Source organism: Alcanivorax sp. S6407 (assembly GCF_023016115.1).
In the GTDB taxonomy this organism is placed as follows: domain Bacteria; phylum Pseudomonadota; class Gammaproteobacteria; order Pseudomonadales; family Alcanivoracaceae; genus Alcanivorax.
This window is the reverse complement of record NZ_JALKBH010000005.1, coordinates 170115-227785: the sequence shown is the minus strand read 5'-3', so window position 1 is coordinate 227785 and position 57671 is coordinate 170115. Positions and strand designations below refer to the sequence as shown.

The window sequence follows — 57671 nt, the reverse complement described above, 5'->3', positions numbered from 1 at the left end:
ATCCTTCATCGCGGCGGTGAGCTTGCTCAGGTCTTCGGGTTCGATCACGAAGGGCGGCATGATGTAGACCAGCTTGCCGAACGGGCGGATCCACACGCCCTGCTCTACAAACCCTTTCTGCACCGCTTCCATGGCCACCGGCTGCTTCATTTCCATCACCCCGATGGCGCCCAGCACGCGGGTGTCGGCCACACTGTCGAACTGCTTCAGTGGCAGCAACTCTTCCTGTAACTGTTTCTCAATGGCGGCCACCCGGCCCTCCCAGCCGGAGTCCAGCAGCAACTGAATGCAGGCATTGGCCACCGCACAGGCCAGCGGGTTGCCCATAAAGGTAGGGCCGTGCATCAGCACCCCGGCTTCGCCGTCGCAGATACCCGCCGCCACGCGATCGGTACAGAGCGCCGCGGCCAGGGTCATATAGCCGCCGGTGATAGCCTTGCCCAGACAAAGGATATCGGGGCAGACATCGGCATGCTCCAGGGCAAACAGCTTGCCAGTGCGGCCGAAACCGGTGGCAATTTCATCGAAGATCAACAGCACGTTGTACTCATCGCACAGTTCACGTACCGCTTTCAGATACGCGGGGCTGTAGATGCGCATGCCACCGGCGCCCTGCACCACTGGCTCCAGAATCACCGCGGCGATTTCATCACCATGCTGCTCCAGCTTTTCACGTACCGCCTGCACATCCGCCGGATCCAGGGGACCGTCGAACGGACTTTGCGGGGCCGCTGCGAAATGATGCTGCGCCAGCACGCCACTGAACAGCGAGTGCATGCCATTGACCGGATCACAGGCCGCCATGGCCCCGAAGGTATCGCCGTGGTAACCGTTGCGAAGGGCCAGCAGCTTGTCCTTGCCCTGGTAGCCCTGGCTCAGCCAGAACTGCAGCGCCATCTTGATGGCCACTTCCACGGACACCGAACCGCTGTCGGCCAGGAACACCTTCTGTAATGGTTCAGGCGTGAGCGCCACCAGCTTCTTGCCCAACTCCACCGCCGGCTCATGGGTCAGGCCGCCAAACATGACGTGGGCCATGCGATCGATCTGATCCTTGGCCGCCTGATTCAGCACCGGATGGTTATAGCCGTGCACCGCCGCCCACCAGGACGACATGCCATCCACCAGCTCACGACCATCTTCCAGCGTCAGCCGCACGCCCTTGGCACTGGCCACCGGAAAGGTCGGTAACGGTGCAGAGGTGGAGGTATAGGGATGCCAGAGGTGGTCACGGTCGAAATCGAGATCGGTGGTCATGGGGCTGTCCGGGCGAAACGTGGAAAGGAAGAATGGCAGGGGGGCGTTCAAAATTCAAAAACGGCATGAGGGAGATACTGTAGGAGTACCTCTTGAGGTGCGAACCGAGGGCTAGCGAGTAACGAGTTTCGAGTTGCGAAAGGCAAACCTCAAAACCCTGCAACACCAGAGGTTTTGGGTTTTCGAAACTCGTTACTCGCAACTCGAAACGGATTTGTTCGCACCTCAAGAGGCACTCCTACAGTGCCACTAACTCGCCAAGAGCCTTTTGCAGCCCTTCACACTGGGCCAGCTCCGGCACCACCACCAGCATCCACGCCATGGGGTCGACCCGCACGCCCGCCGGCAGCAGGTTGTCGCACAGGGTCGGCAAGGTGGTCAGCAGCCAGCGCTCCCCTTCCAGTTCAACCTGCTGCAACTGGCGCTTGAATTCCGGCAGGCGGGTATCCTCACCAGCCTTGCGCCGCACCGCTCGTAATGGCCTCAGGTAGTCAGTCTCAAACTGCTCCGCCACCTCCGCCATGCGCCGCCCCACCAGCGTATCCGGCTGCTTGCCACACTCTGCCAGCCACAGGCCGCAGAGCAGCAGCGAGACCGGCACCTGAAAGTCGTCCTGCAATCTCAGACAGGCCTGCTCAAAGGGCTTTTCCTGCCATCGCAATAGCGCATAGCGCCACAGATCCTGCTTCACGGTATCGTCCACGGTTCCCCCAATACGGCGGCTGGCTTACACTGCGCCGGTTTCCTGTGACTCCAACTGGCTCCGAATCATGCTCTCTCTGGAACATATCAATCTGCGCCGCGGCCCTGACCTGCTACTGGAAGACGCCAGCTTTGTCCTGCACAAGGGCTGGCGCGTTGGCCTGGTAGGCCGCAACGGCACCGGCAAGAGCTCGCTGTTCAAGCTTATCATGGGGGAACTGGAGAGCGATGGCGGCAATCTGAACCGCCCCGCGGACTGGCGACTGGCGATGATGGCCCAGGAAGTGCCGGCGCTGGAGCAGGCGGCGGTGGAGTATGTACTGGATGGCCACAAGGCCCTGCGTGCCGCCCAGCACAAGCTGAGCAGTGCCGAGCAAGCCGGTGACAATCACGCCATCGCCGTGGCCCACGGCGAACTGGAAGCCCTGCACGCCTGGCAACAGCCAGCCCGTGCCGCCACCCTGCTGGCTGGCCTGGGCTTCAGTGAAACCCAGCAACAACAACCGGTGTCCAGCTTTTCCGGTGGCTGGCGCATGCGTCTCAACCTGGCCCAGGTGCTGATGAGCGACGCGGACCTGCTGCTGCTTGATGAACCCACCAACCATCTGGATCTGGATGCCATCCTCTGGTTGCAGGGTTACCTGGTGCAGCAACCCGGCGCCCTGCTGGTGATTTCCCACGACCGCGCCTTCCTGGATGCCACCATCAACCAGATTCTGCATATTGAACGCCAGCAGCTGCACCACTATAGCGGCGGTTATTCCGACTTCGAACGGCAACGTGCCGAGCAGCTGGCCCTGCAGCAGAAGATGCATGACAAGCAGCAGGCCCAGGTGGCGCATCTGCAAAAGTTCATCGCTCGCTTCAAGGCCAAGGCCAGCAAGGCCAAGCAGGCCCAGAGTCGAGTGAAGGCGCTGGAAAAGCTCGAGTTGATTGCTCCGGCCCACGTGGATTCCGGCTTCAGCTTCGATTTTCACACCCCGGAAAAACTACCCAACCCCATGGAGAACCTGGACGGGGTGCAGTGCGGTTACCAGAATGACAACGGCGACGTTGCCATCCTCAGCAATGTGAGCCTTAGCCTGCGACCGGAATCCCGCCTGGGGCTGCTGGGCCCCAACGGTGCGGGTAAATCCACCCTGGTGCGCACCCTGGTAGGCGAGCTGCCGCCCCTGGCTGGCCGCTTTGAAAAAGACAACGATCTGGTGGTGGGCTATTTCCACCAACAACAGGTGGATCGTCTCGATCATAACGACACTGCCTACCAGATGCTGTCCCGCTTCTATCCGAAGTGGAGCGAATCACAACTGCGCAGCGAACTCGGCCGCTTCGGTTTTCATGGCGATGATGTGTTCGCTCCCATTGGCCGCTTCTCCGGTGGCGAAAAGGCGCGCCTGGCCCTGGCCATGATCGTGCAACAGAAGCCCGCCCTGCTGGTACTCGATGAGCCCGCCAACCACCTGGACCTGGACATGCGTGAAGCGCTGACCATGGCGTTGCAGGCCTTTGAAGGTGCCGTGGTCATGGTCTCCCACGACCGGCATCTGCTGGAAACCACCGTGGATGAGTTCTGGCTGGTGGCCAATGGGGCGGTATCGCGCTTCGATGGTGATCTGGATGATTACGCGCGCTGGCTGCAACAGAACCGAAAGGACGGCAAACCGGCACGGGAAGAAAAAGCGGATGACGGTCTCGACGCCAAGGCCCGTCGCCAACTGGCTGCGCAAAAACGCGAGCAGCTTCGTCCGCTGAAAAAGCAGGTGGAAAAACTGGAAAAGCAGCTTGCCGACTGCGAAGCTCAGCTGGAAAAAACCGAGACAGCGTTGGGCGATGAATCCCTCTACACCGACGCCAGCCGCAAGAACGAAATGAATGGCCTGCTCGGCGACCAGGCCCGGCTGAAGAAGCAGCATGATGAACTGGAAGGTGAACTTCTGGAAGCCATGGAAGCGCTGGAAACGGCAGAGGCGGAGTTGGACTAGCAGGACTAGTCTTTTCGAGTTTCGAGTTTCGAGTTTCGAGTTTCGAGTTTCGAGTTTCGAGTTTCGAGTTTCGAGTTTCGAGTTTCGAGTTTCGAGTTTCGAGTTTCGAAAAGCAAAACCGGATTCGGCTGAAAGCTAAAGAGTTTTTTAGCTTTTGATTTTCGCAACTCGAAACTCAAAACTCGTCACAAAAGCCAAGATTCCAACGTAAAATCACATATCGACCAGTTGCGTCTGGTACACCACCGGCCCGGTGGGTTGCCCGGTGGGCGAGCCACCTTTCGGTTCAAGACTGATTGCCAATGAACGGCTCTTCAGCAATTCACGCACCTGCTCATTGCTGAGCGTAATCCGCAATTCAGCGCCCTCAGTGGGCAGAACAGTCAACGACACCGGCACACCGGATTCCGGCAATAACCAGAGCTCATAATCCTGCCCGGCTTCAGCGCTGACCGGCGGCAGGGCTTTCAGCGTCAGATGCTGATCACCAGCCGATGCGTTCATGACCCACAAGGGCTGGGCCTGCTCTGACTGCACCACCGCAACCAGACCCTGCCGGCCCTGCTCGGGGAGCGGCGTCCACACCAGCATGATCAACAGGCTGGCCATGGCCAGTAACGCACTCCAGCGCCAGAATCCCACGCCACGCTTGTCAGCAAGCGGCGCAGGTTCAGAAAACAGGCGCTGCTCTATCTGGTCCCATAGCTGCGCAGGGGGCTCGGTTTTGGGAAGACTATTGTTGAACGGTTCAAGACGGCGCTCCCAATACCACACCTGGCGACGCAGTCGCGGCGACTCCATCATCCAGTGCTCAAAACGCTTGCGCGCGGCACCCTGCAGTGTCCCCACCACATATTCGGAAGCCAGCGCCTGATTGCGCTCGAAGTGATCCGGTTTCATGAACCGAGACACCGTCTCAGCACCGACAGACCGCGACGCACCGCACTTTTGGTGGTACCCAATGGCTGCCCCATGGCTAACGCCAGCTCCTGATGCGTAAAGCCACGGTAGTAGGCCATCTCGATCGTGGAGCGATAACGCTCATCCAGATCCTTAAGGCAATCACTCAGCCGCTGCCGCTCGGAGTGGGCATCCGCCATCTCCATGGGCCCCGGCGCGTCACTCTGCTGGGTGGTTTCTACCTTTTCGAAATCCACGTGGTGACGACGCTTGCGCAACGCATCAAGACAACGATAACGCCCAATGGACATCATCCACGTGATTGGCGTGCCGCGATCCGCATGGTATTCACCCGCGTGATGCCACACCTGAATATAGGTTTCCTGCAACACGTCCTGTGCCTCGTCAGTGTTGCGCAGCAGATGCACGCACATGCCATATACCGCTGCACTGGTTTGCTGATACAGACAGGCGAACGATTGACGATCCCCCTGAGCGGATTTCGCCAGCAACGTTACCAGTCGTTCATTATCGCAATCCATAACCTGAACCTGAACGTGAGTAGAGCCTCAGTCATGACATTGCGCATGTTAGTGGTACGTGAATAACCCTGATCTGGATGCATAAAAAAACAAATTATTTTTTGCATCCGTTCTCGAGACCGGCGCGTAACTCCCTGAAGGAGCCTCCGAATAACTCCTTGCATGCTCAGTCTTTCAGGCTGGTTCGCAATCTAGGCGCGATTTTGAAGGTGTATGTCGATCCATCAAAAAAGCACAACAACGAGTGCGAACCAGCCTGGAAGACCCGGAGGGCGCGGCCTGAAGCGCCCATCTGCCGGGTCTTGTCTCTCGGAAAGGGAACCACCCTGACCATCGAGACAAGACCCAACAGCTGCACGCTTCAGGTCACGCTGAGTACGCAAGGAGTTATTCAGAGGCTCCTTAACGACAATCAAATAAGGGAGATTTGTCATGCAACGCCGCTCATTACTTCTACCTGCCACCTGCACCCTGGCAGCCATGCTGGCCAGCGCCGGCACCCTGGCGTCAAGCCACCGTGAAGCCCCCTTCATTACCGGCATGCCCAAAGTCGACGGCACCGACTTCTACATGTTTAACAGCTATGAAGCTGACCGCACCGGTTATGTGACGCTCATCGCCAACTACCTGCCGCTGCAGGATGCCTACGGTGGCCCGAATTACTTCTCTCTGGATGACGATGCCATCTACGAGATTCACATCGACAACACCGGGAACGCCCAGGAAGACATTACTTTCCAGTTCCAGTTCAACACCGAACGCAAAAACCTGACCGTTCCCGTTGGCGGCGTGGACGTGCCGGTTCCATTGATCAACATCGGCGCCATATCGGCAGCCAATAACGCCGCACAGAACGTGCTTGAAAGTTACACCGTAAAAATGATTACAGGCGATCGTAGAACAGGCACGGTACAGAACCTGACAGACGCCAACAGCGGCAGCACCTCGTTCGACAAACCCCTGGATAACATCGGCACCAAATCCATCGGCGACTACGAAACCTATGCCGAAACCTTTATTCATGATGTCACCATTCCTGACTGCCCCATGCCGGGCAAAGTCTTCGTTGGCCAACGTCAGGAAGGTTTTGTGGTGAACCTGGGTGAGGTTTTTGACCTGGTTTCCCTGAACCCGCTGGGAGCCCGTGATTCCCGCAGCAACACCATTGGCGACAAGAACATCACCAGTCTCGCCCTGGAAGTCCCAGCCTCATGTCTGACTGGCGACAACAGCGTGATCGGTGGCTGGACCACCGCCAGCATTCGCCAGGCGACGGTAATCAACCCTTCCCCCAAAGGTACGGCTACCACCTCCAGCGACAATGCTAAAGGCCCTGCGGTGAAAGGCGGCGCCTTTACCCAGGTATCCCGCCTCGGCAACCCGCTGGTAAACGAAGTCGTGATCGGGCTGCAGGACAAGGACCGTTTTAATGCCAGTGAGCCGAAGGACGACGGTCAGTTCGCCACCTATGTCACCAACCCGACGCTGCCGGCTCTGGTAGAAATTCTCTTCGGCGTGCCTGCACCGGAAACCCCGCGTAATGACCTCGTCACCGTGTTCCTTACCGGTGTACCCGGCGTGACCCAATTGCCCACGGTGACCGCCAGTGAAATTCTGCGCCTGAACACCGCTATTGCAGCCACCGCGGCAGGTTCTCAAGTCGATCTTGGCGTGGCCGGGGGCGACTTTGCCGGCTTCCCGAATGGGCGTCGCCCCATCGATGATGTGGTGGATATTGCGTTGACAGCGGCAGAAGGCTTCCTCTGCGGCGGTGACGTAAATGGCATGGCGGAAGGTGGGGAGATCGGTAACTGCGGTAACCAGAATAGCCAGGTGAATGGCGGGGCCATCGTCAATGACGGCGCTCTTCCTGATCCAGATGCTTACCTGACCGTCTTCCCCTACCTGAACACGCCGCTGCCCGGCGCCGATAACGTCGCCGCCATGCCCATGTAAGGAGGACACCATGCGATTCATCACGCTTTCCGCAATATCGATATCCGTGCTGGCCTTGTCCGCGTGCGGCGGTGACAACGACCGCCGCCCGGTGCAGATCCAGCCAGCTATCGATTACACCGCCTTTGTGAAGGTACAGCTGGCCAATACGCGAGACGATCGCGAACCGGTCAACATCAACCGGCTGCGCCTGATCGACCGAGACAGCAATAACCCGGAGGCCTATGACAGTGTCCTGGATACACCGAACCAGGCCAACTGATCGGGGGACGTGTCACCATCGCAACAGGATGGTGACACGTTTTTTTGTTGCCCTGTTCAGTCTGCTTGCCGGACTGGCCGGGGCGGCGCCCTACACGCCGGCCAGCGACGATCAAGTCCTTGCCGAACTGACTCCCGCCGAGCAGGCATTGGGACAGCCCGATCGTGCCGACAATGAAGCCGATGCAATACGCAAGGCACGCACCTATGTTGATTATGCCCGCCAGCAAGAAGACGCCCGATTTCTTGGCTATGCGCTGGCTACTCTTTCCCCCTGGTCTGACTCCTCCTCCCCTCCAACAGTCCTGTTGATGGCGGAAATAGAACTGCGCCAACATCAATTCGACAATGCCAGAGCCAGACTGCAATCACTACTGTCAAAACGCCCCGAACAGGGTCAGGGCTGGCTGATGCTGGCCAATCTGGAACGGGTTCAGGGACGTTTTGATGACGCGACCCATGCCTGCCGCCGCGGTGCAGGCAGCCTTTCTCCCGTTACCGTGGTGATATGCCAGGGCAGCATCCAGGCCGTCACCGGCAAACTGCCACAGGCATGGCAGACCCTGAACAGGCTGGCAGAGCAAGGCCTCGCCGCCCCCGGCAATGAACAGCGCTGGCTATATACCCTGCTGGCGGAAATGGCGATCCAGAAAGGTCTCCCGAACCAGGCCCAACGCCATATAGACATGGCCAGGCTGGTCGCACCTGACGATCCCTATCTGACCTACCTGCAAAGTGATGTGTGGCTGAAACAGGGTCACAACGACAAAGTGATTACCCGGCTACAGCACTGGCAGGAAAGAGAAAATGCCCTGCTGCGTCTCAGTATCGCCGGCCAGCGCAGTGGACATCCCGACGCCAGTCAGTGGCAACAGGCATATCAGAAGCGAATTGCAGCGGCACGACAATCCGGACGCGACATCCATCTGCGGGAACAGGCTCGCTTCCAGCTGGAAGTCACCGGGCAATATCTGGCAGCCCTGGCTAACGCCCGGGCCAACTGGGATCAACAGCGCGAGCTGCCGGATCTGCGTTTGCTGCTTGCCAGTGCCCGCACCAACAGCGACCCGGAAAGTCTGCAACTGGCCACGGATTTCATCCAACGCCACGAGATTCACGATGCCACCCTGCAACAGCTACAGGAAAACCAGCCATGAAACGACTGATTGTCTGCCTGTTGCTGGTGGTATCAGAACTGGCTCTGGCGCACAAACCCAGCGACAGCTACCTGCAACTGGAAAGCCGCGACGACAGCACCGTCATCACCGGGCAATGGGACATCGCCCTGCGCGACCTGAACCTGATATTGCCACTGGATACCAATCGGGATGGTCTGATCATGTGGGGCGAGCTGTTGGGCCAGCAACCCGCCATTGCCAGTCAGATACTGTCCACACTCACGGTTAATGCCATGACAGACAGGCAAACTGCCGATTGCCCACTAAGCCTCACTGGACTCCAGGTCAGTGACCATGTGGATGGCCGTTATGCCGCCCTGCATCTTCGCGGCAACTGCCCGATAGCACCACAGTTTCTTGAGGTGGATTACCAGTTTCTGTTTGCTCAGGATCCGGAGCACCACGGCCTGCTCAAACTACGTCATAACGATGATGTTCTGACCGCCACCTTCAGCGATGGACAACGACAACAGCAACTCAGTCAGGACAGTGTCTGGCAATCGTTCCAGGGATTTATTGGACAAGGCATCCACCATATCCTGATCGGTTATGACCACATCCTGTTCCTGCTCACCCTGCTGTTCCCCGCCGTGCTGGTCTGGCGTACCGGTGGCTGGCAACCCGCCCCAAGCATGACCATGGCACTGGGCCAGACCCTGTCCATCGTCACCGCGTTCACCCTGACCCATTCCCTGACACTGGCCCTGGCCACACTGGGCATCATCTCGCTGCCATCCTGGCTGGTGGAATCCGCCATTGCGGCTACCGTGGCCATCGGTGCGGTGGCCAATCTGCTGCCCCGCTTCTTCCCGAGACGCTGGGTAATGGCCTTCGTGTTCGGTCTGATCCACGGGCTGGGTTTCGCCTCAGTACTGGCCGATCTTGGCCTGACCAGCAGCGGTATATTCCTACCCTTGCTGGGCTTCAACATCGGCGTGGAACTGGGGCAGGTGGCCATCGTCATGGTCTTTGTTCCGATTGCCTATCTGATGCGGCAGACCCATTTCTATCAACGGATCTTCGTGCCGGCCGGATCACTGTCGATCATGGTGCTGGCAGGGGTATGGCTGGTGGAGCGACTGGCGTAACGAGTTTCGAGTTTCGAGTTTCGAGTTTCGAGTTTCGAGTTTCGAGTTTCGAAGAGAAAAACCCACGCAAACCGAAAGCCAAAGGTTTTTGTTTAACGCTTTTGATTTTCGAAACTCGCAACTCGCCCCACCATGGAAGACCCGATTTCTGCGTGCCGCGTGTTGCATGTTGCGTGATGCAGCCGCAGAGCGGCCACAAAAAAGCCGCCCCGGTTTCCCGGGGCGGCTTTTTATCAAGCTGAAGTCGCGGCGCGGAAGCCGCGTTTAAACTTTCAACTGGTCTTACAGCACTTCAACGATAGTAGCGTTGGCAGTACCGAGACCTTCACAGATCGCCAGCAGGCCGTACTTGCCACCACGACGCTTCAGTTCGTAGATCAGAGTACCCATCAGCTTGGTACCAGTGCCACCCAGCGGGTGACCCAGCGCTTGGGCGCCACCATTCACGTTCAGCTTCTCGTAGTCAGCACCGATAGCCTTCATCCACGCCAGCGGTACGGAGCCGAACGCTTCGTTCACTTCATACAGGTCGATGTCGCCGATGGTCATGCCGGCCTGGGCCAGCACTTTCTCGGTGGCCGGAATCGGGCCTTCCAGTACCATGGTCGGATCGGAACCCACTACTGCCATGGAGTGGATACGGGCCAGCGGAGTCAGGCCGTATTCTTTAAGGGCCTTCTCGCTGACGATCATCAGGGCAGAAGCACCGTCAGTGATCTGGCTGGCGTTAGCCGCACTGATGTAACCGCCTTCTACCAGCGGGTTCAGGGACTTGATGGCGTCCAGGTCAGCTTCCCAACGGATACCTTCGTCCACCACGTGCTCTTCCTGGGAACCATCTTCCAGGGTCACGGTGATCGGAACGATTTCTTCCTTGAAGCGACCGGCTTCAGTGGCAGCAGCACCACGCTTGTGGGAATCGTAGGCGAACTGGTCCAGCTCGGGCTTGGTCACGCCGTACTTTTCGCACATGCGCTCAGCGCCATTGAACTGGCTGAAGTTCTCGCCGGGGTAACGCTCGCTGATCACCTGACCATCGAACGGGGTGCCCATTTCCTTCACGGCCACGGCCGGGGAACCGATCGGCACCTGGCTCATGGATTCCACACCACCGGCGATGATCACGTCCTGGGTACCGCTCATTACCGCCTGGGCAGCAAAGTGGATGGCTTGCTGGGAAGAACCACACTGACGATCAATGGTCACGCCCGGTACGGATTCCGGCAGGCAGGAGCTGAGGATGGAGGTACGCGCCACGTTGAAGGTCTGCGGACCGATCTGGCTCACACAGCCGTAGATCACGTCATCCACTTTCTCGGCCGGTACACCGGTGCGCTCGATCAGGGCGTCAATAACCTTGCCGCCCATGTCTGCCGGGTGAGTCTTGCTCAAACGACCGTTCTTCTTGCCACCTGCGGTACGTACCGCGGATACGATATATGCTTCTGCCACCTGGGCCTCCTCAATCTTTCTGACTGATTACCACGGGAAATATGGCTTGCAGGCTACGACCTGACCGCGATCTTCTCAATGACGCTTTTGCACGCCACACCGCCATTCCGGTCAGGTCATCAGTGGCTATGAGCCCTGCAGGGCCTCCTCGACAAAATCCAGCCGATCCTGACCGAAGAACATTTCATTGCCCACAAACAGGGTCGGCGCACCGAACACGCCACGCCTCACCGCGTGCTCGGTATTTTCCTTAAGGCGGGCCTTCACATCCTCATCGGCCGCCTGAGCCAGCCAGAAATCAGCCTCCAGCCCGGCACTGGACAGCACTTCGGCGACCACCTCGGATTCGGACAACTTACAGGGCGAGCGCCACATGGCATCGAACAGGGCCTGCACCAGAGTCTTCTCCTGATCATGTCCTTGAGCCGCGGCGAGAATGCGCATGGGCAGCAGGGTGTTGACCGGGAAATGGGGATTGAAGTTCAGTGGTACCTGATAGCGCTGAGCGAACCGGCCAAGATCGCGAAGCATGTACTGCCCTTTGGCGGGCACCGCCGCAGGCGGATTGTTACCGGCAGCCTTGAATACCCCGCCCAGCAACATCGGAGTAAGGAGCAAATCAGCGTCGTTTCTCTGACACAATGCCGGCAACTGGCTCCAGGCTAGATAAGCCGCCGGGCTTCCCACATCAAACAAAAACTCTACTTGCTGACCCATACCTCTCTCCTCGCAGCGCACAGCGCAAATAAAACAGTGAACAGTGAACAGTGAACAGTGAACAGTGAACAGTGAACAGTGAACAGTGAACAGTGAACAGTGAACAGTGAACAGTGAACAGTGAACAGTGAACAGTGAACAGTGAAGGCTGCCCGACCGGCATAACCTGTCAAGTATTTGTTTTGCTTTTTCCTTGTCTTTTAAACGCAAAAAGGCCGCGCCAAAAACACGGTCGCGGCCTCCTTCCTGGAAGTAACAACAACGCGCTATCGCGCCGCTGTTCACTATTCACTGTTAACTATTAACTGCTGTTTTTTCAGCAACCCCAACACCTTCTCCCGCAGCCACCCATGAGCCGGGTCGCCGCTCTGGTCTCGATGCCAGTACAGGTGCATTTCCAGATCGCTAAGCTCGGCAGGCAACGAACGGACCGTCATGCCTTCACGGGACAAGCGTCCCGCCAGCGTGGCCGGCAGGGACAGCAGCAGGTCGGTTTGCTGGACGGTACTGATGGCCGCCTGGTAATGCTGACAACGCATACGGATATGACGCCGGTAGCCCAGCCGTGCCAGGCCGAAATCTTCCAGACCCGGCCCCTCACGGCGGGAAGACACCAGCACATGCTGTGCAGCAAGGTAGGCTGGCAGGTCCATGCCCTGCGCCAGCGGATGCCCCTCGCGCATCATCACCACCATGGGGCCGGACAGCACCGGCACATGCTCGATGGTTTCCGGCATGGCCAGCATCACATCGCAGGCCAGATCCAGCCTGCCGCTGGCCAGCTCCGTGGCCATCTGCCGCCGGCGGATAGTCAGGGATTGCAACTTGATACCCGGCGCCTCGCTCATCACCTGCGCCATCAAGGGCGGAAGCAGGCAACCCTCCAGACCGTCACGCAGGCCCAGCACGAAGGTCCGTTCGGCTTCCGTTGCATCAAAGCCCCCCTCATCACTCAGGCAACGCTGGAACCCACCCAGTGAATGACGCACAGGGCTGATCATGGCCCGTGCCCGTGCCGTAGGCACCATCCGGCTGCCCTGACGCACGAACAGGGGGTCATCGAGACGGTCACGCAGGCGCCCCAGGGCATGACTGACCGCAGGCTGGGTCAGGTTCAGCACCTTGGCCGCCCGGGTCAGGGACCCCTCGGTATAGATGGCATCAAAGACCACGAAGAGGTTCAGATCAAAACGCGAAACATGCATGAAATTTATCAATTTCCATGTCGTTAATTCATTGGATTTATTGAAACCTGCTTACTAGCATCGGTCAATGGATAGCTGCATGACGCCGGATGCCTGACGCTGGACGCCCGGCCTGCGGCCGAAACCCCGCAAACACAGGACAAATCATGGGCCAGAACTCGCAACGTATCTTGATCACCGGTGGTGCCTCCGGGCTGGGGCGCGCCATGGCTGAGGCCTGGGCCAGAGACGGCGCCCGGGTGTTTATTGGTGACGTGAATGAAGAACGCGGCCGGGAAACGGTGCAGGCCCTGTCAGCTCTGCCCGGCACGGTGGAATTCCAGTATCTGGATGTGCGCGACCCGGCCAGTTTCAACCAGGCCCGGGAATGGCTGGAGCAAAACTGGGGCGGCCTGGATGTGCTGGTCAACAATGCCGGCGTGGCGGCGGCGGCCCGCATCGACCGGGGCGACATGGCCGACTGGGACTGGATTTTCGACATCAACGTGAAAGGTCCGGTGCGCGGCTGCAAGGTGTTCGTGCCAATGATGAAGCGGCAGGGCCATGGCCATATCGTCAACATTGCCTCCCTCGCCGGTCTGGTCAACGCACCCGCCATGGCCAGCTATAACGTGACCAAGGCCGGAGTGATCTCCCTGTCGGAAACCCTGCGCAACGAGCTATCCATCCACAATATCCACTGCACCGTGGTATGCCCCGGCTTTTTCCGCACCAACCTGCACGAATCGGTGCGCTCTCCCGAACCGGGCATGATCGAAATGGTGGACAAGCTGTTGTCCAGCGATGAGCTGACCGCCGGGCAGATTGCCGACATGATCAAACAGGCGGTTGCACGCAACCAGTTCCTGCTGATTCCCCACAAGAGCGCGCGACGAGCCTGGTTCATCAAACGTTTTGTCCCTGCACTTTTCCGCCGCGTAATGCGTGACAGCGCCAACCGCATGGAACGCCAACTGAAGAAAGCGGAATCGCGCTGATGCCGGTGATTTACCTGATCCGCCATGGCCAAGCCAGTTTTGGCAAACCGGACTATGACAAGCTTTCCGACAATGGCTGGGAGCAAAGCCGGCTGCTGGGCCGGGCCATGCAGAACCAGGATCTCGGTGTCCCTTTGGCCCTGTGCGGCACCATGCGCCGGCACACCGAAACCGCCGAGGCCACCCTCACCGAACTGGGTCTGCCGGCACAATGGCGCACCGATACCGGCTTCAACGAATACAACCACAAGGAAATCCTGGCGCTGGACTGGCCTCTCGCCGCAGACCATACCGCGGTGACCAAATGGCTGATGCAACAGGAGCAGCCGCGCAAGGTATTCCAGAACCGCTTTGAGCAAGCGGTACGCCGCTGGCAAAAGGGCGAGGACGACTACTCGGAAAGCTGGCCCCAGTTCCGCGAACGGGTACTGGCCAGCACCTACAGTCTGGGCAATAGTCTCAGCAAAGGAGACAGCGCCCTGGTGTTCACCTCTGGCGGCGCCATCAGTGTGATCATCCAGCACCTGATGAACCTGGAAGACGACGCCCTGCTGACCTGGAATCGCACCCTGATCAACGCCAGCGTGACGCGGCTGGTTGTGAACGCCGGGGCATTGCGGTTAGTGTCAGTCAACGAACATTTGCATCTGCCGACGGAGCAGGTGACGTATAGATAAGCGGCAAGCTACAAGCTTCAAGCTGCAACGCGCTAAAGGACGGAATAATTTGAAATCCTTCAGCCCGCGCCGCAAGCCAAAATCGCGGGTACAGAATGGCAGCTTCACCCTTCATTCGTCGCGTTGCAGCTTGTAGCTTGTAGCTCTGCCTTTGGTTCGCATTTCAATGCGACACCCCGCACCCATCTGAACTTCTGGAGAAATAACCATGCCCGTCCGCAAGAACATCCTGATCACTGGTGCCAGCTCCGGGCTTGGCGAAGGCATGGCGCGGATATTTGCGGCCAGGGGGCGCAACCTGGCCTTGTGCGCACGGCGCATGGACCGGCTGGAGAAACTGAAAGCGGAGCTGGAAGAAAAACATACCGACATTACCGTCCTGATCAAGCCGCTGGACGTGGCGGATTATGATCAGGTGTTTGCGGTATTCGATGCGTTCCGCACCGAGCTGGGCAGCATCGACCGGGTGCTGGTGAATGCCGGCATGGGCAAGGGCCAACCCATCGGTACAGGCTACTTCTATGCCAACCGCCAGACAGCGGAAGTGAACTTCGTGGCGGCACTGGCACAGATGGAAGCGGCCATGGAAATTTTCCGGGCGCAGAACAGCGGGCACCTGGTGGTAATTTCATCCATGAGCGCCATGCGCGGCATGAAGAAGAACCTGACCACCTATGCCGCCACCAAGGCCGGCATCGCCATGCTGGCCGAAGGCCTGCAAATGGAACTGGCCGGCACCCCCATCAAGGTCACCACCCTGTTCCCCGGCTTCATCCGTTCCGAGATCAATGAAAAGCTCAAGAACACCCCCTTCATTGTGGATACCGAAACCGGCTGCAAGGAACTGGTAAAAAACATCGAAAAGGAAGTGATGCACGCCGCGGTACCGGCCTGGCCCTGGCGCCCCATGGGCTTTGCCATGCGCAACTTCCCGCTGAAGATTGTGGACAAATTGATGGGATGATTGAGAGCAGTTAATAGTTAACAGTGAATAGTTAATAGCGGCGCGATAGCGCGTTATTGGTGTTTCAACGTAAGAGGCCGCGCCCAAGCTTTGGGCGCGGCCTCCTACGTTAAAGACACAAGAAAATGGTTCGCGAGCTGTTCACTATTCACTGTTAACTGTTAACTGCCTTAATCAATCGGGCCGGGGGTCTTGCGCTTCTTGACGGTGGCGAAGCCGCCCTGGGTGTCCGGGGCGGCGGGGCGGCTGCTACGGGGGCCGCCGGCTTTCTTGGGCGATACCTTTTTCTTCAGCGGCTTCTTGCCGCCTTTCTTGGCATCGGTTTTTTTCTTCAGCTTTTTCTTCTTGCTGCCCGCGGCCTTGCCGTTGGCTTTCAGTTTCTTCGGGCCGAGAAACTTGCCTTTCAGCTCTTCGACAATGCGGAACTCGAAATTCTGCCGAAGGTAACGCTGGATACTCGCCATCAGATTCCATTCGTGGGCAGGAATCAACGAGATCGCAGTGCCTTCGCCCCCGACCCGGCCAGTACGACCGATACGGTGAACGTACTCATCGCCGCTGCGCGGCATGTCGAAGTTGATCACCAGATCGAGGCCATCCACATGAATACCGCGCGCCGCCACATCAGTGGCCACCAGCACGCGCACACCGCCATCCTTGAGGCGATCCATGGCCAGCTTGCGATCCTTCTGGTCTTTCTCGCCGTGGAGCACGAACACCTTCAAGCTTGGCGTACGCAATACGCCACCGAGACGATCCGCCTGCTCACGGGTGTTGGTAAAGATCACTGCCTTGTCATAGGTCTCGTGGGCCAGCAACCACTGCACCAGCCGTTCCTTGTGGGCCACATCATCCACGGTGATGATCTGCTGACGAATGGATTCGTTGAGATCACGCACGGTATCGAGCAACAGAAACTTTGGCTCACGCAGCACGTTCTGTGCGACACGGTCCATGGCATTGCCGCCACGGGTGGCCGAAAACAACAGGGTCTGCCGCTCCTCCGGACACAGCGCCGCCAATCGCAGTACGTCGTCACTGAAGCCCATGTCCAGCATGCGATCGGACTCATCCAGAACCAGTACTTCCAGATCGCCCAGCAGCAGGTTGCCCGCTTCCAGATGCTCAAGAAGACGCCCCGGCGTGCCGATCAGGATTTCGGGATTGCGGCGCATGTTGGCGGCCTGCACCTTGAAGTCTTCGCCACCGGTGACCAGTTCAGCCTTGATGAAGGTATAACGGGCCAGCGCTTCTACCTGCTTGAGTGTCTGCTGGGCCAGTTCCCGGGTGGGCAGCAGAATCAGGGCGCGGGTGTCGGTACGCGGGCGGGAGTGCTGCAGCAGGCCATTCAGCAACGGCAGCAGGAAGGCCGCGGTCTTGCCGCTACCGGTACGGGCGATCACCCGCAGATCATGTCCCGCCAGTGCCTCGGGAATGGCAGATGCCTGAACCGGGGTGGGTTCAGTGATATCCATTTCGGACAAGGCGCGCACCAGGCGCTCGTGGAGATTGAGGTCGGCAAAGGTGGACATGGGATTCGGCTCCGGTGTTGAGGGGGCATTGTAGCGGGTATCGCCGGTGAAGGCTTGCTAAACGCACCTCACCATCCACATGAGCCCAGCTGAAGGAGGGAAGTATCGAGTTGCGAGAAGCGAGTTTCGAAAACCCTGCTCCACTGTCATCTACTAGCGGTTTTCGCTTTTCGAAACTCGCTTCTCGTCACTCGCAACTCATCTCACACCATTGCCCCAGCAACGGGCGCAGCGGAGGAACATCAGACATCGCGGCCGCAAGGAGGTGAGCGGGACGGATGACTGGCGTTCCTGCTTCAGGCTATTCGTCTGCCACCCAGGCAAAACGAGGAATGACTTCCCCCTCCTTTTCCACCGTCTCGACGAACATGCTCAACGGCCTGACCCAGAGCGCCCGGTCGCCGTAGAGCGGGTAGTAGACCACCAGGGTTTCTTCGGTTTCTGAATGAGTGGCCAGGCCGATGACCTGATAATCGTTGCCTTTGTAATGGCGGTAGCGGCCCGGTTTGACGTCGCTCACTTCATGCTCCTCTTGCCAGACGCTCGGCGATGGCCGCCAGCACCTGGGGGTTCCAGGGCAGCCCCACATGGGTGCCTTTGACTTCCACATTTTCGGTGGTCGGGCCGTCATTCTCCAGACAGCAGCGCCAGCTCACAATGCCATCTTCGCGGGTATAGATGGCCGTACAGGGCACCGGCGGTGCCACGATACGCTCACGAAAAGCCTCATGATCCGGGTTGTGCTGCGGGTTGAGCCAGCGAAACAGCGCACTGACGTTGTTGGCATCCGGATCGTGATTGATCGGGCTGCCCAGGGTAAACACCTGACTCACCTGCTCCGGGAAGGCCCTTGCCAACTCACGGGCAAACACTCCACCGAGACTCCAGCCCACCAGCGCCACCGGCCTTTCATGGCGGGCCTTGATGGCTTGAAGATGGGTGACCAGCAACTCCCGGCGCTGACGATTCATGCCGGTATTGGTGCCCTGGGCCCAGCCATAGCTGCTGTAGCCCAGCCGGGCCAGACTGCGCCGTAACGGCCGGGTGCTCACATCACTGGCACCGAAGCCCGGCAACACCAGTACCGGCTCGCCATTTCCGACAGGTAGCTGCCGGTGCCCCAAGCCCTTTACCAGATAGCGCCCATAGGCCAGCATGGCCCGGCTTTCGCCCAGCAACAGCCGCAAGGCCGGGGGTGACAGCTTCTCGGTCATGGTCCTGCTCCGCATTCGTTCATCACAGCAGGGATGGTACCCTGTGCAAAAAACCGTTAAATAGCGCTACTGACGATTGGCCCAACCGAACACTCCCGCCGGCAGGCGGTCACAAGGACCAGCATCAACACCATCAAGAGGACCTTATGCAGAAAACCCTGGTTATCCTGATTTCCCTGTTCCTGCTGTGCAGCACCAGCCAGGCCATGGCGCGCAAGAGCGAAGAGAGCAAGAACGTGTTCGGCTGGGTGGAGAGGACCACCCTGATGCCCTGGGGCGTGAAGCTGAAAGCCAAACTGGACAGTGGCGCCCTGACCTCTTCCCTGCATGCCACCGATGTGGAGATTTTTGAAAAGGATGGCGACAAGTGGGTGCGCTTCACCGTGAATGTGAAAGATCAGGCCACCGGCAAGAAAGTCTCGAAGACGTTTGAAAAGCCCCGCTATCGCCGGGTACTGATTCGCGGCGCGGGAGGTGAAGACCGCCGCCCGGTCGTGCTGATGCAGCTGTGCATGGGCGACACCATCTATGAAGAGCAATTCACTCTCAACGACCGCTCGGACATGATCTATCCGGTCCTGCTCGGCCGCCGCACCCTTGCCCATCTGGGGTACCTGGACGTGACCGAAACCTTCCTCCACGAACCGGAATGCACCGACAAGTCACCGATCAAGCGGCACAAGGAAGAGGATTGAATAACGCAACACGCATCACGCTGCACGCAACAACGCGGTTAAGGGTCGTCCCGGAAAATGAGCCATGCCCGCGCCCTGAGTCGGGGCGCGGGTAGATAGCCAGAATAAACAAGAAAAGTGATTCGCGTTGTTGCGTGATGCGTGATGCATGTCGCGGCCTGTTAAGCCGGATTTACCTCGAAATACCCCAGCAACACATCCAGTGCCTCACGTAGCACACTTCCCTGCAGGCTGATGCGGGCTTCCAGTTCGGCCACTGCGTCATCCGCATCCAGGCTGTCGATGTTTTCCTGCAGCAGATCCAGCGCCTTGATGCGCTTGATCTCCAGCTTGTCGTTCACGTCCAGCTCCAGGTTGTCCTGCCAGGCCAGGTTGATGCGGGTCACCACCATGCCGGTTTCCAGGTGGGCGAGGATTTCTTCTTGGCCCAGATCCACAGCGGTAAATTTCACCGCCGCCCCTTCATCCTTCACGCCTTTCAGTTCACAGCGGTCGCCCAGGGTAAACCCTTCCGGCAGCAGCTTGGTGTCGCGCAGCCAGTTACTGAAGCTGGTGTAGGGCGCCGAGTTGGGGGCCGGGTAAGCCACTGGCAGGGTGCCAATGGCCTTGCGCAGGCAGGCCACCACTTCTTCGGCTCGGGTGGCGGAAGAGGCATCCACCAACACCCGCTTGCGCTGGGTATCGATCAGCAGGTTGGTACGACGGGAGCGGGTAAACGCCCGCGGCATCAGCTCGAAGGTGATCTGCTCTTTCAGCTCGGCCTTCTCCTTGCGGCCCACCTTGCGGCCTTCCTCTTCCTGGATGTACTCCACCTTCTCGTCCAGCAATTCCTTGATCACCGGCCCCGGCAGCAGGCGCGAGGTTTCCTGATAGGTGCAGTAGATGAAGCCGTCCACCGCGTAGGCCATCGGGTCCTGCCCCTTCAAAGGCGGCACAAAGCCCTCTGAGCGAAGCGTCTGGCTACCACAGGGCTGGCAGCGATTATTGGAGAGAATCTCGTCCAATTCGGCCACAGAGAAGGAAAAGGGCTCGTCGCCCAGATACACAATCAGGTTCTTGATCCACATAGTCTTGTATCCAATAGCCGGGGCGAGAAAAGGCGCCACCAAAACACGGAGGGTCGGCCACAGTAGCGAAATGCCCAGCGCGCCTCAAGCAATATGGCGACAACTGATCAGCAAACCGGCAGACGTCTGGCCTGTCATGACAGCCGCATCTGTGGCATCAATAGGCAGTCATCAGAATCAGGAGGCCCCATGGATTATCTGCGCACCCCGGACAGCCGCTTTGAACGCCTGCTGGATTACCCCTTCGCCCCTCATTACCACGATGTGGGCGGCCTGCGGATGCACTATCTGGATGAGGGGCCCATGGACGCCAAACCGGTGCTGATGCTGCACGGCGAGCCGTCCTGGTCTTACCTGTATCGCCACATGATCCCGATCTGTACTGCCGCCGGACACCGGGTCATCGCACCGGACCTGATCGGCTTCGGCAAGTCCGACAAGCCCACCGATATGGATGCCTACAGCTACCAGAGCCACCTGGACTGGCTGCTTGCCTTGTTGACGCATTTGCAGCTGCAGGACATCACCCTGGTGTGCCAGGACTGGGGATCTCTGCTGGGGTTGCGACTGGCCGCGGAGCATCCGGATCGCTTTCGGGCCATTGTGGTGGGCAATGGCATGCTGCCCACCGGTGACCAGAAAGTGCCCACTGCCTTTCATCTGTGGAAGAATTTCGCCATCTACAGCCCACTGTTTCCCATTGCCCGGATCATCGACAGCGGCACCTTCCGCAAGCTGGGGCCGGATGAGCGCCGCGCCTACGATGCCCCCTTCCCCAACCGGAAATACAAGGCGGGCGCCCGGGCCTTTCCGAAACTGGTGCCGGTGACGCCGGACGACCCCGCCAGCGACGCCAACCGCGCCGCCTGGCAAGTGCTGGAGCAGTGGGACAAACCGTTTCTGACCACATTCAGTAATGGTGATCCGATTACCCGTGGAGGCGACCGCTACATGCAGGAGCGTATTCCGGGCGCTCAGGGACAAGCGCACCAGACGCTGGTGGGTGGGCATTTTCTTCAGGAGGATTCGCCGGTGGTGTTCGCCCGGGCGATCAACGAACTGCTTGCCGGACTGGACTAGCCGGCAAGCCAGACGACTCAGCCAACGATGGCCGCGACACTGCCGAAACAATACTCCACCCGGTTTCGGCCCCCGGCCTTGGCGCGGTAAAGCATTTCATCGGCGCGGGTGATCAACTGGTGGCCATCCGCTTCTTCATCCGGATCCCAGGTCACCACCCCGAAACTGGCCGATACCGGCAGCGGTGAACCATCAGCCAGAATGACCGGCGAGGCTTCGATACTGGTCCGGCAACGCTCCACCACCCGGCGGGCGCCGAGCTGCTCGGTTTCCGGCAACACCAGCACAAACTCTTCCCCGCCAATCCGGCCGACGGCATCTGTCTCGCGCAGGTTACCCTTTAGCACCGAGGCCACTTTCACCAATACCTCATCACCCACCCCATGACCGTAGGTGTCGTTGATGCGCTTGAAGAAATCCAGATCCAGCAGACAGACACTCAGGGGCCGGCCACTGCGACGGGCCCGCGCCACTTCATGATTCAAGCGGCAGAACAGTTCACGGCGATTGGAAAGACGGGTGAGCGGATCGCGCAGGGCCTGATCGCGCACCTGCGCCTCGCGGTAGGCCCAGCGTCCCAGCAACAGCGCCACCAGGGTGATCACCGCAGCAATGAAGGGCACCATGAACGCCACGGTGCTGCCCACCCAGTAATAGGAGAGTAATTCCTGGGAAATCGGGTACTTGCTGAAGTAGATCGCATGGGCGCTGTAGCCCTGCACCGACAGCCAGGCCAGCGCCAGCACCACCAGCACCGCAAAGGCGAAATTCCAGGCCACCCGGCGAAAGCCGAACAGGATAAAGCCCACCAGCGGCGAGCCCATCAGCACCATGCCGGTCATGGGACTGTAGAGTCCGAACGTCCAGCCCAGCAACAGGTAGCCCACCGCAAAGAAGGACATGAAAACAGCAGGATAAAACGAGGAGTGACGATCAGATCGACGCAGCAAGACACCCCAGATAACCAGTCCAATCCAGCCAGCCTGATTGAACAGCATCACCTGATTCATCACGTCGATGCCTTCCGCAGACAGGAACTCATCCGCAAAGGCCGTGAAATTCACGGTGAACAGGTGCCAGGCAAAAATGAAGCTCATGTAGCCCCACAGCAGCAACGACAGCAACAAACACTTGTCCCTGTCGCTCCAGTCGAGCAAACGTACAATCGCCATGAGTCTTGCTGATTTTCTTTTCATTATCCGGCGAGACCTGGTTCACACTAACAACTCCATTATGGCAGTTTCAGCGCGGGTCTCGACCTGCCCGGACAGCGTCCGTACCGGACAGGCGACCGGTAGTCGGATATTTCAGTGTCTCACCGACTCATTCGTAGCTCAGATGGGTGGCCTTGCCGCGGAACACCCGGTAGATGAACACCGTATAGGCCAGAATCATGGGCAACGCGATCACTGCTCCCCAGAAGGTAAACAGCAGAGATTCCGTGGCCGAGGCGGCATCCCAGATCGACAGTCGACCCAGCACCACATCCGGGAACAGGCTGTAAGCCAGACCAATACTCGCCAGCACACAGATCACGATCAGCGCCAGAAACGCCAGCCAGCCATAACCATTGTCGAGAATCTGGCGGCTGTTGAAGATCCAGATCAACCCGGCATATGCCAGACCGGTGGCAATGGGTATCGGCATCAGGCCGATGGCATTGGGCAGGGTGAACCACTTGTCCGCGATGGTTTCACTCACCAGCGGGGTGGCAATGGACACCAGCAACAGGAAAGCCCCCATGGGCCAGACCGCCAACCGCCCCCAACGGGCCGCCTTGTGGAACAGCTCCCCTTCCGTCTTGATCAGTAACCAGGCTGCGCCCAGCATGATGTAGAGCGCCGGCAGGGCGAGACCGATCAGTACCGCGAACAGGGTGCTGGTGGTGTCCCCGGTGAGGCCGGTGACGTAGGCACCCAGCATCCAGCCCTGGCACACCGACGCCACCAGTGAACCAATGGCAAACAGGCGGTTCCACATGGCCTTGTGCTGGTCGCCGGCCTTGACCCGGAAATCAAACGACACCCCGCGCAGGATCAGCCCCATCAGCATGATGGTCACCGGCAGGTAGAGCGACGTCAGAACAATGCCGTGGGCCTGGGGAAAGGCAATCAGCAGGATCCCCACGCCCAGTACGATCCAGGTTTCGTTGGCATCCCAGAACGGCCCGATGGCCGCCACCATGACATCCTTTTCCTGATCGGAGGCGAACGGCAGCAGCATGCCGATGCCCAGATCGTAGCCATCCAGTACCACATAGATGAGTAGTGCCAGCCCCATGGCGCCGGCAAAGAACAACGGAAGCCAGTATCCAAGATCCATCATGCGTCTCCTTCCAGGCGTTCTGCGTTCATCAGTTGCTGTTGAGGCAGCAGGGACAACGAGCGGGCCGGCTTGGTGGCCAGGTAGCGAAGCGCAGCGATGTAGGACACCAGCAGGAACGCATACAGCAGCACGTAACCAAACAGGGTTCCGGCCACCGTCGCACTACTGTGGTCGGCCACCACCTCCGCGGTTTTCAGCAAGCCATCCACGATCCACGGCTGACGGCCGATCTCGGTCACGTACCAGCCCGCCAGCACCGCCACCCAGCCGGAAAAGGTCATCACCGACAGGGCACGCAACAGCCAGGGGTGGTTGGCACTGCTGTCTTCCCGGGAACGGAACAGCCGCCACAGGGCCCACCATCCCACCAGCACCATCAGCATGCCGACGCCCACCATGATGCGAAACGACCAGAACACCGGCGCCACCGGCGGGTGCGCCCCTTCAAATTCATTCAGCCCCTTCAGTTCGCCATCCCACTCATGGGTGAGGATCAGGCTGGCCATGCCCGGTACCTTGATGGCCATGTGCGTGGTGCGAGCCTCTTCATCCGGAAAACCGAACAGGGTCAGCGGCGCATTGCGCTCGGTCTCCCAGATCCCTTCCATGGCAGCAATTTTGGCCGGCTGGTGCTCAAGGGTATTGAGGCCGTGCATATCCCCAATCCATACCTGCAGCGGCGCCAGCACCGCGGCCATGACCGCTCCGGTGCGCATCACTTTCCAGGTTGCCGGGCCATCCACCTGCTTCAGGGCCCGCCACGCACTGACCCCCATGATCAGGAAGGCCGCGGTGAGCAGCGAGGCATTGAGCATGTGCGCAAAGCGGTAGGGGAAGGAGGGATTGAAGATCACCGCCCACCAGCTCTCCACGAAGAACACCCCCTCCTCGATGCGGTAGCCCGCCGGGGTCTGCATCCAGGAGTTGAGGCTGAGAATCCAGAACGCGGAGAACGAGGTACCCACTGCGACCAGCGCCGTGGCAATCATGTGCATGCGATTGGACACCCGATCCTTGCCGAACAGCATGATGCCAAGGAAAGACGCCTCCAGGAAAAAGGCGGTGAGCACCTCATAGCCAAGCAGGGGCCCGGCGATATTCCCGGCCCGCTCCATGAAGCCCGGCCAGTTGGTACCGAACTGGAAACTCATGGTGATCCCGGACACCACTCCCAGCGCAAAGCTGAGAGCAAAAATCTTCACCCAGAAAAAATAGGCATATTCCCAGGCCTTGTCGCCGGACAGGGTGTAGCGCAGGCGAAAATAGAACAATACCCAGCACAGACCAATGGTGATGGTGGGAAACAGAATGTGAAAGCTGATGTTGGCGGCAAACTGCAGGCGCGCCAGCAGGAAGGGGTCAAACTCCATTCCATATCTCCTGTAGGAATATCCTTATAACCACACTATCAGACTTCTCCGATCTGCCCAGATGACAAATTGTCTCGCCTCCCGCACCCGTGAAGGAGACGTCAGCAATAACACTAAAAATACACAGGAAACAATTCGCTAGACAAACCACAACAAGGACACCACAGCACCCTTTCTGTTTACCCAACAAAATGCATTTCATCATTTTTTGCAGCTCTGGCTGCGACTTCGATATCTGTACCGTAATTAACGGGAGAGTCTCATGAGCAAAACAAAAAAAGTGTTTCAGGCATTGAGTGCCGCCGCTGCGCTGACGCTCAGCAGTACCGCTTTCGCGGCGGTGGAGCGTACCTTCTGCGTATTCGACATCATCGGCGCCAGTGGCGACACCTACAACATGATGAAAGACTACAAGACCGCCGCCCTGGCCTGGGGGGTGGATGTGGAACTCAAGCCCTACACTGACGAAAAGATCGCCTCTGAAGATCTCAAGGCCAACCAGTGTGATGCCGCTGTTCTCACCGGCATCCGCGGTCGCCAGTTCAACAGCTACACCGGCAGCATGGATTCCATCGGCGCCATCCCCAACTACGACGCCATGCAAACCGTGATCGCGGTACTGGCCAGTGGCAAAGTGGACCAGCATCTGGTGTCTGGCCCCTATGAAGTGGGCGGCGTGTTCCCCCTTGGCGCGGCCTTCCTGTTCCTCAAGGACAAGGAAATTGACACCGTGGAAGAGCTGGCCGGTAAATCCATCGCCGTTCTGGAGTACGACAGCGCCCAGGCCAACATGGCCTCACGGGTGGGCATGTCTCCGGTCATGTCAGATATCACCAACTTCTCTACCCGCTTCAACAATGGCTCCGTGGATATCTGCTTTGCCCCGGTAATGGGTTATTCCGCTCTGGAACTCTACAAAGGCATGGCCCCCAGCGGCGGCATCCTGGATTACGTGCTCGGTCAGCTGAGCGCCCAGGTAATCATTCGCAAGGACCGCTTCCCGGACGGCTTCGGTCAGCAATCCCGCCAGTTCATGTTTGGCCAGTTTGACCGCGCCATGAAGCTGATCGACAACTCCAGCAGCGAAATCGATGACAAATGGTGGATCCGCATCCCCGAGGCCGACACGCTGCGTTACGACCAGATGATGCGCGAGGCCCGCATTGCCCTCACCAAAGATGGCGTTTACAACAAAGACATGATGAGCCTGCTGCGCAAGGTACGCTGCCAGCAGGATGCATCCCGGGCCGAGTGCGTCAATCCGCAGGAATAAACCCGGTGCCGCCGCCCCTGTCGGCGGCGCCCTTTTGGGTCAGCCGACAGCCAAACTGGTGAAATGGGTTCAAGCGGTCTATGCTGGAATTGACCCAGGGTTAAAGGAATAACCGGAGGCTTACATGAAAACCTTGATTACCCGATTCCTGCAGGAAGAAAGTGGTGCCACCATGGTCGAGTACGCCATCGTTGCATCACTGATTTCTATCGCCGCTGTTGCCGTCATTGTTCTGGTTGGTGAAGAAGTGCTGGGCCTGTTCCAGGGGGCAGACACCGCCATGAAAGACAGCGGCATGTAACCGGCAAGCGGTTATCTTCCTGATTAACCAGTACGCCTGCGCCACAACCATAACCTCTGCTACCCTGTGACACTCCAGTTATCGTGGCGGAGTGTCCATGAGCCAGTCTTTCGGTTTCCAGTTCGACAATAGCTATTCCCGGCTGCCTGAAGCCCTGTTCTCCCGCTGTGATCCACAGCCCGTCACGACGCCGGCCATGGTGCTTTTCAACTCCGCTCTGGCCGACGAATTAGGCCTGGAGGCGCAACCTCTGGCAGAGCGCCCCGACTGTTTCAGTGGCAACCATCCGCTTCCCGGCAGCATGCCGCTGGCCCAGGCCTATGCGGGACATCAGTTCGGCCGCCTGACCATGCTCGGTGATGGACGTGCGATTCTGCTGGGTGAGCAGATAGCACCCGACGGGCGCAGGCTGGACATCCAGCTGAAAGGGGCCGGACGCACTCCTTTCTCACGGGGGGGCGACGGGCGCGCTGCCCTTGGCCCCATGTTGCGTGAATATGTGATCAGCGAAGCCATGCACGCGCTTGGCATTCCCACCACCCGCAGCCTGGCTGTCGTCTCAAGCGGTGAACCGGTTTACCGGGAACAACCCTTGCCCGGAGCAGTGCTTACCCGTGTCGCCGCCTCTCACCTGCGAGTGGGAACCTTCCAGTACGCTGCCGCGCAACAAGACAGCGCGTTAATGGATACGCTTATCCGCTACACCCTTGAGCGTCACTACCCGGAAAAACAGGACAGCGACAACCCCGCGCTGGCGTTACTGGATGCCGTCATCGATAAGCAGATCGCACTGGTCACTCACTGGATGCGGGTGGGCTTCATTCATGGCGTGCTTAATACCGACAACGTGACACTCAGCGCAGAGACCATTGATTACGGCCCCTGCGCCTTCATGGATCAGTACGATGAAAATACCGTCTTCAGTTCCATCGACCAGCAAGGCCGCTATGCTTATGGCAACCAGCCCGGCATCACCCAATGGAACCTGGGGCGCTTCGCGGAAACCCTGCTTACCCGCATGGACGACGACGTAGACAGCGCAGTAGAGATCGCCACCGAACGACTCAAGGCATTCAGTGCCCGCTACGATGCCAGCTGGCTGGCCATGATGCGAAGCAAACTGGGATTGACTGGCAGTGACGCCGGGGATGAGACACTGGCAAAAGACTTGCTGGCTCTGATGCAACTGCACAAGGCAGATTTCACCAACACCTTCCGCAGCCTGATTGGAGGAAAGCCGCTGCAGGGGCAACCTTATGACAATGACGCCTTTACGGCCTGGCATAACCGCTGGCTGAACCGGCTGGATCGCGATCCGCAAGCGTACGACCACGCCTGGGAACTGATGCGCAACAGCAACCCGGCCGTGATTCCGCGTAATCATCAAGTAGAAAAAGCGCTACGCGCAGCAGAAGATGGCGACCTCAGCGTGGTCGAATCCCTGCTCTCCGCGCTGGCCGATCCCTATGCGGAACGGGACAGCGATGATCCCTACGTGCAGCCGCCGAAGGAGGATGAGGTGGTGTGCGCTACGTTCTGCGGGACGTAAAAACGCGTTTCGAGTTTCGAGTTTCGAGTTTCGAGTTTCGAGTTTCGAAGAGCAAAACCCGCTCCAGCTGAAAGCCAAAGTGTTTTCTTTTACGCCTTTGATTTTCGCAACTCGAAACTCGTTACTCGAACCTCGCCCCTACCCCAACCGCAGATGGTTATCCCACCAGCCGCCCGGCAGGTCCAGCCAGTGGCTGGCGACCTGGCCGTCTTGATAGCTGAAGTAGCGACAGCGGCCCTGACCGGACGTGACGGCGAACCCGTCGCCCGCCACACCGACCCCGGCACAATCTTCCATGGGCACATCCACCAGAGTCTCGGCCGTATCCAGATCCCAAACGAAAAAACGGTTGCCGCGCGGCGCCGTCATCGCCACCTGCCGGCGCTCGCCATGAATGGCTATGCTCGCCGTGTACTGATCCATCATCGCCAATTGCGAAGCCCCTACAGGGAAAGGCTGATAAGGCTGCTCTGGACGCTTCACCGCCAATAACGGCACTGTCTCCCAGGCCTCTCCCTGATACTGCTGTCCGGTGATGATCGTGCCATCGCTGGCGACAGCCAGGTGGCGAATACTGCTTTGTGAATGCTGCAGAGTTTCCTTGCTATGCAGCTCGCCGTGGCGATCCATCACCACCAGACTCGGCGACATACTGTTGAGGTTGGTTTTCTCACGGCTGCCTTCGGTACGAATCCCCCCGTTGGCCACCACCAGGGACTCACCATCCGGCATCCAGGCCAACTGGTGTGGCCCCACGCCATGGGTAGGCACTTCACCTTCATGCACCAACTGCAAGTTACCCTGATCAAGCCGGTAACGACCCAGCACACCACGACCGGGCTCATTCAGATCGTTTTCGGTGGCATAGAGCCATTCCCCTGCGCCATGGAAAACCGCATGGCCATAAAAATGCCGTTGCGGCTGCCCCCGCACGATCTGTAGCAAACCGCCATCGCGTAAATCAATCAGGTAACTTTCACGAGCAGGTCGGCGGCCAACAAACAGTGCCAGGGGCAGAAAAGGATGGCGAGCCACATCATGACAACGCTCCGCCACCGGCGTGGCAAACGCCCGTTTCCCATCGAGAAAATAACCCGTGCAATAATGTTTTCCGGCGTCGTCATTACGGGCGGACAACAACAACGGCGACTGCCCCTTCCCTTGCCAGAACGCCCAACCGCCCAGGGCCGCCACACCACCGAGGGCCGCCCCCATGCCAAGAAGATGTCGTCGTGTCAGAGTCATGGTTTCCTCATCAAGAACAACTTTCGAACGTATGCTTCTTCAACGACAGGGGCACGGCAAAAGAAGCAGCACGACTAAGTGGGCGAATGAGTTGCAAGTTACAAGCTTCAAGTTACAACGCGGGCCCGGGCCTGAGATGTCGTCATGTTCTTTCTTCCGCGCAAAAGCCTTGTGCGCGGGCACGGCGGTGAATCTGGCAACTCGACCTCTCGCGCTTTGTAACTTGTAACTTGTAACTGCTGTTAGTCGCCATCATTGGCGTTAAAACCAATCTGGATTCCCAGATCCCGGGCCAGCTCCACTTGCTGCAAGGTCTCCAGGTTATCCAGGCTTTCATACAGGGCCTGCAGTCGCGGCAAACTGGCCTTGTCCTGAACCATCTCTACCAGCGGTGCCGGCAGGCCCGCCAGTTTCTGCCCGGTATTTTCATAGGCAGCATCGATGCGGGTGACCAGCCCGGCGTCACCCACCAGCGAACGCACCCGTTCCCACACGGCCCGGGCTCCGGACAGTGAGGACTGCAGGTTGCCGATGGAGTGCCGGCTGCGCCAGGCTTCTGCCTGCCACGGCTGAACCACCCCCTTGTTAAGACGTCCCATGGGCACGCCAAGCTTCTTCTTCAGTACATCCACTGCGGTGATCTGGGTACGCAGGATACTGCCCAGCGCTTCATCGGCGGAGGCATAACGGTCGTTGGGAAAATCACCCAGCCGGCTCGCCATACCTTCCGGCCCCTCCCACAATGCAAGCACCTCAGCAGAAAGCGCCTGCTGGTGCCGGGCAATGCCAATCAGCAGCGGGCAATAGCGTGGGCGTTGGCCGGCCAGATCCACCGCCTTATCGAACAGCACATACTCGAAGGCAGTCAGGCCCTGAACCACCACGCTGGCACCTTCAAGGGCCTCACGGGTCAGCGGCGAATGACTGTCGAGCAGCGCTTCCACCTGATGGGCCACCAGGTTGCGTTTGTCCGGCCAGAACTGCACTTGCCAGCTGCGATTGCCTTCCGCCAAGGGGCCCAGCATCAGGGGTTGCAGGTAGGACCAGCTCTGCAAGGTACGGTAAAACGCCTGCTCCACCGCCGCCTGATCCAGTTCATCGGCACAGAAGCCCTCCGCAGACACCCGCAGGGCACCATTGCTGCCATGCCACTGCTCGTGGGCCGGCAACAGCAGCTGATTCGCCAGCTGCACCGTCACTTCCTGGCGGGGATTGCTGCAGGCTGACAGCAACACCGTCAGCAACGCCATTACCATTACACGCATTCGCAATACTCCTTGCCCGGCACCGGATCAGAGTGAATTCAGGAAGGCCAACAACGCGTCGCGTTGCCCGGCATCAAAGGTCAGCACCGTGTCACGGGAGGCCGCCGCTTCGCCACCGTGCCAGAGAATGGCCTCCATCAGGTTGCGCGCCCGGCCATCGTGCAGAAACTGGGTATGCCCGTTCACTGCCTCGGTGAGGCCGATCCCCCACAGTGGCGGGGTGCGCCATTCCTGGCCATTGGCGAGGAACTCCGGGCGACCATCGGCCAACCCCGGACCCACATCGTGCAGCAGCAAATCGGTGTAAGGGCGGATGGTCTGGTTGGCCAGCTCCGGCTCCGGCGCGTCCGCCGGGGTGGTAAAGCTGGGTACATGACAACCCTGGCAATTGGCCTGGTGGAACAAGCCTTTGCCCTCCAGCACCTGCGGATCATCCACATTACGGCGGGCCGGCACGGCCAGGTTGCGGGTGTAGAAGGTCACGTTGTCGAGAATCTCATCGCTGACTTCCGGGGTGCCACCGTTGGGCAGCGCCAGACACGCTTTCTGGCTCGGGGCGCAGGAATCCGTGGGTACCAGATGGCTGGTCAGCCCCATGTCATTGGCAAAGGCTTCGGCATTCTGCTGACGCAGGCTGGGCTGCCCGGCCTTCCAGCCAAAACGGCCCACCTTGAGCGTGCCGCTGGCACGATCCCAGACCCGGTTGGCGCGACCACTGATGCCGTCGCCATCGGCATCCTCCGGGTCCTCATTGGCGAGCAGATCAGCATCACTGATGGCTTCCAGAAAGCCCAGCCCGATCACCGGCGGAGCAATCCGTGCCGAGAACAGGGTCGCCGGGTGCATGTCGCCATAGGCCAGATTACTGAACGCCAGCCGCGGCTTGCGCAGCTCGACTTCGTGACCGTCGGCAAAGGTCATGACCAGCGGGGCATACTCCACCCGCACCCGGCCTTCCGGGGCAATGCCGGGAATGGCCGCATCCTGGAACTGGCCACCATAGTTTGGCTCGGCCACCAGACCGCTGCGGGTCAAATCATCACCCTCGCCCGCCGGCACCGACAGGCGGACCAGCATGGACACCGCCTGTTTGGCTTCCGGATCCGGCGGGTGACCGCGGCCATCCTTGATGTGGCAATTCTGGCAGGCATTGGTATTGAACAGCGGGCCCAGACCATCACGGGCATCGGTGGAAGCCGGCGCGATTACCCAGGGATTGCGAAAGAAACTGTTGCCGACACTGAAGTTCAATCGCCGGGTGGGCGACAGGTTCGCCAGCGGCAGGGAAAAGGCATTCTGGTCAGTCTTGGTTACGGTGCCTTCACCGGCGGACAAATGCTCTCCAGGCTCCGCCTCGGTAAACGCAGGGCCGGAATCACAGGCGACCAGCAGGCTGGCCAGGGACAGGGTCAAAATGGCGTAACGCAAGACAGACATCCTTGAGTAGTGACCGGAGCCGCGTGGTCGCGGCATCCACAGCCGAGAGAAAGCAAAACGCCGCCCGGAGAGCGGCGGCGTTATCTTAGCAGATCTTAAAGAGAATCGTTTTCAGAGGCTCCCTAGAACTGGTGATCGGCGGTATCCGGGTTCAGGGCCTGGATATCCAGCACCAGGGCGGCCTTTTCGATTCCCCCGGTCTGCACGACCAAAGCCTCAATGGCGCCATTGATCACCGCCGCTCCCGCGGCGTTGCCCGGCGCAATCAGCTGATCAAAGTGGAGGCCGTTGGCAGCGTTATCCACCAGCCCCTGCAGGGCGGCTTCCGATGCGGCCAGCTCCTGCTTGAGCTGGCTGTCCACCGCCGCGTCATTGGCGGCGACCAGATCACTCAGGGATGGCCCGCTGAGAGTCTCGCCATTCACCCTGCGATACTCGCCCAGATAGACATTGCGAATACCCTTGCCGTTATAGAAGTGCGAGAAGTGGGTATTGTCACTGAAGCAATCGTGCTCATCCTCCGGGGAATGCGCTGCCAGCGCCACTTTCATGCGCTCACCGGCCAGCTCGCCAAGGGACAGGCTGCCCATACCGAACAGCATCTTGCGCAGGCCGTTCTTCACCGCATCCGCTTCCAGCTCGGCACGATAGTTTTCCGCATCCGGCTGCCACTGGGCCACCATGAATTCCAGGTCCTGAATCAGCAGGTCAGTCACGGCACGCAGATAGTCACGCCGACGCTCGTTATGCCCACCGGTGGCCGACGCATCGGTGGCAAAATCCGTGGCAGGACGTTCACCGGCTCCGGCATCGGTGCCATTGAGATCCTGACCCCAGAGCAGAAACTCGATGGCGTGATAGCCAGTGGCCACGTTCACTTCCGAGCCACCCAGCTCGTTCAGGCTGGCCAGCAACTCGCCATCAAGATTGCTGAGATCCCGAGCTTCCTCACCAATAGTCAGAGACTCGCTGGCAATAATGTTGGCGCGGGCACCGGGGTTACCCATGACCGCCTGATAGCTGTCATCCACATAGTCGATCAGGCCTTCATCCAGCGGCCAGGCGTTGACCTGCCCTTCCCACTCGTCCACCACCCGGTTACCGAAACGAAACACCTCTGTCTGCATGTAGGGGACCCGGGCAGCACGCCAGGCTTCACGGGCAGCACTCAGGGTGTCATTAGAAGGCGCGGCCAGCAGCGCCTCGATGGCCACTTGCAGCTGCTGAGCCTCGGCCAACGCATCGCTGTACGCCGCCAGCGCCAGCTCGCCGTAGTGATTTACCACCTGACGCGCCTGAGCCTCATCATAGGGGGCCGACGGCGCAGCCGGAGTGTCATCACTACAACCGGCAATCCACAGGGAGGACAACAGCAGCCCTCCGGCAGCAACACGGGTCAACATAGGTTTTCCTCAATCGATACGCGACAGCAACGGAAGCGGATTCCTGCCAAGGGAGGACCGGACTTCCCAAAGGCACAATAATGCGAATTATTCTCATTAATTGAAAGGGCTGTTGACACAAATTTGCATCAAAATCCGCGTCAAATGGTCATTTTTGCCCATGAAAGCCCGTATACAGGGCGTTTTTTTCGTGAACCGCGTTCTGGAGAGGCATAGAATGCCCCCGCGCAGCGCGCGCTGCCTTTTACCCCTGTCCGCCCTTTACTACTAGCGAGACGCCCCTCATGACCACTTTGCTCCTGATCCTGGTGGCGCTGGGCTTTGTGTCCATCGTCATTGAAGACATCGTTCATATCGACAAGGCCAAGACCACCCTCTTTTTCGGGTCCTTTGCCTGGCTGCTTTTTTTCATTGCCCCGCCTGCACACCTCAGTCATGCCGAGCTGATGGAAAGCCTGAATGAAAACCTGCTGGATATTGCCACCCTGTGGCTGTTCCTGATGGCCGCCATGACCTTTGTGGCCTACCTCTCCGGCAAGGGCATTATCGACAGCATGGTCAACCGTTTGCTGCCATCGAAGATCAGTGAACGAAAGCTGATGCTGCTCACCGGCCTGTTCGCGTTCCTGTTTTCCTCCATCGCCGACAACATCACCGCCACCCTGGTGTGTATTGCGGTATTGATGAACCTGAACCTGCCGCCCAAAAAACTGCTGCGTTATCTGGTGCTGGTGGTGTTCTCGGTGAACGCCGGCGGTACTGCCCTGATCACCGGCGATGTCACCACCCTGATGATCTTCCTGGCCGGCAAGGTGGAGATCCCGGACCTGCTGCTACTCAGCCTGCCTGCCGGCGCCGCAGTGGCGGTGTTGGCGGGGATGTTGTCACTGGGATTGAGTGGCGAGCTTCAACTCGAAAAACAGAGTCACGCCATTGAGCGGGGAGACAAGGTCATCGCCCTGCTGTTCTTTGCCACCATCATCGGCACCATCGCCGCCAACGTGGCCTTTGGCATTCCACCGGTGCTGTGCTTCCTGTTCGGCCTGTCGCTGATGTTCATGGTGGTGCAGTTCATGAACAAGGACGAACCGATCCTGGATTACATCCGCAGGATCGAGTTCGACACCCTGCTGTTCTTCCTCGGCGTCTTGCTACTGGTGGGGATGCTCAAGGAGCTGGGCATGCTGGCCTACTTCCCGGCGCTGTATGAAGTGATGCCGCCAGTAGCCGCGAACTTTGTGGTGGGCATGGCCTCGGCCCTGTTCGATAACGTGCCGCTGACCGCCGCCCTGCTCAACTCCGGCATCGAAATGACCCTGCCGGAATGGCTGTCACTGACCTACTCGGTGGGTGTCGGCGGCGCCTTGCTGGTAATCGGCTCAGCCGCCGGTGTGATCGCCATGAGCAAGGTGGAAGCGCTCACTTTCGGTTCCTACCTGAAGTACTTTGGCTATCTGCTGGTGGCCTACAGTATCGGCTTTGTGGCGGTGCTGGGGTTGGGGTCGTTGCTGTAAAAATCAGCTGCGAGCTACGAGTTTCCAGCTACAAGCCACAAGCTACAACGCGTGTTGTGGCTGCAAATGTGAAAATGACGTGCCCGCGCTCAAATGTTTCGGCGCGGGCCAAGACACAAATGGCAGACAAAACTTTCTCGCGTTGTAGCTTGCAGCTTGAAGCTTGACCCTTAAACCTGAAACGCCGGGTGATAGTGAACTTCCGCATCTGGCCAGGTGCCGTTGAGGAGTAACGCCTGAAAATATTCCGCCGGAACACCGGCAAGACGTAGCAGCGGTGTGGCGACAAAACCGAAGCGTTCATACCAGGCTGGATCCCCCAGTAGCACGCAGCCATGGGCCCCCTGTTTCTTCAGGGCATCCAGCCCCGCCAGCACCAGCTGGCTGCCAACGCCTTTCCCCTGCCATTCAGGCAACACCGATACCGGCCCCAGGCCGTACCAGTGGCTGGCACCGCAGGAAAGCGTCACCGGGGAGAAGGCGATGTGTCCGACCAACTCACCCTCCAGTTCAGCCACCAGCGAGAGCGAGAGCGCCCCTTCATCACGGAGAGCATCCACGATAAAGGGTTCCCGTTGATCGCTATGGGAAAGGTTGGCGAAGGCTTCCGCAGTGAGGGCATGAATGGCGGGGGTGTCGTCGGGATGCTCGGTGCGAAGGTGGAAGGATGGCATGGAGCGCTCCGTTTCTTGAGACAAGTGCCCGGCGGCTTACGGAAAAGCACGAGGGCTTCAAGCGAAGCCCCACGCCGAGGGTTACAAGTGAAGCGCAGCTGGGCCCGGGGCGCAGCCCCATAAGCGTTTCTGGAATCTTTTCCTCGCTTGAGCTCGGATCGCGAGCAGGCTCGCTCCCACAGGTGCCAACAAAGAACGGTGTCAGCTGCATCTCAGCTCCTCGCTGTCGCTCGGTTCGCACCTCAAGTGGCGTTATTCGCTTCGCTCAACCTTCGGGCCGCACTCCGTACGTTACTCCGCTACGCTACGTTCCTACAGCGGCTTCGTAGAAAAGCCGAAAACCTGGGAACTTTTCGGCCGCTCTTAATCCAATCGAGCGTAGCTTGTAGCTTGTAGCTTGTAGCTTGTAGCTTGTAGCTTGTAGCTTGTAGCTTGTAGCTTGTAGCTTGTAGCTTGTAGCTTGTAGCTTGTAGCTTGTAGCTTGTAGCTAGTTGGCGCCGTAGAAATCGCTGCCGAGATCCTTGAGGTCCTGATCCATCTGCTGCCAGCGGTCACCGGCGAGGGTGCCGTCAAGGTCCGCCAGCTCATGGTATTCATCAATGCGCTGCTGCATGTCGGCCAGCACTTCCTGCAGAGCCAGGCGGTGGCGCTCTGCTTCGGTATTCACATCGCCGCTGTCGCCCAGCGACTTCTGTTCCAGCTGCAGCAGTTCGTTTTCCAGTTCATCAAGTTTGCTCTTGATGTCGGTGATCATCGTCTTGACGTCTTCCATCATCGCACTCCACTTTCCGATCCGGTTCGGAGATGAACCCAAGCTCAGGTTGCCGCTATTTGTTTACCCAGGTCAACTCTGGCACCAGTAATGGCGGCCTCGGTCTGACAATCGGTCATGGATCAACAATTTTTCATACAATTGCGCGTATGGTTGCCAAACAGACTTTCCGCTACATTCGCAGTCATCAACCGACAATACGCACAACAGCAGGTCAACCATGAAAAAAGTCGTACAACGGGCCGAATTGCTCAAGGACATGATTCAGGAAGCCATCGAAGACGGCGCCACCACGGTGGAAGACGTACACCAGCATATCGCCGGCTTGCCGTTTGATGCCCTGGAAAAGCTGGGCCTGTTTGAAGAACAGGCCGCCAGCCTGAAAGACAAGCAGCGCAAGACCATCGGCATGGTCTACGACACCATCCGCCGCATCAACAACGATATCGGCAGCCTGATCTCGGAGCAGTTCGCCGCCCTGGAAGACGCTGAAGAAGCCAGCAAGAACATGGACAAGAACGGCGAAGAATAACCAGTGTCGAGTTGCGAGTGACGAGTATCGAAAGGCAAAACCCATCCTTCTTTTCGGGTTTTACGATTTTCGCAACTCGCTTCTCGTAACTCGTAACTCTCCTACCAGCTCGACCCCGCCTTGATATACACCGCCGTTTCTTCCGGGCCACGGGCTACATCCATGCCCATGATCATGCCGTAACGGCGAGCGATCAGGTAGCGGAAGCCGGCACCCACATTGTTGGCCACTTCGGCCTCAGACAGGTCACTGACGGTATCGGCAGCGCGACCACCACCGCTGAAGGCATTGATACGCCAGCGCGGGGTTACTTTCCAGGTCGCCTCCACTTCGGCCACGGCCACTGCACGTCCCTGGTAACGCACCGCGGCAATACCGCGAAGATCCACGAATGGCAACACATAGGGCGGCAGGCTGGCACTGTCAGAAGACTCCACACCATCAAACTGCAGGCGCAGCCCCAGATTGAAATGACGATTCACGTTCCAGTAATTCAGCCCCTTTAACGTGTAGCGTCCGTAGTCCACATCACTGCCGATGGCACTGCCATACCAGAGATATTCGCCGGAATAATAGAGCCCTGCTTGCGGCGCCATGGGATTGTCGCGGGAATCGAATTCCGCCAGCACACCCGCCCCGGAGGTGGTGATCTCGCGGTTTATCTTGTCTTGCAGAAAACGATTTACTGCCGCTTCCACTTGGGCATTGGGCAGATTCACCGTTTCCTGCAATGACAGGTCCACCAACCGGTAACTCTGTTTCAGCCCCGCCATCCAGCGACTCTCGCCCAGCCGAAACTTGATGGACTGGACCACCGCCGGCCCTTTCAGATTCAGCTCCACCGGGTTACGCGGTTCGATGCCACCAAAGGAATAAAAATCCAGATTGAAATCCGGGTAAAACGCAAAGCCGCGATAGCGCACCGTGTCATCGCGCCAGAACCCCACATGGCCAAAGCCGGCACCCCTGGAGCCGTTCTCCGTGGCCGCCAGCACCACCATGCTGATGTTGTTGGGAATAATGGCCTGGGCTTCTCCACGCACCCGCATGGCCTTCTGTTCTTCACTTTCGTGAAAGAAGATGCCAGCCATCCCCAGTCCCGCACCCACAGCGGGCTCCGTGATCACCGTGGGCACCGGCAGAAACCCCATCGGCACCTGGGAAAGATAGCGGCTGGCATCCAGCATGCCGTCTTCCGGGTCGGTCATATACTCTTCCATAAAGCCACCATGGGCGGTGCTCCATAGCAGGCCCGCCAACATGACCGGGACAATCTTTTTCATCCCTGCTTCCCCTTCCCTGTACGGGTTTGTAATCCGGCCCCTGCTGGGGTTTGATAACCGTATCGTTGCCCCATGCTATAGCGCCCATGACCATACTGCCAAAACACTTCAGCACCCTGCTCCTGATGACCCTGCTGTCCACCGGCTGCCAGAGCGCGCCGCCCTATGATCCGGAGCAGCGCACCTCCAGCAACACCCTGGTGGCGGTGCAATCCCCGCTGGTGAAAGGCCTGCAAGCAAAACAGAGCCAACATGAAGGCCAGTCCGGTTTCTATCTGCTGCATGATGGGCTTTCTGCCTTTCTGGCACGCATGGCCCTGATCGAGAATGCCACCACCAGCCTCGACCTGCAGTACTACATTTTCACCAACGATGTTACCGGCCGCATTATCATCAGCCGCCTGCTTCATGCCGCCGATCGCGGTGTGCGCGTGCGGGTGCTGGTAGATGACATGGGCACCCAGATCCAGAACCCGCTGGTGGCCAGACTGGATCAGCATCCCAACATCGAAATCCGCATTTTCAATCCCGTCGCCTCGCGCAACGGCGCCAGCCGTAACTGGCAGATCCTCAAGGAATTCACCCGCACCAACCACCGCATGCACAACAAGCTGATGGTGGCCGACGGTGTCGCCATCATTACCGGCGGCCGCAATCTGGGCGACGTGTATTTCTCCAGCACCAATGTGGACTTCCAGGACATCGACATTCTTGCCGCCGGCCCGATTGTGCCCCTGGCCAGCGGCAGCTTCGATGAATACTGGGGCTACCCCGCCAGCGTGCCAGTACAGCTGCTGCTGGATCCTGACGAGGCCGATCTGGATCTCGACAGCCTGCGTACCACTCTGGCCGAGTTCCTCGCCACTCAACAGGATTCGGAATTCATCCATGCCCTGCGCGACAGCACCCTGGGCAAGGACCTGGTCGGAGGCGACATCCCGCTGCACTGGGGGCCGGCCTCCCTGCTGGTAGATACCCCGAAGAAAGCGCTGGAACACGCAGACCTGCCCGCCTCCTTCTATCTTGGCGCCGACCTCAAAACGATTCTGGAGTCCAGTCAGGAGCAACTGAAAATCAGCTCCGCCTATTTCGTCCCCGGCGACAACGGTGTTGCCCTGTTTGATCAGCTGGAAGACCGCGGCGTAGAGGTCAAGATCCTGACCAATTCCCTGAGCACCACGGATGTGGCCATCGTCCACAGCGGTTATATGGATTACCGCAAGGATCTGCTCAATGACGGCGTGGAGCTGTGGGAGCTGCGCTCCACCGCCGGCCAGCAAAAGCGCATGCACTGGTTCAAGGGCAAATCCCTGGCCAGCCTGCATGCCAAGACCATGGTCATTGATGACCACCTTTCCGTGGTCGGCTCGGTCAACCTGGATGCCCGCTCCATCCTGCAGAACACCGAAATTGCCGTGGTCATCGACAGCCCGGCCATCAACCAGCAACTCAGCGACCTGTTCGATCGCTGGGTCGCCGGCGACTCCGCCTGGTCCGTACAGCTGAATGAAGACGACGATCTGATCTGGACAGCCGACACCCCGCAGGGCCAGCTAAAGGAACACCATGACCCGGAAACCTCCAGCTGGTCCCGCTTCAAGATCTGGCTGCTGTCCTGGCTGCCCATCGATAGTCAGATATAGCACGCCGGACGCCTGATGCCTGATGCAAAAAGGCCCGCCCGGAAAACCGGACGGGCCGTTTTGCATCAATACAGCACTGGCTATACCCCGCTGTAGGAACGTAGCGCAGTGGAGTAACGCACATAGTGCGGCCCCGAGGGGGTGAGCGCAGCGAATAACGGTAGTCCGACCGCGATCCGAGCCTGGGCGAGGTAAGGATTCCAGAAGCGAGTTTCGAGTACCGAGTTTCGAAAATCAGAAAACACCTGCCAGGGACGAGGTTTCCGGTTTTGCCTTTCGAAACTCGCTTCTCGTAACTCGAACCTGATTAACCTCGGATCGCTTGCAGGCATGCTCCTACAGCAAACGGCCCCTGACGGCTGACCCTGCCGCCCAATTCCAGAAATCCGCCCCATATCCCCCAACCGACAGACGCATTATCATCACACCCTTTTCCCGATTAGAATGTCCGGCTCGCCCGGCGGAATGCCCGCCCGGCACCGTGAACACCAATGGATCGCAGCAGTCATGCACAGGACGCAAACGCGCACACAATCCGGTCTCCCCGGCAGCCGCCTGGTGCAGCTGTTGAGCAGCCTGGACAGCAAGGCCGCCCGTGCCAGCCACGGCGACTTTGCCGAGCGTCTCGGCCGCCTGTTTGACCTGTCTGACGCCATTTCCCTGGACGGCGCTACCCGGCATACCCCCAAGGGGCCCTTCAGCGCCTCCGATGAGATGCCGCAACAGCTGCAGGATGACCTGCTCAAGACCCGCCGCGCCCTGCTGGACTACCTGGGCCGCAGCTTCAGTGGCGAAAAGGCCGCTTCGGTGATCGCCCTGCCGCCCCTGCGCGACGATGCCGACCCCGAAAAGCGCCCCAGCTTCAGCGCCTACGAGCGCTTCTACCAAGCCCATCAGCGACAAATGATCGCCGGGCTGAGCAACCTGCGCCTGCGCTGCCGGCGCCTGCTCAGCGGCCACAGCGCCCCGCTGGCCCACCTGGCCGAGCTGGACGCCGTGTTCGAAAGCGGCCTGGCCAGCTATGCCCGCCAAGGGTTTGCTGCCCTGTCCGGCGTACTCGAACAACGCTATCGCCTGCTCTGGCAGCAGCGCGACCCTTTCCATACCCCCGCCGACTGGCTGGGCCCGCAAGGCTGGCTCACGCAATTCCGGCGGGAACTGAAAATGCTGTTACTGGCTGAACTGGATGCCCGACAGGAACCGGTTCTAGGCCTGCTCGCGGCGGCCCGGGAGGCGACCGAAGCCGCCCCCGCCGACGCGCATGACACCAATGAGGTAAGCCCCACTCCATGAAACGCTATCTATTTGCTGCGCCCTTCCTGATCGGCGCTATTGCTGTCCTGTGGATCGCCATCACCTTTGTCAGCCAGCCCGTGGCCTTCACCGTGACCGCCATCATCGCCGCGGTCTACGCCATGGGCTTCGCCGAGCTGCTGCGCTTCCGCCGCAACACCGCCGAACTGGACAAGCGCCTGGACGACCTGCCGGACAGCCGCGAAAGCCTGCGCCACTGGCTGCAGAGCCTGCCTGTCCCACTGCGTCACAGCGTCCAGCGCCGCATCGACGGCCACCCGGCCGCCCTGCCCGGCCCGGTACTGACCCCCTACCTCACCGGCCTGCTGGTCATGCTCGGCCTGCTGGGCACCTTTGTCGGCATGATCGTGACCCTGCAGGGCGCCGCAACTGCCCTGGATGGCAGCAGCGAACTCACTGCCATCCGCAGCGCCCTGTCGGCCCCCATTGCCGGCCTGAGCCTGGCCTTCGGCACCTCCATTGCCGGTGTCGCCGCCTCCGCCATGCTGGGCCTCACCGCTACCCTGTGTCGCCGCGACCGCATGCTGATCTCGCGCAAGCTGGACACCCTCAGCGACACCACCCTGCATGCCTTCTCGCTGGATCATCAGCGTGAAGCGGCCTATCAGGCCCTGCACCAGCAGAGTGAAACCTTCCCGGCCCTGGTGGATGCGCTGCAGGCGCTGGCCACCCGTATGGAAGGCCTGGGCTCCGAACTGCGCGACAGCCTCACCGGCAACCAGCAGCAGTTCCACGAGGCGGTGAATGCCCAGTACCGCCAGCTGGCCAGCGATGTCAGCCAGTCCCTCAAGGACACGTTGGCCGACAGCAGCCGCCTGGCGGTGGAAAACATCCAGCCGTTGATGGAAAGCTCCCTGGCCACGCTCAACCAGCAAGTCGAAGGCACCCACGCCCGTCTTGCCGAGCTCACCGAAAAGCAGCTCAGCGAACTGACCAAAGAATTCCGCGCCACCACCGAGGCCGCGGCCAACCACTGGCAGCAGGGGCTGGATACCCACCAGCAAACCAGCGCCCGACTGGTCAGCGACATCAGCACCTCTCTGGCCGAACACCACGACCGCTTCAAGAGCAACAGCGACACCCTGTTGCAGCAATTGCGTGACAGCCAGCAAGGCCTCGCCGAGCAAAGCCGCGAGCAACTGCAGGCGGTGGCCGAGCAGTTCGAGCAAGCCAGCCGCAACGGTCAGCAGCACTGGCAGGAACAGCTGGCCGAACAACAGGCCCAGCATGCCCGTCAGCTGCAGGAAGCCCGTGACGCCCAGGCCGCCCTTGCCGAACAGCAGCAAAGCCGCCTGAATGCCGCCACCGGCGAATTCAGCCAGGCCATTCAGCAGGCAGGCGAACAGTGGCAGCAGCACAGCAGCCAGCAACAGCAAAGCAATGAACAGCTGCTGCAGGCCCTCCGCGATACCTTCAGCAGCAACAATGAACAGTTCCAGAGCAGCACCGCCACCCTGCTGGATGGTCAGCGCGAAGGTCTGGATCAACTGGTAGCGGGTATCCGTGGTGAACTGGCCGCCCTGCGTGACGCCGAAGCGGAACGCGCCGGTGCCGCCAGCGAGCGCCTTGCCGCTCTGGAAGGCACCGTCAGCGAGCACCTCACCCGCCTCGGCACCGCGCTGGAAGCACCCATGACGCGCCTGATCGAAACCGCCTCGGAAACGCCAAAAGCGGCGGCGGAAGTGATCACCCGCCTGCGCGAGGAAATGACCCGCAGCAGCGAGCGCGACAACGAACTACTGGAAGAACGCCAGCGCATCACCGAAGAGCTGGATCAGCTGCTCAGCAACCAGCGCGACGCGGCTACCGCCCAGCGCGAGGCCATCGAGACCCTGATCACCCGCGCCAGCGAGACCCTCAGCCAGGTCGGCGACACCTTCACCCAGCAGGTCAGCGAGCAGAGCGAACGCCTCAATGAAGTGGCCGGGGATGTGACCGGCAGCGCCGCCGAAGTGGCCAGCCTCAGCGATGCCTTCGCCGCCGCCGTGCAGCTGTTCAGCGACAGCAACGACAAGCTGCTGGACAACCTGCAAAAGGTGGAAGCGGCACTGGACAAGTCAGCCATCCGCGCCGATGAACAATTGGCCTACTACGTGGAGCAGGCCCGCGAAGTCATCGAGCTGAGCATGACCTCCCAGAAAGACGTGATCGACGCCCTGGGCAACCTGTCTGCGGCCGAGGCCAGCTGATGGAAGAGCTCCACGACGATGCCCAGGCCTCGCCGGTCTGGGCCATCTTTTCCGATCTGATGGCCGCCCTGGTGGGCATTCTGGTACTGGTGCTGGTGTGGGTCATCGGCATCCAGCTGGAGCTGAGCCAGTCGCTGGAACAGGAAAAGGAAAAGCGCCTCGCTGAAGAACAGCGCCGCATGGCCCTGGAACAGGCGCTGGCCGATCCGCTGGCCAGCGGCCGGGTCACCTTCCGCGATGGCCGCATCGGCATCAGCGGCAGCGTGTTGTTCCAGATCAACTCCGACCAACTGCAGGAAGAAGGCGAAGTCCTGCTCAAGGATCTGGTCAAACCCTTGCAGCTGTATCTGGATCAACATGACGAAATGCTCATGGTCAGCGGCTTCACCGACGACCTGCCGATCCAGCGCGGCAACAGCCGCTATGAAGACAACTGGGGCCTGTCCGCCCAGCGCGCCCTCACGGTCACCCGCACCCTGATTGATCAGGGCATGCCGGAAGACCAGGTGTTCGCCGCTGCCTTTGGTCCACATCAGCCGGTGGTCCCCAACGACGACAGCGCCGCCCGCGCCAAGAACCGGAGGGTGGAACTGACCACAGTGCCGCGCCGCCATACCGAGGCGACCACGGAGGGCGACAATGGCTGAGGCCGTGTCCCTGTCGGAGCTGTCAGAACGAATCAAATCCCTGCAAGCGGAGGGCGCCGAACAGTTCGCCCCTGCCGCCTTCTGCTTTCTGCAACGCCAGCAACAACGGCTTGCGCAGCTGCGCCATACCAGCCCGCGCACCCTGGCCCGCCTTGCCGGAGCCGTAGGCCAGCTGGAGCAGCAAATGGCCAGCAGCCAGCAGGCGGTGGAGCAACAGTGGAACAGGGAAACACAGCCACAACTGACGCCGCTGTATGAGCAGCACAACTTCAAGACCCTGCTTCGTCAGCTGGCACCCGCCCAGCCGTCTTCACCGTTGGCGGACGTGATCACCCAGCTACGGCAAAACGGCAACCATGCCCCTGAGCCCGAGAACCGTGATCCGCTAAGAGCACTGCTGCAGGAACAGGAAGGCAACCTGCTGGAAGAAGAGCAGCCCGTTCCACAACCCGTCAGTGACGGCCCCCGCGAACTGAAAGCCCTGACCCGGGTACGCGCCGGCCAGCAGCAACAACGCAAGCGCCGCCGTATCGAAGATGCCCTCACCCACACCCCCAGCGATGCCGGCCCGCTCAATTCCCACCGCCTGGTCACCCGCGCCATCACCGCCTTGCAGGAACTCTCCCCCGCCTACCTGGACCACTTCGTCACCTACGTGGACACGCTCATGGTGCTGGAAAAGGCAGGCAAGAAACGCGGCGGGTGATGGAGGTCTGACGACGCCTGACGCCTGATGCCTGATGCCTGATGCCTGATGCCTGATGCCTGATGCCTGATGCCTGATGCCTGATGCCAAGGATGAAACTGCTGTAGGAGCTTGCCTGCAAGCGATCCGAGCCCAAGCGAGGCAATCCGTTTCGAGTTTCGAGAAGCGAGTATCGAAAGGCAAAACCAGAAGCATGGAAAACGGTTGCTGTTTTTTTCTTCGATATATGCTTCTGGAATCCATACCTCGCCAAGGCTCGGATCGCTTGCAAGCAAGCTCCTACAGCGGCTTCGTAGAAATGCTGGAAAACTCGGGAACTTTTACGAGTTTCCTTTCCAATCAAGCGTAGCTTGTAGCTCACAGCTAATAATACTCCCGCAACCCGGCTTCCCAACTTTCCATCACCGCATCCACCCCCGCCAGCAAACCCGCTTTCACCCCCTGCTGATAACGCTGCGCCGCAGAGGTGGCAAGGAAACTTTCATAACTGGCAATCCGGTCTACCGGCAACTCTCGATAGGTGAAGGCAAGGGACAACACCGTCTGCTGACGCAGGAGCTGCTGCATCGGCTCTCGATGCTGTTGTAACTGCGCATCCAGTGCGGCGGTGTCCACCGGCACCTCAGGATCCGCAGCAATGGATTCGGCCATATGATTCGCCAGCAGCGCACGCTGCTGCAGCGTCACCGCCAGCGCCGAAGCGCCGGTCAAATCATCCAGCCGGGCCGCCGCCGCGATTCGCTCACGATCCGCCATCAGACTCTCCGCGGCCGCCTTCATGGCCGGCAAGCTGTCCGCTTGCTGCGACTGCAATTCCATCTCAGTAATTTTTTGCCCCAACGGCGAGCCATACCAGAGCTGCAGCGTCTCCATATCGCCCGGCTGCAGGGCCTCAGCCACCGCCCTCTCCACATGACGATAGATCACATCGCCACGGAAGGATTCCATGGCGATGTGCTGCAGCACCTCACGCTGCTCTCCATCTTCCAGTGCCGGATTCTGCGCCAGTGTGCCTTGCACCAGCTGGCCGAACACCGGCATCTGCGCATCCACACCTGAGTCGATCAGCAACCGGCTCACCGCCTGTCCATCCTTCGCCATGGCCAACTGGCAGACCAGCAACAGCGCCGCTGCCATCCATCGCAACCAGGACCGGTTATGGTGATATTGTCCGCTCTTCCCGTTATTCATTTATCCTGCCACTTTGCTGATCAGCTTCATCTTCAACCCTAACGACTTGTCCCCACCGTCGCCAGCACTTGGGCCTTATCCATGGCAGGGGTAAACTGGTCGCCACCCGCCAGCCGCTGCCAAGCTTCATGAAAAATCCCCTGATCGGTTTCAGCCTGCTCGCCCTGTCACTCCAAGCCTCAGCACAGGACTGTGAGCTGACAATCCATCACAGTGCCATTGATAACCGGCACCAGTTTCGTCTGGAAGTCAGCTGCCAGGGCACCTGGAATACGCTCACCTACCTGCTGCGAGCCAGCCGCACCCGCAACGGCACCACCCTGATCAACAGTGAGTCCAGCAAGCTGTTCATTAACGGGGATAGCAAGACCACAGGGGATGTGGAACTTGAGCTGCAGCCGGGAGATGACGTTCTGGTAGAAGCCCGCATCCTGCAGGCCTGCGAAGTACTTGGTGAAACCCGCCTGACCTACACACACCAACCCGGCAATGGCACCGGGCCAGCAGAATCAAAGCCGGAACAACAACAGGATCAACAGCAGTGACACCGCACAGGCTATCGCCGTGCGGATAACATTGGATCGGTTCCAGCGAGACTCGAAAGCCGCTCTGGCCTCGGCAATAGCCTCCTCACCCATGACCTCCAGATCAAGACGCTGCAAGGTGTTATTCAGCGGCAGATGAACCGCAATGGTGGAACCCTGCACCCCGGCCAGATAGCCACCCACCGCCAGCGACAACAGAACAAGATCTACGCCCTGCAGCACAGACAACCCCAGCAACCCGCATACGATAATGGCAACAGCAGAGCCCAGCCAGACCAGCAGAAACAGGGGATGGCCATCCTGAATCACCCCATCCGTCACCTGAAACGCGCGGATAAACGCCTTGTCATCCAGCGAACGAATCCCGGGCATGATCACCACCGCCCAGGCAAACAGAAAGCCGGCAACCAGAGAGCAAAGAAATGCGGAAAATACCAGGGACAAGTTTAGAAGGAACATAAAGGCACCATTAGTAATGGCATGCAGGATCACAGTCGTTTGTTATGTCCTTACCTTTATTTTTCGGAGGTAAAGGTACAAGACGATCACAAAACTTACCGCAACACCGTAAACCTGACAAAACACAACAGCCAGCCCCCAAAACCAGTTCAAGGGACTAAAAATAGACAGGAAAGCCCCCACAGAGAATGCATAGAATAGCGTCAATATCATTGAAACATTCAAAAAATTCTTGCTTCCCACGCTGTAAAAACCACCATTCAGCAGGTAGCTTGCTAAAGCTCCCGCCGCGTAAAGCGAAAACGCAAACAATGCCACTAAAAACCGTTGCTTTTTCTTATCGATAGATAGCTCTTTCCGAGCTTTCTCTAACTCCGACTCTGGGGCCCTATATTGTTCCATATTCCTTAATGCCACTAACGCCTTGCTCACCGGTAAATTGGGAGCGCAGCGAGTAATTTATCCGCGTGCAGCAATTTGTTAGGTTTGTCCAAAATAGGAGGCTTTACCTTTAAGCCAACGCTCATCTACAGCATTCCCATCCACAGCATTGGCCACCAAAATATCAGTTGTTTGCTCTGTATCTTTGCGGGAACTGACAACCTTTCCGTTAAATATCCTGACCATCCCGGCCTCATATAGAAAGTCGCACCCAAATAAGCATAGAGGAAAGACAATTCTTGGGTCCGTCTTCTCCGAATCAGTGCAATCAGCGCGCTTTTTCTTATGAGCAGTAACCAATGCTGCAACGGAATATTCTTTTCCACAAATAGCACAGTTTTCGCTCAGCTTCCCATTGAACAGCCATTCCCGAAGGATCGATTGCTCCCGTCTTACACGGACTTCTCTGGAGACTTCGGGGCCGCCAGTAGTTAATAGCCTCTTCAAGCGATTGCTGAAAACTCTATATCTTTCATCAAAATCAGCTGATGATTTGTCCGCATATTCGACCTCTGAAATGAGGGTGTAGGTGTACTTCTTACGAATATCCGTTTTGTCGACGAATACCAGAGGGGACGTAGTGACCGCCTTATCAATATTTGGCTTGCTAAATCCAAGTCCGAGTAAGTGGTCTTTCAGAGGCGGATACATACTCGGCCCTTTGCCTGCTAGATGCTGCACGACAGCCTGTTCGATTTCTGTTAAGGGCTGGGGCGAAACAAGGAAAACCGCAACACCATTGGTAATCTCAAACCACTTTGACTGATATATCCATTTTCGAATGACTTCAGAGCTGGGGTACTCGTACTTCTTAGTCCGCCGACGTAGAGAATTTCGGAGCGTCTCAGCAAGAACTTGAACATTATTGGAAGAGGAAATTGAGGCTACTTTCTCGCAGCTGTTTATAAGTGTGTTATCTCGGTTCTCGAAGATATACCACTGTTGATCACCGTCTTTAATAACTTCCGCCTCGGCACCAAGCTCCATAAAGCGCCATATTCGATCAGCCGCTTCTGGCCCAATTTCATCTTCGAGGTACGCCTTGGCAGCCAACCCAAGAAGCCCTGGCAGAGTCTTCGCTTTCTTGAAAGTCTTCTTGAGATCTCCTATCGCTGACTTCGTGCCCAGAAAAGTTTTTTCGTCAAACTCCGCTTCAGAACGAGAAAGCTTTGTCAGATCGTGGTCCACTAACTCGTAGTTTCCGATCGCCCTGAGGTCACTCCCTAGATTTAACAGTCCACGAATTCGAGTACTCGGGGAAATAACCCCCAAGCTTATGAGCCTTTTACGAACTTCAGGTATAGATTCGAAATCAACTTTACTAATTTCTTCTAACGCAACTCGAAGTACTGGGAAATGTTCGATCGATGCTTTGGTCTTGAAAGTAGAGTTGAGAACCTGCCGAACTCGCTCTCTGGTTCCGATCGAAAGCTGCTCACCTATTTGCTCAAGAGTGGGCCAAGCAATGTCACCAAACCCATAGTGCAGCAAAACAGCCTGTGCGTCCCTAGACTTGTTTACTCTCCTTAGGGGGATATTAATATCCAGCCACTGAGATAATTCTTCTTCGACGTTCACTATTTACTCCAAAACCTAACGCCCAAAGCAGCGGCCGAGCGTAGCGAGGTCCAGCCCCGAAGGGGCGATGCTGCCTTTGCTTGTTAAGTGCTTGCTCACTTGCATGCTAAACACTCTGCCTGATTGCTTGTAGAGTATTCCGCATACCAATAGTGCGGATCATTTATTTTTCGGTAATCTAGGCCGCTATTTTCATACGAGTGATGAAAGCGACGCTTTAGAATAACTATTTTCTTGCATTTGGGTGGCCAAGCTGATTCCTCGGCAATTTCGTTTCCCCGAGCCAGCTCTGACTTGAGAATTGCATTCAATTCATTTGATTCGAACAAGCCATGACTCCTTTATGCACTTAACGCCCGGCGCAGCGGGCAAATTGGAGCGAGGAACGAGCGGAAGTTTGGTCTGCCTGGCGCCGCTTGTTATGCATTACTAGACAAACCATAACAAACACCAACCAAAGACTAGGAGCAATGGCGGCACACCTATAGCTGATTGAGCTATTTTGGATCTAAACGTGCGAGTTAACAGCGATGATAAGAGTGATGCCAACCACAAAATAACAGCCCCATAGAGTGCCGCTCCAGAGAGATTATTTAAACGCCGCCATTCTTCTAAATCACCAACTCCAGACTTATCCATTGCCTGATCTGACTGCAACCCCAAAATAACGAATAATGAAATAAGAACAATCTGAATTAGAAGTGAAGCGCTCAAGAATCTACTCATGTCATTTCTGCATAACAGTTTATTCAATTGCAGATGCGATATAACACTTTGCTGTATATCCCCGATCAACCCTCGCCCCAGAATCACATCAAATTGTCTACCAATCAGCGACTTGGCCCACAGTCAGGAACCACTCTCAACAGACTTTTCTTGCAATTGCGTGTTGAACGGGAATTTTTAACTCGGACATTTCTTGCATCTACTTTTCCCAAAACACAACCTAACTCAATCACTTACAAAAATATGTAAGCCATATCCTACATATTCAACTTGCGCGCGGGTGAAAATGGGAGGTTTTTTTGGCCGCTCCGCAGCTGCAACACGCTTCACGCAACATGCGGCACGCAAAGATCAAAAGCAGATTTACCACAGAGTGCACAGCTGCAACCCCTTCGTCCCCCAAGTGGAACTCCTACAAAAGGCAAACCCACAGCGCGCCGCTGCAGAGGGTGGATTAGCCAAGTGGGAGCTATGCTTGCATGGCGAAGGGCGAAGCCCCATCCAATCTCGCCGAGCCCGGGTCGCGCCGCGAGCGACGCCTACGGGAAGGGCACGGCAGCAGCATCTTCCCGCTAATCCGCGATGAACCTTTTTTATTCGAGGAATCCGCCCCCAAACGTCAGATCGCGGGCACGGCCCCACCGCCAACTCGGCACCCGATCGCGCCTTGCAGCTTGCAGCTTGAAACTTGCAGCTGGTTTTTACTTCGCCGCGCTGAGTTGCAGCATATACAACACCGCCTGACGAACTTCCTCATCAGTGCAGTCGTAGCAATTGCCGCGGGGAGGCATGGCGTTGATGCCATGGATGGCTTCCTGGACGAGGGTGTCGAAGCCCTCTTCTTCCACTTCGTGGGACCAGTAGAGGCGGTGGTCCTTGCCCACCTGGGGAGCGCCGGCTGCGCCGCTGCCGTGGCAGTTGACGCAGTACTGACGATACAACAACGCCCCGCTGCGGGGTTCCGCCGTATCGGCGGAGGCAGTCGGGGCGCTGTTGGGGGAGTCACTGTCAGAGCAGGCGGCCAGTAGCAGGGCCGCCGTGACTGACAGGATCCGGGTCATGGTTACTTGCTTTCGCTAACCATGTACTCGACGGCAGCCTTGATCTCGTCGTCGGAGCAGGTCATGCACATGCCTTTCGGGGGCATGGCGTTGAGGCCGTCGATGGCGTGCTTGACCAGGGTAGCGTTGCCCTGGGCAATACGCGGGGCCCAGGCACCGGCATCACCGGTTTTCGGTGCGCCAGCAGCGCCAGTGGCGTGACAGGCAGCACAGGAGGCGTTGTAGACGGCATCACCGGAACGCGGGCCGCTGGCCACTTCTTCAGCGGCGGGGGCAGCAGTGCCACACTCTTCACCTTCCACACACACAGAACCGACAGGCTTGATGCGCTCTTCGATGGCTCGGTCGCTAAATACGGAACGCTCACCCAGCGGGTAGGGGGAGATTTCCTTGGTGCTCTTGGCAGCCACATTGCCGGCGGCAAACAGGGCGGCAATCAGTACCAGGCTGGCTGTCAGGATATTTTTCACAATTACACCTCTACTGTTCTGTGAATCGCCTCAGGGGGCGTGCGGTTCGCGATTATACCCGCTCAGGCCGTGGGGACAAAATGGCATCTTGTTTCGACTTTGGTGATGGTCAGGCCTGACACTGGATACCAGAAGCCAGATGCCGGAAAACCGGCCCTGCCAGCCCGAAACTCGCCTTTCCCATCCAGAATTTCAGGTTTTTCCGTCCGGCTTCAGGCATCCGGCGTACAGCAATACTTACATCATCCCATGTCAATACGGGGTAAACACAGAGTAAAGCGGCTACCTTCGTTGACCACGCTGTGAACCCGGATGTCGCCGCCATGTCGCTCGGTGACCACCTTGACGAAGCGCAGCCCCATGCCGGCCCCGCGCACGCCGGCACCACCACTGGTGCTGGCCCGGCTGAAGCGCTGAAACAGGCGCGCCTGGAACTCCGGCGGAATACCCACCCCGCGATCCCGCACCTCACAGCAGACCTGACCGTTTTCAGCATACAGGCGCACATCCACTGAGCTGCCCTCATGGCTGTACTTGATGGCATTGGTGAGCAGGTTGACCACCAGCCGCTCCAGCAATTCGTTGTTGCCCTGCACCCAGACGTCCTGATCCGGGTTGTAATCGAAGCGCAGCACGATATCGCGCTGCTGGGCCTGAATCTGCACCTGGTCGATAGCGCTTTCCACCACATCGAGCATGTCCTGCTCATTCATTTCCACGCTGTCCACGGCTTCCACCCGCGCCAGCTGCAGGAACTGCTCGGCAATGTTCAGGTTCTTCCTGGCATAGTGCTGCACGTTATCCAGAAACTGCGGCAGCTCATCCTGGCTGCTGCCCTGACGCATTTTCTCGGTGAGGGCCAGCACCGACACCATGGGCGAACGCAGATCGTGGGAAAGAAAGTCGAGCATTTCCGAGCGGGTACGCAGTGCGGATTTGACCTCGGAAATATCCTTGAAGGACAGGATCATCATTCGACCGGGGTTATCACCGGCATGCACCAGCAGCATGTCCAGATACAGATCCGCCCCCTGGCGGTTGCGGCATTCCAGCTGCGTGCGTCCTTCCGCCACGGTGCGGCACAACAGCTCATCCCAGCTGTGTTCGCGCAACTCCAGCTCCCGGCCGATGTCGGTGACCGGGAAATCCCCGCTGTTCAGACGCCCGGCATCCAGCCCCAGCAACAGGGCCGCCTGGGGGTTGGCAAAGACGATGCCGCCACAGGCATCAGCGATCACCACCCCTTCGCGAATCTGCGCCAGGGTGACCTGGAAGAAGCGGGTCAGGGCCTCCTGCCGCTCTTCTTCCCGACGCAGCCGCTCGATGTGATTTTCCAGTACCTCGTAGCGCGGCCCTGCGCTGGGCACCCCTGAGCGGATGCGCACCAGCATGGCATTCACCCAGTAGTCATAGGTATCCGCATCCAGCCCCTGATGCCAGACCACCTGCAGTTCGAACCGGCGCCCTTCATGACGGAAGCGATACTGTCTCGCCAGCGAGCCTTTCCACTGCTGGGCAGACAGGGCTTCACCGCCAGCCAGTCGGGAATCCGGCCCGCTTAGCTGCCATGCACGCACCGGCAATACCCGGTCCAACATCACGGCCAGCTGTTCCAGCGAGGCCGAGCGGGTGAGCCGGCGATTCAGTTCACTGTATTCCGACAGCCGTTCCAGCGCCTTGCGCATATAGGACAGGGAATACTCAAGCCGTCGCCAGGTCCACAACGGGTAAGCCATCAGGGCCGCAGTCATTGCCGCGGCCGGCGGCATCCACAGCCGCAGGGTAATCAGCATCACCATGCTCACCAGCATGCACGACAGCATGATGGCGGCCACCAGCGGGATGCTCCAGCGCGGCAGCACATAGGGCAACAGCAGGGGCGCCAGCAACGCCAGCAGGGCACTGAGGATCAGCACGCTGGGCATATTCAGTTCACGAATCAGACGGTCATCGCGCAGCGCGTCGAGCAGGTTGGCATTGATTTCCACGCCCGCCATGAGCTCACCATTGCTGGCCACCGGGGTGGGCAGCATGTCGCCCAGCCCCGCCGCTGTGGCCCCCACCAGTACAATACGGTCGCGGATCAACTGCTCCGGGATCAGGTTCTCCAGCAGCTCCACGGCGGACACCTGCGGGTAGCTGTTGGGGCCGCTGACAAAGGGAATATAACGGTGGTAACGGCGCACGTTGGCAAGCCCGGAGAACTCTTCCCCCTGATCGGAGGGGAAACGGTTTTCTGCCAGATCTCCTTCGTGCACCAGCAGGGTCTGGGTAATGTGCGGCCACCAGGCCTGACCAATGCCGGAGCGCATGTACACCGAACGGGCCACCCCATCGGTATCCAGCTCCAGATCCACATGCCCCAATCCGGCAGCCGCCCGGGCAAAGGGCGCATAGGGCAGCACCTCGATCAGCTGGCCACCGGCTCGCAGTTGCTCCACATGCACCGGCAGATAGACATGACCATTGGCGGCCATGGCATTCACCAGGGCCTGGTCGGAGGCAGGGTTGTTACGATCAGGCTCGGAAAGAATCAGATCCACGAGCACCGCACGGGCCCCCATCTCGGTGAGTCGCTCGATCAGTTGCGCGTGCACCTTGCGGTCCCAGGGCCAGCGCCCGATCTCACGGAGGCTGTATTCATCAATGCCGACGATCACCACATCACTGGCAGGTTCGTCCGGCAGGGTCTGCATCAGGTTGTCATAGATGTAACGGTCGACGAACGACAGCGCGCCGCTGACACTGAGCAGCACACTCAAGGCCGCCACCAGCAGCAGCACCGAGAGGTGCTCAGCCAGATAGCGACGCTGATCCACAGTCAGGCGGCGCCCCATGTGTTATAGCGCCAACATCAGGGCAACACCGCCGATGAACACCCACAGGTCCCAGGGCTTTTTCGCTTCCGGTTCTGGCTCGGGGGGCGGTTCCGGCGCCTGCGGCGCGGGCGGCTCGACGGGCTCCGGGGCAATGGTGATTTCCTGCCAAGCTTCCTCGCCGCGAAGGCCATGGTTGTCCACGGCGCGCACCAACAGGCGGTATTGCCCCACCGGCAGCGCCTGCTGCCAGCGGGTCTCGGTCAAATATTGCTGGCCCAGCAGCACCCCATCGTCCTGCTGGTACCACTCCACCGCATACTGCTGCGCATCAGCCTGGGCCGGCCACACCGCCTCGGCACCGGTATAACTGGTGGTCACCACCATGGCCGGGGCCGGCAACAATGCCACCGGTTCCATGGGAGGTTCATCAATGGCCGCCAGGGTGGCAAACCCCTGGCGGACTTCGCGGGTGGTCTCCCGGCCGGTCACATCCACCTGGCCTTCCAGCACCTCATTGCGTGACGTCTCGGCACCATCCACGGACAGGTAATATTCGGTACCGCGCACCGCCGCCACTACGCCCGGGGTATACACCTCGAAGGTGGCTTCATCCTGGTCCAGAGGGGTCACCGAGTTACGGATACTGCCGCGCTCCAGGCGCAGCTCGGTGCGCTCCCCTTTCTGCCCAAGGAAGCGACGGTACTGGTTGACCACCAGCAGACTGGAGGGTTTGAGCAGCACCACGGACTGATCGGCAAAGTGCACCCGCACGCTACCATCCATTCCGGTTTCGAGAGCATCGCCAAAGGCAATCTGATCGCCTTCACTGACCATCAGCGGCTCACCACCCTCTGCCGGATACAGCAGCACTTCCCCGCTGACGCCGCGGGCGGTGGCAGAAATAGGCTTTTCCTTGAGCCAGTCCATGGGCACCCGCAGTACATCACCGGGGCTGAGACTGTGAGGATTATCCAGGCCGTTGTAGGAGGCCAGTTCGCGCCAACAGGCCTGGGGCTGCTGGGCAAAGCGGTCGCAAATCTTCCACAGGGAATCACCGGGCCGCAGGGTATATTGCCAATCTTCCTGTGCGCTCGCCGTGGACGACAACAGTCCCAGCAACAGCGCCATCCATAGCCAGCCCTTCATGCAACCCCTTCCTGAATAATATGGTGCTTTATTCTTCGATCGGCTCCAGCCGGTATCCGTGCTGATAAACCGTCTTGATGCGATAGCCACGCTCGGGCCGAATCTGCAGACTGCGACGAATACGGCTGATGTGCACATCTACCGTGCGCGACTCGATGGGGGTCATAATGCCCCACACTTTTTCCAGCAAGTGGGCGCGACTCATCAGCTTGCCCACATTCTGGAACAGATAGCTGGCCAGCTCGAAATCCTTGTCGGTCAGTTTCACCGGTGTTTCTTCCAGCAGAATCTGCCGGCGGGCACGATCCACTGTCCATGGGCCCACCGTCAGCGCCGTTTGTTCATCCATTTCCGCTACCCCTGCCCGGCGCCCAAGGGCGTTGATCCGGGCCAGCAATTCCGCTTGCTTGGTCGGTTTTACCATGTAGTCATCCGCGCCGAGCGACAAAGCGCCGACAATTGAAGATTCATCATCACGCTGGGTGGCAAACAGCACCGGAGTGCGATTGCCACTGGCCCGCACCTCTTCGAGTACGGCATAGCCATTCATGTCCGGCACTTCCCAGTCCAGCAGGAGAATGTCGAAGGTGTCACGTCGCAACATCGACATGAAATCCCGCCCACTGGAATGATGGATACAGTTATGTCCCGCCTCTTTCAGCCAGTGAGTCACCAGCTCGGCCTGGGCCACATCATCTTCCAGATAAGCAATCCGCACGCTCTTCTCCATCTCTTTGCAGTCTGCGACTGCTGCAAAGACTACCGATTCATCAAAGAGTTAGCGGGAAAAGATTGTAAAATGCCCGCTCCTTGCATTCGACACCAAAACCCCGCCAAGTTCCATCACAACCCGCATTGTGCCGGACAATCAGGCCCCCTTCGCGGTCAGCTTGAGCCCAACAGGGCGACAACCTCCCTCCTGTGGACCGGGCGGCAATCGCGAATCCACGGCAGGGATCAGCCACATGCCAGGCCATTTCCATGCTGCGACCGGATGCGCAGAATATCGTCAAACGCCCTTCTGATGCGCCCCATCCATGGACGCCACCGCCACAACCGGCTATCATTCGCCGCCGTTGGATCCCCAAGTTCCAGCCTGCACAGCCAGGGCGCCAGATCGGCCCCAAACGCTGTGCAACCTGTTTTGCGCCCGTAGCTCAGCTGGATAGAGCGTTGCCCTCCGGAGGCAAAGGTCAGAGGTTCGAATCCTCTCGGGCGTGCCATATCAAAAAGGCCTCTCAGTTGAGAGGCCTTTTTTGTTGCCCGCGCAGCAGGCGCAACACGCAACATGCTGAAGGCAAATCGGCCTTGTTACCTGTCAGCAGAAGGTGTCGGCAGCCGGGAAAAGATGCCGATGATCGGCGTTCCCCGGGATCGCAGGATCGGCTCGATCTCACGATGCAGGGCATGGTATCGATAGAATGGCACGCGGGGAAACAGGTGATGGATGGAATGCAGATTCTGCCCCAGCCAGACCCATTCCAGCGGCTTCATCCATACCGGCATGATCAGGCTGTTGGTATTGCGATAGCGCTCGCTGACCCGGTAGGGGTGGTGGGGGCGATAGGCGAACCAGTACGCAGTAAACAACCCGCCACCGTAATACCCCAGTAGTATCACCAGCAGGGTACCGGGCTGATCTACCATCAGCAGATACACCAGCCGCCAGCCAACCGACACCAGCAACTCCCCACAGTAAATCCACCGCTGTTGCCATGAAGCGCTCCGCCAGCTGTGCGTCACAAAAAAGGTATTCTGCACCCACTGAAAACGCAGCCCGGCCGTAATCACCGCCAGCGGACTTTTCTCCATGCCACTGACAATGAAGTCCGGATCCTTGTCCGGCTGATTGGTATAACGATGATGGGTAAAGTGCTCAACGCGGTGCGAGGCGTAAGGGATCGCAATGATCGGCGCCACCAGATAGCCGCACAGATCGTTGATCCACTTGCGCCCTTCATGATGACCATGAATATTGCCATGGACCGCCTCATGCAGCGGCGTATAGGACATGTAGGTCAGCAGCGCCACCAACACGCAGGCGAGCCAGGCGGGCAGCGAACCACTGGCGAACAGTGCCAGGGTCCACACAAATGCCAACACCACCAACAGGGCCAACACAATAGTGGGCCAGGCCATGCTGCCCATGTGCCGTTTCGCTGCGGCAATAGCCTGCTGGTTTGATGTGGCCGAATCCATGGCCGCCGCCTCCTGTTCGGGTCGCTGAGTTCCCTCATGCGGAGAACCTGAAACAATCAGAATACCCTTAAACCCGAGGCGATAAACCACGCGCAGACAATAACAAACAATCCATATACAACCGGAATAAATTTTTGGCCGCTCTGCG

52 protein-coding genes and 1 tRNA gene (1 of these 53 only partly in view) are annotated in these 57671 nt (G+C 58.9%); 22 read left to right on the top strand and 31 right to left on the bottom strand.

Annotated features, from left to right (window positions below; genetic code table 11):
• Together bioA and MWU49_RS13655 are read right to left on the bottom strand one after the other, a co-directional pair.
• Positions 1-1257: the 5' portion of an adenosylmethionine--8-amino-7-oxononanoate transaminase gene (gene bioA / locus MWU49_RS13660; RefSeq protein WP_246973375.1), read on the bottom strand. The gene continues 18 nt to the left of window position 1, outside the view; 1257 of the gene's 1275 nt are visible here — the first part of the coding sequence; the start codon lies at positions 1255-1257; its stop codon lies beyond the left edge, outside the window.
• Between the two features lie 238 nt (positions 1258-1495).
• Positions 1496-1960, bottom strand: coding sequence for a TIGR02444 family protein (locus MWU49_RS13655; RefSeq protein WP_246973373.1), 465 nt, complete (start codon positions 1958-1960; stop codon positions 1496-1498).
• A gap of 67 nt (positions 1961-2027) precedes the next feature.
• Between MWU49_RS13655 and MWU49_RS13650 the strand changes: the two genes are divergently transcribed.
• Positions 2028-3941 (top strand): ATP-binding cassette domain-containing protein, encoded by a 1914-nt coding sequence (locus MWU49_RS13650; protein ID WP_246973369.1) that lies wholly within the window; start codon positions 2028-2030, stop codon positions 3939-3941.
• Between the two features lie 213 nt (positions 3942-4154).
• Here the strand turns inward: MWU49_RS13650 and MWU49_RS13645 are convergent, their stop codons facing one another.
• Positions 4155-4841 (bottom strand): anti-sigma factor, encoded by a 687-nt coding sequence (locus MWU49_RS13645; protein ID WP_246973368.1) that lies wholly within the window; start codon positions 4839-4841, stop codon positions 4155-4157.
• Positions 4838-5383: a sigma-70 family RNA polymerase sigma factor gene (locus tag MWU49_RS13640; protein WP_246973366.1), complete on the bottom strand. Its 546-nt coding sequence runs from the start codon at positions 5381-5383 to the stop codon at positions 4838-4840. The genes MWU49_RS13645 and MWU49_RS13640 overlap by 4 nt, the downstream gene beginning before the upstream one ends.
• Positions 5384-5815: 432 nt before the next feature.
• On the opposite strand from MWU49_RS13640, the gene MWU49_RS13635 reads away from it, so the two are divergent.
• The 4 genes from MWU49_RS13635 to MWU49_RS13620 are packed head-to-tail and all read left to right on the top strand — an operon-like array spanning position 5816 to position 9866.
• Entirely contained in the window at positions 5816-7339 is a 1524-nt protein-coding gene (locus MWU49_RS13635) for a DUF4331 domain-containing protein (protein ID WP_246973363.1), read from the top strand.
• A gap of 10 nt (positions 7340-7349) precedes the next feature.
• Positions 7350-7601 (top strand): hypothetical protein, encoded by a 252-nt coding sequence (locus tag MWU49_RS13630; protein ID WP_246973360.1) that lies wholly within the window; start codon positions 7350-7352, stop codon positions 7599-7601.
• Between the two features lie 28 nt (positions 7602-7629).
• Entirely contained in the window at positions 7630-8757 is a 1128-nt protein-coding gene (locus tag MWU49_RS13625; RefSeq protein ID WP_246973357.1) for a hypothetical protein, read from the top strand.
• Positions 8754-9866, top strand: coding sequence for a HupE/UreJ family protein (locus MWU49_RS13620; protein ID WP_246973354.1), 1113 nt, complete (start codon positions 8754-8756; stop codon positions 9864-9866). Before MWU49_RS13625 ends, MWU49_RS13620 begins: the two co-directional genes overlap by 4 nt.
• A gap of 282 nt (positions 9867-10148) precedes the next feature.
• Here the strand turns inward: MWU49_RS13620 and MWU49_RS13615 are convergent, their stop codons facing one another.
• The 3 genes from MWU49_RS13615 to MWU49_RS13605 form a co-directional block, all read right to left on the bottom strand.
• Entirely contained in the window at positions 10149-11318 is a 1170-nt protein-coding gene (locus MWU49_RS13615) for an acetyl-CoA C-acetyltransferase (RefSeq protein WP_246973352.1), read from the bottom strand.
• Positions 11319-11444: 126 nt separating this feature from the next.
• Positions 11445-12035 carry a 2-hydroxychromene-2-carboxylate isomerase gene (locus tag MWU49_RS13610; protein ID WP_246973351.1) on the bottom strand — a complete coding sequence of 197 codons (591 nt, stop codon included), beginning with the start codon at positions 12033-12035 and terminating at the stop codon, positions 11445-11447.
• Between the two features lie 284 nt (positions 12036-12319).
• The gene (locus MWU49_RS13605) at positions 12320-13240 is read right to left on the bottom strand and encodes a LysR family transcriptional regulator (RefSeq protein WP_246973350.1); all 921 of its coding nucleotides are present in this window, start codon (positions 13238-13240) and stop codon (positions 12320-12322) included.
• A 146-nt stretch (positions 13241-13386) separates the two neighbouring features.
• Between MWU49_RS13605 and MWU49_RS13600 the strand changes: the two genes are divergently transcribed.
• From MWU49_RS13600 to MWU49_RS13590, 3 genes are all read left to right on the top strand, one after another.
• Entirely contained in the window at positions 13387-14217 is an 831-nt protein-coding gene (locus MWU49_RS13600) for an SDR family oxidoreductase (RefSeq protein WP_246973349.1), read from the top strand.
• Positions 14217-14894, top strand: a complete 678-nt coding sequence (locus tag MWU49_RS13595) for a histidine phosphatase family protein (RefSeq protein WP_246973348.1) — start codon at positions 14217-14219, stop codon at positions 14892-14894. Before MWU49_RS13600 ends, MWU49_RS13595 begins: the two co-directional genes overlap by 1 nt.
• A 208-nt stretch (positions 14895-15102) precedes the next feature.
• A complete protein-coding gene (locus tag MWU49_RS13590; RefSeq protein ID WP_246973347.1) occupies positions 15103-15858 on the top strand; it encodes an SDR family oxidoreductase in 756 nt (251 codons plus the stop codon).
• A 170-nt stretch (positions 15859-16028) separates the two neighbouring features.
• Here MWU49_RS13590 and MWU49_RS13585 read toward each other — a convergent pair whose 3' ends face one another.
• The 3 genes from MWU49_RS13585 to MWU49_RS13575 all read right to left on the bottom strand — a co-directional run bounded on the left by MWU49_RS13585 (position 16029) and on the right by MWU49_RS13575 (position 18604).
• On the bottom strand, positions 16029-17390 hold the full coding sequence (locus tag MWU49_RS13585) for a DEAD/DEAH box helicase (protein WP_246973346.1): 1362 nt from the start codon (positions 17388-17390) through the stop codon (positions 16029-16031).
• 301 nt (positions 17391-17691) lie between these two features.
• A complete protein-coding gene (locus MWU49_RS13580; protein ID WP_246973345.1) occupies positions 17692-17910 on the bottom strand; it encodes a DUF1653 domain-containing protein in 219 nt (72 codons plus the stop codon).
• A 1-nt stretch (position 17911) separates the two neighbouring features.
• A complete protein-coding gene (locus MWU49_RS13575; RefSeq protein WP_246973344.1) occupies positions 17912-18604 on the bottom strand; it encodes an alpha/beta hydrolase in 693 nt (230 codons plus the stop codon).
• A gap of 146 nt (positions 18605-18750) precedes the next feature.
• On the opposite strand from MWU49_RS13575, the gene MWU49_RS13570 reads away from it, so the two are divergent.
• Complete coding sequence (locus MWU49_RS13570) at positions 18751-19299, top strand: ATP-dependent zinc protease (RefSeq protein WP_246973342.1); 549 nt, start codon at positions 18751-18753, stop codon at positions 19297-19299.
• A 161-nt stretch (positions 19300-19460) separates the two neighbouring features.
• On the opposite strand, the gene MWU49_RS13565 is transcribed toward MWU49_RS13570, so the two are convergent.
• On the bottom strand, positions 19461-20366 hold the full coding sequence (locus MWU49_RS13565) for a recombination-associated protein RdgC (protein ID WP_246973340.1): 906 nt from the start codon (positions 20364-20366) through the stop codon (positions 19461-19463).
• 189 nt (positions 20367-20555) lie between these two features.
• On the opposite strand from MWU49_RS13565, the gene MWU49_RS13560 reads away from it, so the two are divergent.
• Positions 20556-21446, top strand: coding sequence for a haloalkane dehalogenase (locus MWU49_RS13560; RefSeq protein ID WP_246973338.1), 891 nt, complete (start codon positions 20556-20558; stop codon positions 21444-21446).
• A gap of 17 nt (positions 21447-21463) precedes the next feature.
• On the opposite strand, the gene MWU49_RS13555 is transcribed toward MWU49_RS13560, so the two are convergent.
• The 3 genes from MWU49_RS13555 to MWU49_RS13545 all read right to left on the bottom strand — a co-directional run bounded on the left by MWU49_RS13555 (position 21464) and on the right by MWU49_RS13545 (position 25141).
• Positions 21464-22618: a GGDEF domain-containing protein gene (locus MWU49_RS13555; protein ID WP_246973336.1), complete on the bottom strand. Its 1155-nt coding sequence runs from the start codon at positions 22616-22618 to the stop codon at positions 21464-21466.
• 151 nt (positions 22619-22769) lie between these two features.
• Positions 22770-23771, bottom strand: a complete 1002-nt coding sequence (locus tag MWU49_RS13550; RefSeq protein WP_246973333.1) for a cytochrome d ubiquinol oxidase subunit II — start codon at positions 23769-23771, stop codon at positions 22770-22772.
• Positions 23768-25141 carry a cytochrome ubiquinol oxidase subunit I gene (locus MWU49_RS13545; protein ID WP_246973331.1) on the bottom strand — a complete coding sequence of 458 codons (1374 nt, stop codon included), beginning with the start codon at positions 25139-25141 and terminating at the stop codon, positions 23768-23770. Before MWU49_RS13545 ends, MWU49_RS13550 begins: the two co-directional genes overlap by 4 nt.
• Positions 25142-25403: 262 nt before the next feature.
• On the opposite strand from MWU49_RS13545, the gene MWU49_RS13540 reads away from it, so the two are divergent.
• The 3 genes from MWU49_RS13540 to MWU49_RS13530 all read left to right on the top strand — a co-directional run bounded on the left by MWU49_RS13540 (position 25404) and on the right by MWU49_RS13530 (position 28264).
• Positions 25404-26414 carry a putative solute-binding protein gene (locus tag MWU49_RS13540; RefSeq protein WP_035232330.1) on the top strand — a complete coding sequence of 337 codons (1011 nt, stop codon included), beginning with the start codon at positions 25404-25406 and terminating at the stop codon, positions 26412-26414.
• A 124-nt stretch (positions 26415-26538) separates the two neighbouring features.
• A complete protein-coding gene (locus MWU49_RS13535; protein WP_035232332.1) occupies positions 26539-26715 on the top strand; it encodes a Flp family type IVb pilin in 177 nt (58 codons plus the stop codon).
• A gap of 97 nt (positions 26716-26812) precedes the next feature.
• The gene (locus tag MWU49_RS13530; protein WP_246973329.1) at positions 26813-28264 is read left to right on the top strand and encodes a protein adenylyltransferase SelO; all 1452 of its coding nucleotides are present in this window, start codon (positions 26813-26815) and stop codon (positions 28262-28264) included.
• 138 nt (positions 28265-28402) lie between these two features.
• Here MWU49_RS13530 and MWU49_RS13525 read toward each other — a convergent pair whose 3' ends face one another.
• The 4 genes from MWU49_RS13525 to MWU49_RS13510 form a co-directional block, all read right to left on the bottom strand.
• Positions 28403-29509, bottom strand: a complete 1107-nt coding sequence (locus MWU49_RS13525; protein WP_246973327.1) for a DUF1513 domain-containing protein — start codon at positions 29507-29509, stop codon at positions 28403-28405.
• A gap of 242 nt (positions 29510-29751) precedes the next feature.
• Positions 29752-30774: an imelysin family protein gene (locus MWU49_RS13520; RefSeq protein ID WP_246973324.1), complete on the bottom strand. Its 1023-nt coding sequence runs from the start codon at positions 30772-30774 to the stop codon at positions 29752-29754.
• Between the two features lie 27 nt (positions 30775-30801).
• Positions 30802-32211, bottom strand: coding sequence for a di-heme oxidoredictase family protein (locus MWU49_RS13515; protein WP_246973322.1), 1410 nt, complete (start codon positions 32209-32211; stop codon positions 30802-30804).
• A 122-nt stretch (positions 32212-32333) separates the two neighbouring features.
• Positions 32334-33614: an imelysin family protein gene (locus MWU49_RS13510; RefSeq protein ID WP_246973321.1), complete on the bottom strand. Its 1281-nt coding sequence runs from the start codon at positions 33612-33614 to the stop codon at positions 32334-32336.
• Between the two features lie 284 nt (positions 33615-33898).
• Between MWU49_RS13510 and nhaD the strand changes: the two genes are divergently transcribed.
• On the top strand, positions 33899-35128 hold the full coding sequence (nhaD, locus tag MWU49_RS13505) for a sodium:proton antiporter NhaD (RefSeq protein WP_246973319.1): 1230 nt from the start codon (positions 33899-33901) through the stop codon (positions 35126-35128).
• A gap of 170 nt (positions 35129-35298) precedes the next feature.
• On the opposite strand, the gene MWU49_RS13500 is transcribed toward nhaD, so the two are convergent.
• Positions 35299-35802: an N-acetyltransferase gene (locus tag MWU49_RS13500; protein WP_246973317.1), complete on the bottom strand. Its 504-nt coding sequence runs from the start codon at positions 35800-35802 to the stop codon at positions 35299-35301.
• A 487-nt stretch (positions 35803-36289) separates the two neighbouring features.
• Positions 36290-36574 carry a hypothetical protein gene (locus tag MWU49_RS13495; protein WP_246973314.1) on the bottom strand — a complete coding sequence of 95 codons (285 nt, stop codon included), beginning with the start codon at positions 36572-36574 and terminating at the stop codon, positions 36290-36292.
• Between the two features lie 220 nt (positions 36575-36794).
• Here MWU49_RS13495 and MWU49_RS13490 point away from each other — a divergent pair, with 220 nt between their 5' ends.
• The gene (locus MWU49_RS13490) at positions 36795-37106 is read left to right on the top strand and encodes a hypothetical protein (RefSeq protein ID WP_246973312.1); all 312 of its coding nucleotides are present in this window, start codon (positions 36795-36797) and stop codon (positions 37104-37106) included.
• Positions 37107-37207: 101 nt separating this feature from the next.
• Here MWU49_RS13490 and MWU49_RS13485 read toward each other — a convergent pair whose 3' ends face one another.
• Positions 37208-38389 (bottom strand): BamA/TamA family outer membrane protein, encoded by a 1182-nt coding sequence (locus tag MWU49_RS13485; protein ID WP_246973310.1) that lies wholly within the window; start codon positions 38387-38389, stop codon positions 37208-37210.
• Between the two features lie 86 nt (positions 38390-38475).
• Here MWU49_RS13485 and MWU49_RS13480 point away from each other — a divergent pair, with 86 nt between their 5' ends.
• From MWU49_RS13480 to MWU49_RS13460, 5 genes are all read left to right on the top strand, one after another.
• Entirely contained in the window at positions 38476-40032 is a 1557-nt protein-coding gene (locus MWU49_RS13480) for a phospholipase D family protein (RefSeq protein ID WP_246973307.1), read from the top strand.
• A gap of 507 nt (positions 40033-40539) precedes the next feature.
• Positions 40540-41325 carry a DUF3348 family protein gene (locus MWU49_RS13475; RefSeq protein ID WP_246973304.1) on the top strand — a complete coding sequence of 262 codons (786 nt, stop codon included), beginning with the start codon at positions 40540-40542 and terminating at the stop codon, positions 41323-41325.
• Positions 41322-43535 (top strand): DUF802 domain-containing protein, encoded by a 2214-nt coding sequence (locus tag MWU49_RS13470; protein ID WP_246973301.1) that lies wholly within the window; start codon positions 41322-41324, stop codon positions 43533-43535. The genes MWU49_RS13475 and MWU49_RS13470 overlap by 4 nt, the downstream gene beginning before the upstream one ends.
• Positions 43535-44182, top strand: coding sequence for an OmpA family protein (locus MWU49_RS13465; RefSeq protein ID WP_246973298.1), 648 nt, complete (start codon positions 43535-43537; stop codon positions 44180-44182). The genes MWU49_RS13470 and MWU49_RS13465 overlap by 1 nt, the downstream gene beginning before the upstream one ends.
• Positions 44175-44888 carry a DUF2894 domain-containing protein gene (locus MWU49_RS13460; protein ID WP_246973296.1) on the top strand — a complete coding sequence of 238 codons (714 nt, stop codon included), beginning with the start codon at positions 44175-44177 and terminating at the stop codon, positions 44886-44888. The genes MWU49_RS13465 and MWU49_RS13460 overlap by 8 nt, the downstream gene beginning before the upstream one ends.
• Positions 44889-45251: 363 nt before the next feature.
• Here MWU49_RS13460 and MWU49_RS13455 read toward each other — a convergent pair whose 3' ends face one another.
• Entirely contained in the window at positions 45252-46079 is an 828-nt protein-coding gene (locus MWU49_RS13455) for a DUF2059 domain-containing protein (protein ID WP_246973294.1), read from the bottom strand.
• Between the two features lie 128 nt (positions 46080-46207).
• On the opposite strand from MWU49_RS13455, the gene MWU49_RS13450 reads away from it, so the two are divergent.
• Positions 46208-46624 (top strand): hypothetical protein, encoded by a 417-nt coding sequence (locus MWU49_RS13450; RefSeq protein WP_246973292.1) that lies wholly within the window; start codon positions 46208-46210, stop codon positions 46622-46624.
• Here the strand turns inward: MWU49_RS13450 and MWU49_RS13445 are convergent.
• The 8 genes from MWU49_RS13445 to MWU49_RS13410 form a co-directional block, all read right to left on the bottom strand.
• Positions 46589-47083 (bottom strand): DUF1772 domain-containing protein, encoded by a 495-nt coding sequence (locus MWU49_RS13445; RefSeq protein WP_246973290.1) that lies wholly within the window; start codon positions 47081-47083, stop codon positions 46589-46591. The two genes, MWU49_RS13450 and MWU49_RS13445, sit on opposite strands and share 36 nt — an antisense overlap.
• 42 nt (positions 47084-47125) lie before the next feature.
• Entirely contained in the window at positions 47126-47485 is a 360-nt protein-coding gene (locus tag MWU49_RS13440) for a hypothetical protein (protein ID WP_246973289.1), read from the bottom strand.
• 78 nt (positions 47486-47563) lie between these two features.
• Positions 47564-49102, bottom strand: a complete 1539-nt coding sequence (locus tag MWU49_RS13435; protein ID WP_246973288.1) for a hypothetical protein — start codon at positions 49100-49102, stop codon at positions 47564-47566.
• Positions 49103-50529: 1427 nt separating this feature from the next.
• Positions 50530-50889 carry a c-type cytochrome gene (locus MWU49_RS13430; protein WP_246973287.1) on the bottom strand — a complete coding sequence of 120 codons (360 nt, stop codon included), beginning with the start codon at positions 50887-50889 and terminating at the stop codon, positions 50530-50532.
• A 2-nt stretch (positions 50890-50891) separates the two neighbouring features.
• A complete protein-coding gene (locus MWU49_RS13425) occupies positions 50892-51350 on the bottom strand; it encodes a cytochrome c5 family protein (protein WP_246973402.1) in 459 nt (152 codons plus the stop codon).
• Between the two features lie 251 nt (positions 51351-51601).
• Positions 51602-54196, bottom strand: coding sequence for a CHASE2 domain-containing protein (locus MWU49_RS13420; RefSeq protein WP_246973286.1), 2595 nt, complete (start codon positions 54194-54196; stop codon positions 51602-51604).
• A 3-nt stretch (positions 54197-54199) separates the two neighbouring features.
• Complete coding sequence (locus tag MWU49_RS13415; RefSeq protein WP_246973284.1) at positions 54200-55324, bottom strand: FecR domain-containing protein; 1125 nt, start codon at positions 55322-55324, stop codon at positions 54200-54202.
• 28 nt (positions 55325-55352) lie between these two features.
• Positions 55353-56042 carry a response regulator transcription factor gene (locus tag MWU49_RS13410; RefSeq protein WP_246973282.1) on the bottom strand — a complete coding sequence of 230 codons (690 nt, stop codon included), beginning with the start codon at positions 56040-56042 and terminating at the stop codon, positions 55353-55355.
• Positions 56043-56470: 428 nt separating this feature from the next.
• Here MWU49_RS13410 and MWU49_RS13405 point away from each other — a divergent pair.
• A tRNA-Arg gene (locus MWU49_RS13405) sits at positions 56471-56547 on the top strand.
• A gap of 88 nt (positions 56548-56635) precedes the next feature.
• Here the strand turns inward: MWU49_RS13405 and MWU49_RS13400 are convergent.
• Positions 56636-57523, bottom strand: a complete 888-nt coding sequence (locus MWU49_RS13400) for a fatty acid desaturase (protein ID WP_246973280.1) — start codon at positions 57521-57523, stop codon at positions 56636-56638.
• Positions 57524-57671: the final 148 nt, after the last annotated feature.

Excerpts from the sequence above, each read along its gene's own strand:
- MWU49_RS13650 (WP_246973369.1), top strand. The coding sequence starts at position 2,028 with ATGCTCTCTCTGGAACATATCAATCTGCGCCGCGGCCCTGACCTGCTA.
- MWU49_RS13645 (WP_246973368.1), bottom strand. The coding sequence starts at position 4,841 with ATGAAACCGGATCACTTCGAGCGCAATCAGGCGCTGGCTTCCGAATAT.
- MWU49_RS13640 (WP_246973366.1), bottom strand. The coding sequence starts at position 5,383 with ATGGATTGCGATAATGAACGACTGGTAACGTTGCTGGCGAAATCCGCT.
- MWU49_RS13635 (WP_246973363.1), top strand. The coding sequence starts at position 5,816 with ATGCAACGCCGCTCATTACTTCTACCTGCCACCTGCACCCTGGCAGCC.
- MWU49_RS13630 (WP_246973360.1), top strand. The coding sequence starts at position 7,350 with ATGCGATTCATCACGCTTTCCGCAATATCGATATCCGTGCTGGCCTTG.
- MWU49_RS13625 (WP_246973357.1), top strand. The coding sequence starts at position 7,630 with ATGGTGACACGTTTTTTTGTTGCCCTGTTCAGTCTGCTTGCCGGACTG.
- MWU49_RS13620 (WP_246973354.1), top strand. The coding sequence starts at position 8,754 with ATGAAACGACTGATTGTCTGCCTGTTGCTGGTGGTATCAGAACTGGCT.
- MWU49_RS13610 (WP_246973351.1), bottom strand. The coding sequence starts at position 12,035 with ATGGGTCAGCAAGTAGAGTTTTTGTTTGATGTGGGAAGCCCGGCGGCT.
- MWU49_RS13605 (WP_246973350.1), bottom strand. The coding sequence starts at position 13,240 with ATGCATGTTTCGCGTTTTGATCTGAACCTCTTCGTGGTCTTTGATGCC.
- MWU49_RS13600 (WP_246973349.1), top strand. The coding sequence starts at position 13,387 with ATGGGCCAGAACTCGCAACGTATCTTGATCACCGGTGGTGCCTCCGGG.
- MWU49_RS13595 (WP_246973348.1), top strand. The coding sequence starts at position 14,217 with ATGCCGGTGATTTACCTGATCCGCCATGGCCAAGCCAGTTTTGGCAAA.
- MWU49_RS13590 (WP_246973347.1), top strand. The coding sequence starts at position 15,103 with ATGCCCGTCCGCAAGAACATCCTGATCACTGGTGCCAGCTCCGGGCTT.
- MWU49_RS13585 (WP_246973346.1), bottom strand. The coding sequence starts at position 17,390 with ATGTCCACCTTTGCCGACCTCAATCTCCACGAGCGCCTGGTGCGCGCC.
- MWU49_RS13575 (WP_246973344.1), bottom strand. The coding sequence starts at position 18,604 with ATGACCGAGAAGCTGTCACCCCCGGCCTTGCGGCTGTTGCTGGGCGAA.
- MWU49_RS13570 (WP_246973342.1), top strand. The coding sequence starts at position 18,751 with ATGCAGAAAACCCTGGTTATCCTGATTTCCCTGTTCCTGCTGTGCAGC.
- MWU49_RS13565 (WP_246973340.1), bottom strand. The coding sequence starts at position 20,366 with ATGTGGATCAAGAACCTGATTGTGTATCTGGGCGACGAGCCCTTTTCC.
- MWU49_RS13560 (WP_246973338.1), top strand. The coding sequence starts at position 20,556 with ATGGATTATCTGCGCACCCCGGACAGCCGCTTTGAACGCCTGCTGGAT.
- MWU49_RS13555 (WP_246973336.1), bottom strand. The coding sequence starts at position 22,618 with ATGGCGATTGTACGTTTGCTCGACTGGAGCGACAGGGACAAGTGTTTG.
- MWU49_RS13550 (WP_246973333.1), bottom strand. The coding sequence starts at position 23,771 with ATGATGGATCTTGGATACTGGCTTCCGTTGTTCTTTGCCGGCGCCATG.
- MWU49_RS13545 (WP_246973331.1), bottom strand. The coding sequence starts at position 25,141 with ATGGAGTTTGACCCCTTCCTGCTGGCGCGCCTGCAGTTTGCCGCCAAC.
- MWU49_RS13540 (WP_035232330.1), top strand. The coding sequence starts at position 25,404 with ATGAGCAAAACAAAAAAAGTGTTTCAGGCATTGAGTGCCGCCGCTGCG.
- MWU49_RS13535 (WP_035232332.1), top strand. The coding sequence starts at position 26,539 with ATGAAAACCTTGATTACCCGATTCCTGCAGGAAGAAAGTGGTGCCACC.
- MWU49_RS13530 (WP_246973329.1), top strand. The coding sequence starts at position 26,813 with ATGAGCCAGTCTTTCGGTTTCCAGTTCGACAATAGCTATTCCCGGCTG.
- MWU49_RS13525 (WP_246973327.1), bottom strand. The coding sequence starts at position 29,509 with ATGACTCTGACACGACGACATCTTCTTGGCATGGGGGCGGCCCTCGGT.
- MWU49_RS13520 (WP_246973324.1), bottom strand. The coding sequence starts at position 30,774 with ATGCGTGTAATGGTAATGGCGTTGCTGACGGTGTTGCTGTCAGCCTGC.
- MWU49_RS13515 (WP_246973322.1), bottom strand. The coding sequence starts at position 32,211 with ATGTCTGTCTTGCGTTACGCCATTTTGACCCTGTCCCTGGCCAGCCTG.
- MWU49_RS13510 (WP_246973321.1), bottom strand. The coding sequence starts at position 33,614 with ATGTTGACCCGTGTTGCTGCCGGAGGGCTGCTGTTGTCCTCCCTGTGG.
- nhaD (WP_246973319.1), top strand. The coding sequence starts at position 33,899 with ATGACCACTTTGCTCCTGATCCTGGTGGCGCTGGGCTTTGTGTCCATC.
- MWU49_RS13500 (WP_246973317.1), bottom strand. The coding sequence starts at position 35,802 with ATGCCATCCTTCCACCTTCGCACCGAGCATCCCGACGACACCCCCGCC.
- MWU49_RS13495 (WP_246973314.1), bottom strand. The coding sequence starts at position 36,574 with ATGGAAGACGTCAAGACGATGATCACCGACATCAAGAGCAAACTTGAT.
- MWU49_RS13490 (WP_246973312.1), top strand. The coding sequence starts at position 36,795 with ATGAAAAAAGTCGTACAACGGGCCGAATTGCTCAAGGACATGATTCAG.
- MWU49_RS13485 (WP_246973310.1), bottom strand. The coding sequence starts at position 38,389 with ATGAAAAAGATTGTCCCGGTCATGTTGGCGGGCCTGCTATGGAGCACC.
- MWU49_RS13480 (WP_246973307.1), top strand. The coding sequence starts at position 38,476 with ATGACCATACTGCCAAAACACTTCAGCACCCTGCTCCTGATGACCCTG.
- MWU49_RS13475 (WP_246973304.1), top strand. The coding sequence starts at position 40,540 with ATGCACAGGACGCAAACGCGCACACAATCCGGTCTCCCCGGCAGCCGC.
- MWU49_RS13470 (WP_246973301.1), top strand. The coding sequence starts at position 41,322 with ATGAAACGCTATCTATTTGCTGCGCCCTTCCTGATCGGCGCTATTGCT.
- MWU49_RS13465 (WP_246973298.1), top strand. The coding sequence starts at position 43,535 with ATGGAAGAGCTCCACGACGATGCCCAGGCCTCGCCGGTCTGGGCCATC.
- MWU49_RS13460 (WP_246973296.1), top strand. The coding sequence starts at position 44,175 with ATGGCTGAGGCCGTGTCCCTGTCGGAGCTGTCAGAACGAATCAAATCC.
- MWU49_RS13455 (WP_246973294.1), bottom strand. The coding sequence starts at position 46,079 with ATGAATAACGGGAAGAGCGGACAATATCACCATAACCGGTCCTGGTTG.
- MWU49_RS13450 (WP_246973292.1), top strand. The coding sequence starts at position 46,208 with ATGAAAAATCCCCTGATCGGTTTCAGCCTGCTCGCCCTGTCACTCCAA.
- MWU49_RS13445 (WP_246973290.1), bottom strand. The coding sequence starts at position 47,083 with ATGTTCCTTCTAAACTTGTCCCTGGTATTTTCCGCATTTCTTTGCTCT.
- MWU49_RS13440 (WP_246973289.1), bottom strand. The coding sequence starts at position 47,485 with ATGGAACAATATAGGGCCCCAGAGTCGGAGTTAGAGAAAGCTCGGAAA.
- MWU49_RS13430 (WP_246973287.1), bottom strand. The coding sequence starts at position 50,889 with ATGACCCGGATCCTGTCAGTCACGGCGGCCCTGCTACTGGCCGCCTGC.
- MWU49_RS13420 (WP_246973286.1), bottom strand. The coding sequence starts at position 54,196 with ATGGGGCGCCGCCTGACTGTGGATCAGCGTCGCTATCTGGCTGAGCAC.
- MWU49_RS13415 (WP_246973284.1), bottom strand. The coding sequence starts at position 55,324 with ATGAAGGGCTGGCTATGGATGGCGCTGTTGCTGGGACTGTTGTCGTCC.
- MWU49_RS13400 (WP_246973280.1), bottom strand. The coding sequence starts at position 57,523 with ATGGATTCGGCCACATCAAACCAGCAGGCTATTGCCGCAGCGAAACGG.